A 47,119-nucleotide genomic window follows, 5' to 3' on the forward strand; every position below is an offset into this window, starting at 1 on the left:
CAAGGTGTCGAGTAGAGCGCTGACGGCTCGGTCGACCTGTGCCCGGTCGATCTCGTCGAACCGCCCGAGCTCACCGGCGAACAGCTCCGTCCCGGCCTGGCCCGTCGCCATCGCGATCGCCGCCGATCGGAACACCGCCACCACATGCTCATCCGGCCACTGGTTCATCGCCACCACCCCATCCTTCCGCACCGATCCGCGAGCCCCCGATGACCCGCGCTGCAGAGAATGTGCCGCGAAGAACCGCCGACCGCGAAACGACTTTCAGCCCTGTGGACAACGCCGGAACTCATGACGGCGCCATCGCGACCGTGACAACGAGCGGGCCGCCCGGGCTGGGTAGCGTGAGCGTTCGCCAGACGCCGTCGAACAACGCCGGTACGTCGAGACCGTGTTCGGGCCACCAGGCCAGCATCGGCACATCCGCGAGCTTGCAGAGGCACTCCGCCCGGGTCCACCGAGGCCAGAAATCCGCCTCGCCGAACCGGCGGGCCAGTGGGGCCGGCACCAGCTGGCCGGCGTACTCCGCGTCGATGACGACGGTCCAGCCCGCGGGCGGCTCGCCGTACCAGCCGACGCAGCGGAAATCGGGCAGATGCGATCGGGTGATCGCATCTGCCATCTCCGCGACGGAGCCCACGCTCAGGTGGGATTCCGCCTGGGTGAGCAGCTCAGATGGAAGCGGCACCGTCGATGACCAGGACCTGGCCATTGATGTTGGTGTTGTCCAGCAGCAGCATGCGCACGACCGGCACGACCTCTTCCGGCTCGGTCAGGTGGCCCGTCGGCGTGCGGCGAACGATCTGGTCGAGCTGGGTCTGGCCGAGCACCGCGGACATCTCCGAGGCGAAGAAGCCGGGCGCGACCGAGTTGGCCAGCACGCGGCCGCCGAGCTCACGGGCCAGCGATCGGGTCGCGGAGTCCATGCCGCCCTTGGTCGCGGAGTACGCGACGAGGCCGGGATACCCACGCTGGGCGCAGATCGAGGTGACGTTCACGATCCGGCCCTTGAGGCCCTTGGCCATCATCCGGCGCAGCACGAATCGGGTGAGCACCAGCGGCGACGTCAGGTTCGTCTGGATGATGCCGGCGATCTGCTCGGCCGAGGTGTGCACGTGCAGCGAGTCCTGGCCGACGGCGGCGTTGTTCACGATGCCGTCGATCGGGCCGAGCTTGGTCTCGACCTCCTTGACGAAGGCCTGCCCCGCCTTGGCGTCGTTGATGTCGACCGAGCCGACGTGCACCTGCTCGGGGAACTTCTCCGCCAGGGCGGTCAGTTCCGGCGTCACCGTCCGGGCGAACGCGGCGACCTTCACCCCGGCCTCGATCAGGTCGGTGACGATGGCCAGGCCGAGGCCGCGGGAGCCACCGGAGACCAGCACCACGGACGACGGCGGCACCTGGGTCGGTACGGCTACGGAATCAGACATCGCTTTTCAACGTCTCCTTCGAAGGAATCTCGTCCAGGAAGCGGATCCGGCGCGGTACGCCGTAGTCCGGCAGCCTGGTCGTGCACCACTGCACCAGGTCGGCATCGGTGATCGGGCCCATACCGGGATCGAGCACCACCTCGGCGGCGACCATCCGGCCGACGATCGGGGCCTTGCGCGCGAACACCCGGGCCCAGGCCACGGACGGATGCGCCATCAGCACGTTGCGGACCAGTCCGGCCGACACCTTGGACCCACCGACGTTGATCTCGTCGGTGTCCAGGCGGCCCGTGATCAGTACGCGGTCATCGACGAACTCGACCCGGTCACCGGTCCGGTGCGCGCCTTCGAGGCCCGCGCCGTGGTGCGGTGAGCTGATCACCAGTTCGTCGCCGTCGACCGAGATCCGGGGCCGCTCGACGCCCGGCTCGGGCTCGCGGTCCAGCCAGGCCTTCGGGAAGCCGGCCAGGCCGTCGTGCACCACGATCGACGCGCCGACCTCGGACGAGGCGTAGATCCAGGAGATCCGCGCCGCGGGGAAGATCTCGCGCAGGCGGTCCAGAATGGCCTGGTCGACCGGCTCACCGCCGAGCGTGATCTGCTCCAGCGGTACGGCGGCCAGCGCCTCGGTGTCGCGGTAGATCGTCTGGCGCCAGAAGGTCGGCGTACCGGAGGCGGCGGTGACACCGTGCTCGGCGGCGATCTTCGGCCAGGACTCCAGTTCGGACGGCTCGATCACGACCAGGGCCTGATCGGCCTGGGTCAGCGAGAGCGTCACGACCTGCCACCAGGCGTAGGTGCCGGGCGAGTAGGGGCAGAGCCAGGTTCGCGGCTGCTGCTGGCCGCGGACCGTGGTCAGCGACTCGAGGGTGTGACCGATGCGCTTCGGACGGCCGGTCGAACCGGAGGTCAGCAGCCAGACCCGGCCGGACTCCTCGACCCGCTTCAGCTTGGCCGGGGTGACCGAGTGCTCGTCACCGTTCGCGATCACGACGGCGAAACCGGACTCGCCCAGCTCCTCGCGCATGGCCAGGTCGACCCGCGACGAGGTGGCGACCAACAGCTCGGTGCCGTGCACGGCGTGATGCCGCACGGCCGCGAGCGCGTCGGCACCGTTGTCCACCAGCACGGCGGCCGGCGACGGCAACTGGGGCAGCTTGTGCAGCGTGCGCCAGGTCAGCGTCTCGCCACCGACGACGACGCGGTTGTCGTCGCCGATCAGCGCGGTCGATCGACGGGCGGTCACGCCGACTGCAGCTGCTCGATGAAGTCGAGGACGTCACCGACCTTGGCGATCTGCCGGAGTCCCGGGGCGTCGAAGTTCAGCTCGTCACCGATCTCGTCCTCGACTCGCAGCGCGAGCTCGGAGAAGTCAAGGGAACGGAACCCGATCTCCCGCAGGTCGGCAGCGTCGTCGGCCGGCAGGGTCTTGCCCTGGGCCTTCATCACCTCGCCCATCAGGTCGCGGATCTGGGCGCGCGTCAACTCACTCATGGGGCCAGAGCCTATCGCTAGCAGGGCGCCGCACCGGAATCGTGTAACTCCGATCCGCCGGTCGGCCGTGCCGGAGGTGATCTTCGGCACAAGTCCTGCTCGCTGCAGGTTCCTGCAGCCGGGCAACCAAGTGCCCTCGTCCAGCCGTCCTTTCGACGTGATCCGGCGCCCGGCGCCGGACGGCGACACGGTCTGGGGATGCCATGTGCAACAAAACGGCTGAGGATCACGTCTAGTGAGCGTGGAGGGGGAAATCGTGGTGCACGCGGCCTACGTGGTCATCGTGCTGGGCCTGCCCGGCACGATGTTCTGGCGACGGCTGACAGGCGGCAGCGGCTGGCTGACCGTCGACATCTTCCTTGGCGCCTGCTGCGGCGTCGCCCTGGAGTGCCTGCTGTACCCCCTCGGCCGCTGGCTCGGCATGCCGCTACTGCCCTTGGTGATGCCGCTGGTAGCCGTGATCCTCACCGCGATTCCAGGCCATCGCCCGCCGCGCGGCCGACTCCTGCCCTGGTGGTCGATCGCCGGCGTCGCCGCCGCCGTCGGCGTGGTGGTGCTCTGGTTCGTCCGGGCCGGGTCGCAATTCATCACCCTGGAGGGTCCGGCCGCGAACCGGCCGAACTCTGACACGCCGTACCAGCTGGCGCTCGCCGCCGAGCTGACGCACCACTTCCCGCCTCAGGTACCGTACGTCGCCGGTGAGTCCTTGTCGTACCACTGGATGGTCTACAACCACATCGCCTCGGCGCACTGGATCACCCGCGCCGAGCTCGACGTACTGGTCTCCCGCACCGTGCCGCTCGAACTGACCATCCTGGCTGTACTCGGCATCGCGGCCACCGCCGTCGTCTTGTCCGGCAAGGTCGTCGCCGCACCGCTGGCGGCCCTGCTGAGTGTGCTGGCTGCGGACTTCTCGCCATGGTCGTGGTCGGCCAACGACGGCCAGTTCACCGATGGCCCGCTCGCGTTCACCCAGATGATCAGCACAACCCAGGCGCTCGCGGCGGCACTGGTGCTGCCGTTGATCGCGCTGACGGCGCTGATGTTCCGGCGTAGGCCCACGGCAGGCGACTGGGTGGTGGCGCTCGTTCTCATCAGCGTGCTGTCGGTCAGCAAGGCATCGATGTTGCCGCTGTACGGCGCCGGGCTAGCCGTCGCTTTCCTCTATCTGTTGCTCCGGCACCGCCGGCTCAGCCTGCCCACCCTGGGCCTCGCCGTGCTGGTCGCGGCCTGCTACGGCGCGAACTACGTGCTCGTACTCGGGAGCCAGTCTCACGGCGTCATCTGGGCGCCCGCTGAGACCTTCCGCTCGATGCTCAAGCGGCTGTTGCCGACGACGTTCGAAAGCGGTTCGCTAGCGTTGCTGGTGCTCTTCAGCGCCTGGCTGGTGGCCGCCTGGCTGCTGCCGTCACTCGGCTCGCTGCTGATCTCCCGCGAGCGACCGGACGACCCGATGCCGGCGCTGCTCGGCGGCGCCGTGCTCAGCGGTGTCGCCGTGACGTCGTTGGTCTGGCAGTACAGCATGTCGCAGCTGTTCTTCATTCGCGGCACGTTCGGCTTCGGGGTGTTGCTGGCTGCCTGGGGGCTGGCCAGTCTCCGGGCGCAGCACCTGGCGATGGCGGTGCCGGCCGCCACGGTCGGAGTCGGCGCGGTATTGCTGGGCCGGTCCGTCGTCGAAGGTGAGCCCTGGCGTTGTGCCGACAACAGTTGCGTCGAGACCGCGTTCGCCGCGCCGCCGCTGGTCATCACGGCGGCCATCGCGGCCGGTGTATTGATACTCGGCCTGATCTTGTTGATGGTGCTGCGCAAACTGCCCGCACGGGCTTGGGCCGCGCTGATGGTGGCCTCTGCCCTGGGTGCGACTTTCTCCACGGCTCCAGCGGCCATCGCGGCCGGTGGACGGCCAGTCGTCGGCAAGTACGAGTCGATCGCGCCCGGCGGGATCGAGGCCGCCCGCTACATCCGCGCCAACGGCGGCAGCCAGGACGTGATCGCGACCAACGTGCACTGCCAGCGGCCGGTCAAACCACCCTGCGTCTCGATGTCGTTCTGGGTCGCGGGCTACTCCGAGCGCCGGGTTCTGGTCGAGGGCTGGGCTTACACCGCCCGTTCCAGCGGCCGTACCGACCGCCAAGAGGCCCTCGCCGGCGAGTTCTGGGACCCGGAACTCCTGCGGGCCAACGACGTCGTCTTCACCGGCCCGAGCATCGCCAACCTGGAATACCTCCGCAAGCGGTACGGCGTGCGCTGGCTGCTGCTCGACGAGCGGGTCAACCCCGCCCCGGGCGCCCTCGACGAACTGGCCGACCTCCGCTTCCGCGCCGGCACCGTCCGCGTCTACGAACTCCGCATCGCACCCACCCCCAACACCAACCCAGACCTCCCCAACTGACGGCAAGTTCCGGCTCCTACTAGGCCGTCAGCAGGGCCGGAACTATGCCATTAGCAGGCTCTGGACTATGCCGTTAACGGGCGGTGGCGGGATGCTCCTATGGAGGCCGACCGGCGATCGGGTGGTCTCGAGGTCGACTGCCGAGTTTTGGTGCGGCTACCTGGCTGCAACCGGGTAGCCGCACACGAACTCGGTAGTGGGCGCACCAGAACCCGGTAGGCGCACCGCAACCCGGTACCCGGCCCGGGCTCACGCCGTGCCAGCGACCTATGGCGGACAGACCAGGCAAAAGACGGGGCAGCCGACGGGATCGGGCAGCAAGTATGGAGGTCCTCGCTGACCTCAGCTCATCACTGTCTAGTGGGAGTAGGTGGGGATGGGGTGGCTTTCGTTGGCGGTGCGGTCTAAGGCGGTGACGAAGTAGAGGTAGTGGGCGCCGGGGGTGGCGGTGGTGTCGGTGAAGGTGGTGCCGCGCAGGGTGGTGAGCAGGTTGCGGGCGTCGTTGTCGGGGCAGTGGTCGTTGCCCGGGATGGCCCGGCGGTAGACGGCGTACGACGTGGTGTCGGTCGAGCCGGGCTTCCACGACAGGTGTACGCCGTCCGCCTGGCGGGTGGCTCGTAGCGTCTGTACCGGCCGGGGCGATTTGGCGTCGAGATGGGGCATGGCCGGGACCAGGGCCGGTCGGGAGTACCAGGTGCGGTTCAGCAGGCTGGTCGCGCCTAGACGGTCCGCGCGCACGTCCTTCGCGGAGAAGTAGATGTCGCCCTTCACCTCGGGAATACCCGTGTTGAAGGCCAGGTGGTCGCTCAGCTCGTTCGGGTCGGCCCAGTCCGGGGACTGCGTCGACGTACCGACCTTGTAGGTGGCTTGACCGATGTAGAGATGTACGTCGGTCCCACGCACCTGCTCAGCCCACCACGGGACCAACTTGTTGTAGTCGGCCGGAGCGAATCCCTGCGCCCAGTAGACCTGCGGAACGATGTAGTCGATCCAGCCTTCGCGAACCCATTTCCGGGTGTCCGCGAACAGGTCGTCGTACGTCTGAACGCCGGCGGTGGTGGCCGATCCCTGCGGGTCCGTACCGGCATTGCGCCAGACGGCGAAGGGAGATACCCCGAACTTCACCCAGGGTTTGTGCATCTTAATGAGGTGTTGGAGCTCGGAGATGAGGAGATCGATGTTATTCCGGCGCCAGTCGGCGATGTTCGGGAAGCCCGCGCCGTACTCGGCGTACGTCGCGGCGTCGGCGAAGGTCTGACCCGCCACCGGGTACGGGTAGAAGTAGTCGTCGAAGTGCACGCCATCGAGGTCGTAGCGCGTCACCGCGTCCATGATCGCGGCCTCGACCAGTTTCCGCGCCGCGGGAATGCCGGGGTTGTAGTAGAGCTTGCCGCCGTAGCTGACCACCCAGTCCGGGTGCTGCCGCGCCGGGTGGGTCGGGACCAGCTCGTTCAGGTTGGTGCCCATCGAGAGCCGATAGGGGTTGAACCAGGCATGCAGCTCGAGATTGCGCTTGTGCGCCTCGGCGACCGCGTAGGCCAGCGGGTCGTAGCCGGGATCACCGCCCTGGACGCCGGTGAGGTACCGCGACCACGGCTCGACCTTGGACGGCCAGAAGGCGTCGGCGGTCGGACGGACCTGCAGTACGACGGCGTTGTGGTTCTGCCGGACGGCGTCGTCGAGCCAGCGGGTCAGTTCGGCCTGCTGCTGAGCGGCCGGCAGGCCCGGGCGGGACGGCCAGTCGATATTGACCACCGAGGCGATCCAGCTGGCCCGGAACTGCCGCTTCGGCGTGGCGGGATCAGCCACACACGATCCGGCCGAGCTCTCAAAACCGGCCGAGCCGCCAGAGCCGGCCGAGGTCACGATGCTGGTGGAGCCGTCCGATCGGGCCTGAGCGGGTACCGGCAGCGAGGCCAGCAACAGGGCCGGCAGGACAAGGCCGAGGATGCGTCGCATGTCACTCTCCAACGAACTCCGTGGGCTGTTCGAAAGATAGTCACACAGCTTCCGCTCCGGGTGAAGAGCCACGAGTGGCAGCGAGTACAGCACCGTTCCACCGAGCCGGTAGCGTGGGGGCCGATCATCGAGTCTCGAAAGGGTGGGCGGACAGTGCTGCGCAGGGCCACGGACGGCGACGTCGATACGATGCGAACCCTGCGCAACCAGCAGGCCAACCTCGACGTCAGCATCAATTCGCACCGGATCACCGCCGAAGAGCACGCCGCCTGGTGGGCGAAGGCCTCGGTCGACGAGACCCGGCGCATCCTGGCGTACGAGCGCGACGGGGTCGTCGCGGGCTTCGTGACGTTCTTCGACCTGGAGCTGGACGCGACCCCCCGCACCGGCGCCTGGGGTTTCTACCTGGACAACGAGGGCCTGGCCGAGCGCGGCGAAACACTGCCGGCCTGGATCGGGGTCATGAAAGAGGCGACCGGCTACGCGTTCGACGAGCTGGGCCTGGACGAGCTGCACGGTGAGGTGCTCGAGCACAACACCGTCGTACGACAGATGAACCGGCGGTTCCGGTTCGTCGAGGGTGAGCCGCAGACCCGGCTCGCCGACGGCCGGGAGATCACGGTTCTCCCGATCAGCCTGCACAAGGACAACCGGCGTAAGCCGAAGGGAAACTGAGAACGTGAGTGCAACCCAGACGATCAACTTCGGCCACGTGCCGGTTGGTCCGGACCACCAGCCGCTGATCATCGCGGAGATGTCCGGTAACCACAACGGGGACCTGGAGCGCGCGCTCGACATCGTTCGCGCGATGGGCGAGACCGGCGTGCAGGCGCTGAAACTGCAGACCTACACGGCCGACACCATCACCCTCGACGTCGACCTGCCGGCCTTCCGGCTGCCGGCCGAGCACAAGCTGTGGCCGGACGCCCGGCTGTACGACCTCTACCAGGAGGCGCACACGCCGTGGGAGTGGCACGAGCCGATCTTCGCGCTCGCCCAGGAGCTCGGCATGCTCGCGTTCTCATCGCCGTTCGACCCGACCGCGATCGACTTCCTGGAGAAGCTGAACGTGCCGGCCTACAAGGTCGCCTCGAACGAGATCGGCGACCTGCCGCTGGTCCGGGGCATGGCCGAGACCGGTAAGCCGATCATCATCTCCACCGGTTCCGCGACGCTGATCGACATCGACGCCGCGGTGCGCGCCGCCCGGGAGACCGGTAACGAGCAGATCATCGTGCTGTCCTGCACCGCCAGCTACCCGGCGCCGCCGGAGCAGTCCAACCTGCGCTCGATCCCGGTGCTGCGCGACGCGCTCGGCCTGCAGATCGGCCTGTCCGACCACACGATGGGCATCGGCGCCTCGATCGCCGCGGTGGCGCTCGGCGCGACCGTGATCGAGAAGCACGTCACGCTGTCGCGGGCGGACGGTGGCGTCGACTCGGCGTTCTCGCTGGAGCCGGACGAGGTCAAGGCGCTGGTCGAGGGCACCAAGATCGCGCAGCTCGCGCTGGGTGAGCCGAAGGTCGGGCCGAAGCAGGCCGAGCAGAACGTACTGCGCTTCCGGCGTTCGCTCTACGTCAGCCGCGACGTCAAGGCCGGCGAGAAGGTTGCCGCCGACAACGTCCGGTCCGTGCGTCCGGCCGGCGGCCTGGCACCCGACGCCTTCGGTTCGGTCGAAGGCCGCGAGTTCCGTGTCGACGCGGTGAAGGGGACCCCTCTCACCTGGGACATCCTCTGAACCTCGTCGCCTTGGCGGGCCGCCTCCTCCAGGGCCTGCTCCGGTGGCTGGCACCGCTCACCGCGCTCGCGTTCACGTGGGTCGCGCTGCACCACTACGAGGTCTCGTACGCCGACTCCGCCAAGCTGACCGCCTATCTGGTCTTCGGAGTCACCCTGCCGGGCATGCTGGTCTGGCGGCGGCTGCGGCGGCGTACGGACGTGTTCTATCTGGACGCGGCAGCGGGCTTCGCGGTGGGCTGCGCGCTCCAGCTCGCGGTGTACCTGCCCGGCCGCTGGATCGGCGTACCCGAGATCGTGGTGGTCGCGCCGATCATCATCGTGGTGGCGTTCCTCACCGACGGCCGGTTGCGCCGCTGGTGGCGAGGCTCACCCGAGGGCAGCGTGTGGGGCGCGTGGATCATCGCGATGGTGGTGATCTTCGGCGTCGCCATGCTGTCGATCGACGCGTTCCGGTCCGAGCCGCTCGAGGGCTACGGCGCCGGCTACGTGTACGTCGACATCCCGTTCCACCTGGCACTCGCGGCCGAGCTGAAGCACCACGTGCCGTTCCAGACGCCGTACGTGTGGGACCTCCCCCTGCAGTACCACTGGTACGCCCACGCCCATGTGGCGGCGACGAGCTGGGCCACCGATGTGGAGATCGAGACGCTGATCCGCCGGGTAGTGCCCGTCACGATGCTGCTGGCCGTCACTGTCGGTACGGCTGGTCTCGCCCAGGGCTGGGCCCGTCGTCGTTGGACCGGGCCCGTCGCCGCCGCCGTACTCATCGGCGTCTCGTCTGTCACCTTGTACGGGTGGAACCGCCACACCTCCGGCACGGTCCTCGACACGCCCTGGTGGGCAAGCCCCTCGCAGTCGTTCGGCCAGGTCATGGTGATCCCCGCGATCGCCTTGCTGGTGGGGATTCTGCGCGGCCGCAAGATGCCCAAGCTCGGCGTGTGGGCGTTGTTCACGTTGTCCGTGGCCGGGGTGATGGCCGCGAAGGCCACGATGGTTCCGCTTTTGCTGGCGGCGGTCGTCGCGGGTTTCGCGTCCTGGCTGGTCTTCCGGGGCCGGTTCCACCTGCCGAGCCTGGTGGCACTCGTCATCGTGATCGGCAGCCTGGCCTTCGCGCAGTTCGTCATCTTCGGCGGCGCCTCGCAGGGTACGACGATCCGCCCGTTCGACTCGATCCACCGGTTGCTGCCGTTCTGGGGCTTCCGAACCGGCCCGGGTGACAGCTGGTACGCCGGAGCCACCGCGGCCGGAGCCGTCATCGACGTGTACGGCTATCTCCTGCTCGCCGCCGGGCTGTTCGCCTTCGGCCGCAGGCTGCTGGTCAACCCGGCGATCGCCTCGTTGTTCGCGGTCACCGTGGCGGGCCTGGGCGCGGCCATGGTCTTCGTGCAGCACGGCAACTCCGAGCGCTACTTCACCCGGTCCGCCGCGGCCTTGATGATCCCGCTGGCGGTTTGGGGCGTGGCCTGGCTGATCCGGCGCTCGAAACCCCTGCGGGTCAAGGCGGTGATGGCAGCCGCCTTCGTGATCGGACCGGTCCTGGCGCTGCTGATCGGCTGGCAGACCTTTCCCAAGCCGGTGGCCAGTGGCCCGGATCAGAACTGGCAGGCGCTCGGCTACATGCTCGGCCCGATCTCCGCGGCCATCGGTATCGCCTTGCTGGTCGGGGCTCTGCTGTCGCTGCTGACCAAGCGGATGGGCGCCCGCGCGTCCGCGGCCGGACTCGCCTGCATCGTGCTGATGGGCATGGGCGCGCTGCCGACGTACCGGGTGGTCGCCCGGAACGTGCAGGCCGTCGAGGCGAACGGCCTCGACCACGTCATCACCCGGATCGGGCCGACCGATATTCCCTGGCGGGGTGAGGAAGCGGCCCGGTTCCTGCGGGCCAACTCGTCCCCCGACGACCTGGTCGCCACCAACGCGCACTGCCGCATTCCCGAGCGCACCCGTTGTGACGCGCGGGCCTTCTGGCTGGCGGGTTACACCGAGCGGCGCATCCTGCTGGAGGGCTGGGCCTATACCGTGCAGGCGAACCTGGCCGAGGAACGCGACGGCGCCCTGTACGGCCCGTTCTGGGATCCCGAGCTCGAGGCCCGCAACGACGGCGTCTTCCTCGACCCGAACCCGAACACCGCCGCCATCCTGAAGGGCCGCTACAGCGTCGACTTCCTCTTCGTGGACAAGCGCTTCGGCGAAGTCGACGAGAACAAGATGGCCGTTATCGCCACCAAGACCTACGACCTGGGCGAAGCCCAGATCTGGCGCCTGCGCTGACCAACGGTTGCCATCCGGTCACAATCGGGGCGATTTTCCCGGCTGTGGCAACTCCCGGTGCGCGCAGTGCATCACCATGGTGTGTCCGCATTCCACAAGCTGTCAGGCGAAGGTCCAGAACCGGTGCAAGAGGTAGGACACCACAGGCTGGATCGCCAGCATGATGACGGTCGCGAGCAGCACCGGTGCGCCGACCACCTCGACCAGGAACGGCATGCCCAGCAGCGAGGTCACCAGACCGACCAGGTACACCGTGTAGAACTTCCAGAAGCCCCGCAGCCAGGTCTGATCCGATCGGCCGAACACGAAGGTCCGGTAGAACGGGTAGACGATCAGCGCCGTCGACAGGTTGGTGGCCGCCGTCAGCACCAGGTAGGACACCGTGCCCTCGAGCAGGTGCCAGCCCAGCCAGAACAGGCAGAAGTACAAGACGTTCGTCCCTGCCCCGACGATCAGATAACGGACGCGGTGATCACCGATGACCTTGGCGCCCAGCTCGCTCACTGAAATGACTAATCCCCTCGGGTCCTCGACGGAACTGGATCGTGTCGGTGGGATACTCGGCACGTCCCCGTCTTCCCAGGCTTACGCCACCCCGGAAGGGTCAGCAGTGCTTGTCTCCGTCGTTGTGCCATGCTACCGCTCGGCAGCCACCTTGCCGCGCCTTGTCGAAGGTCTGGAGAACGTCCTGCCGGACTGCACCAGCGGTTTCGAGATCGTGCTGGTGGTCGACGGCAGCCCGGACAACACCTGGCAGGTGGCCAGCGAACTCGCGGAGAAGTATCCCGAGGTCCGCGCGCTGCGGCTGGCCCGGAATTACGGGCAGCACAACGCCCTGATCGCCGGTGTGCGCTCCGCGCGGTACGAGGTGGTCGTCACGATGGACGACGACCTGCAGCACCCGCCGGACCAGGTCCCGGTGCTGCTGAAGGCCCTTACCGACGACGTCGACCTGGTGTACGGCGTACCGGTCGAGGAGGAGCACGGGTTCCTGCGCAGCCTGCTCTCGCGCACGGTCAAGGCCGGGATGGCGACCGCGCTGGAGATCCCGAGCGCGAAGTCGATCGGCGCCTTCCGGGTGTTCCGGACCTTCCTGCGGGACGGGTTCGACGGCCTGGACGGGCCGCACGCCTCGGTCGACGTGGCGCTGTCGTGGTCGACCACCAAGATCAGCGAGACCAAGGTCCGGCTCGAGGACCGCACCGAGGGCAAGTCGAACTACAACTTCGCGATGCTGATGAAGCACGCGATCAACATGCTGACCGGCTACTCCACCAAGCCGCTGCGGCTGGTCGGTTACCTCGGCTTCCTCTGCGCCCTGCTCGGCGTGGTGCTGTTCGGCGTGATCATCTACAAGTTCGCCTCCGGCCAGACGACGGTGGCCGGGTTCACCACGATCGCCTCGATGGTGGCGCTGTTCTCCGGCGCGCAGATGCTGGCCATCGGCGTACTCGGGGAGTACGTCGGCCGCCTGCACTCGGACTCGATGGGCCGCCCGACGTACGTGATTCGTGAGCGGACCGACGTGGACGCCCACCCGGACATCACCCAGGACGAGCCGCCGCGGGTCCCGCCGGCGTGAGCGACTACCGCTACCTGTTGTTCCCGGGCCGGCACCACGTGCTGACCCAGTTCCAGGCGTCGTACCTGCGCGAGCAGCTGGCCACCCGGCTGACCCCGGACGCGATCGTCATCTGGGCCGTCACCTCGGCGAACCACCACACCACCAAGCGCAATCCGGTGCCCTTCCACCGGCGTGAGGCCGCGATCGAGCGGTTCAGCGTGCTGGCGGAGGTGCCGTCGCTGGTGATCGGGGTGGTGGACACGCCGCCGACCGAGGACTTCGCCGAGGTCACGGTCAAGGCCGTTGCCGCCAGCACCGATGAGCGGGTGACCCCGTCCCCGGCGGACACCCTGGTGGCCTGTTCGACTCCCGAGGTGGCCGAGTTGTACCAGCGGCTCGGCTACGAGGTGGCCGGTGTCGAACTCGAGTCGGCCGAGAAGCCCTTGCGGCCTTGGGACGTCCTGCTGATGATTGCTGCCGGCAACGACGAGTGGCGTGAGGCAGCACACCCGGCCACGGTGGACGTTTTCGACCGGTATCGCCTTGATCTGCAGGTGGTTGCCTGTGTCAATGACCCGGTGGTCGGCGACGACGGCGGGCTGACCACGACCCGGGACTACAAGACGTACGCCGAAGCCTTCGAGACCGCCGCCGACCGGAAATGGCTGCAGATCAAGGACTTCGTCCGGCCCGGGCGGATCCTCGACATCGGTTGCGCGACCGGTGCCACGCTGGAACTGGTCGACGCCGATCCGCGGTTCCACGAGTCGGACCTGATCGGCGTCGAGGTGGCCCGGCATCTGTTCGCCGAGTGCGAGCACAAGAAGGCGCAGGGCGTTTTCAGCAATCCGAACGTGTACTTCTACCAGCGCAACATGCTCGGCTCGACGGTGTTCAGCCCGCGCTCGATCGACACCACCCTCACCCTCGCGCTCACCCACGAGATCTGGTCGTACGCCGATGGGGATCGCCCGGCGACAGTGGCCCGGTTCGCCGAAGGCCTGTTCGCGCATACCGCGCCGAACGGCGTGTGGATCAACTCGGATGTCTGCGGGCCGTCCGAACCCGATCGCAAGGTGGCGTTGAGCCTCGACGACAGCGACGGCGCCAACCCGGCTGATCCGGCGGACCTGACGGGAATGACCGGGCCGGCCGTGGCGGAGGTGGTGGGCGGGCTTTCCACCCGCGCGCGGTTCGTCCAGTTCGCCCAGGACTTCCGCCGCAACGCGAACGTGGCTTTCGAGTACTCCGAACGGCCTGACGGGTCGTTCGTGCTGCGGCTGGCCGACGCGATGGACTTCCTCACCCGGAAGGACTACGTGGACAACTGGCTGTCCGAGACGCACGAGCAGTTCTGCGGACTGACCTTCGCGCAGTGGTGCGACGTGGCCCGCGCGGCCGGATTCGAGATCGACCCGGCGTCGAAGGCGTGGCGCAACGACTGGATCATCGACAACCGGATCGCCCCGGTCGCCGCGATCACCAACCCACTGAACGCCTCACCGCTGCCGTGGCCGACGACCCACCAACTCCTGGTCGCCCGCCGCCCAACGGCCTGAGCCCTCGTCGTTCAGCGGGTGCGTTTGCGGACGCGGGAGGCGAGCTTGCCCGGGCGGGCGAGCAGGGTGGCGCGGCGGAGCTGGTTGGCCAGTTGGTAGGTGCGGGACGTGTGCAGGCGGGCCTTTTCCGCGCTGATCTTGTCGCGCTCCACGACAGCCTCCTGCAACTCGGCGCGGAGCCTGCGGATCCGGGTCTCGCGCACGAGCAGCTGGCGGTCACGGTAGGCCAGGGCCTGTTCGAGACCACCGATGTGCGCGGCCAGTTCACTGGCCTCCTGACGGGCCTCGTCGGCCTCCAGCAGAGCCGTACGCAGGTCCGGGTCGGTGCTGGGCAGGCCGTCGATCGCGTCGGCCAGCTCCCGGCCCCGGGCCAGCAGCTCCGGGCTCGCCTCGACACCGGACATGTCCAGCCAGGTCGAGACCAGGTCGTCGCCGACGGTCCAGGCCGGCCACGGGTGGTGCCGGTGGCCGCCGAGGAGCCGGTCGTGGAAGCGCAGCCAAGCCGCGGCCAGCAGGCTCTCCATCGAGTCCGACTTGGCCGTTCGCCAGGGTGCGACGCCAAGCGCGAATCCGTCCGCGTCGGCGATCAGCTCGTCCCACGTCCACACCGGCACGCATTCGGGCACCGGCTTGGTGGCGGCGAACTGGGCGCGGGCCCAATCCCCCAGCGCCGCGGCCAGCGCCCGGAACGACGGCACGTCCTCCGCGGCGGCGAAGCGGATCAGCGTGTGCTCAACCGAGGCAGCGTCGGGAATGACCGCCGGAATGGCGGCGGGTGAGAACTTCACCGGCACCGACGGGTCGTGCTCGGCGTTGCCGGGGGTGACGCGGATATCCCAGGCGTCGTCGGCGGTCCGGGAACGGTCTGCGGCCAGCACGGTGTCGTGGCCGGGGATACGCGCGTACAGCGAGCGCCCACCGGTCGGCCCGGAGACCGCCAGCCATCCGGACAAGGTCGAGCTGAGCAGCCCGGCCTGGGCAGCGGCGTCGGCGGCGTCGGCCAACGGCGCGAGCAGTTCGGTATCAGCCGAGGCGGCTTCAAGAGCCTGTACGGCGACCCGCGCCGCGAACCGGCCCGGACGGGTCGAACTCGCGACAGCGCTGTCGATCAACGCCCGCGGTTCAGAGCCCGAGGAGGCGACGGCGAACACGCGGGAAGCAGGCAGGCCGACACGATCCAGCTCGGCGGCCAAGTCAGCGGCAGAGGCCGGACGGCTCTCGTCCTCCACCAGGGCCGCCGCACCAGCGTTCGGCCAGGCCGAGCCGCGGCTGTCGAGTAGCCCGCTCAGCACAAACTCGTTCGGCAAGCTCAGAATCACCACCGCGCCCGGCGCAGCCAGATGCGCGAGCCTCTCGAGCCGCTCCGCCCAACCGGAACCACCCTGCCCAGCAGCGCCCGGAACCACCTCGGACGTCGGAAGGTCCAGACCGCCCGCCGCCAGCAGGAGGTCGTACCGCAGGTCGTCGGTACCGGCGGGGTCGGGCAGCGACGCGACCGTGGTGACCGAGGCGGCTCGAGCGGAGACCAGGTCGAGCACGTCGGAACCGTGCGGGCCGAGAACCAGTACGCGGGAACCGGACGGCAGTACGTCGTCCAGTAGTGCCCGCAGGACCGGTCCCTCGACGGCCACGCCGTCGGCGGGGGCCGGGTTCAGCTCAGACACGCTCTCTCCAATCGAACAACCTGCGCAGCTCACCGGGTGGCACCATCCAGGCACGGCCCAGTTCGTGGTCGGCGATCTCCCGGGCGGAGGTGAGATCGATCTTCGGCCCGGCCAGTACACCGGTGGCCGGGGTCGTGCCGCCGTACACCGCGGGTTCACAGCCGGCGGCGATGCCGTACAGCACCGGGGTGGAGGCCACGTCCGAGGCGACCCGCTCGTGCTTGCGGAACGCCGCCAGCAAGGTGGTCATCGGACCGCCGCCCGGCCGGTCGTAGTCCACCGGTTCGGTAGCGGCGTACTCCAGCAGGGAAAACCCGGCCCGCTCGTACGCCGCGCGGGTGGCGGCCGGTGCCGACGGGTCGAGGCAAACCGTCACCGGGCCGGTCTCGGTCGCCTTGATCTCGCGGATCAGCCGCTCCGGGTCGCCGGTCGGGAACCAGAGCGTGCCGGATCGCGGAGTCGATCCGGTCGCGGGCGCGAGTTCGAGCAGGTACAGCCAGGCGGCGCCGATGGTGAACTGGTGCCGCCGGCCGAGCGCCTTGCCTCTTCGGCGGGCCGAGTCGCTCCAGCCGAAGTGCCATTCCAGCGGCGCGGCCGGACCGAGGTCGGCGTAGTCGAACTGCAGCCGGCCACGGATACGCGGCGGGTGGATCTGGTTCAGCCCGGCGTAGCGGGCGAACACCTGGGCCTGTCCGGCGAAGTGGTTCTGCGCGTGCACCTAGCGCACCTCCAGATGCAGGGTGCCGGCCCGCGGCGTGAGAACCAGGTCGTGCCGGGAGTGCCGCAGTTCCAGTGGCAACCGGCTGGTCAGGAACGCCTCGCTCTGTACGGCGTACGCGCTGCCGTCTTCGTTGATCGCGAAGAGGATCCACTCGGCCAGGTTCGCCAGCGGATCGAGCGACGACTGCACGGTGTCGTCCGGCATCAAGTCGCTGAGGTCCACCGATGCGGTCCAGCGCCCAGACTCGGGCACCACCAACCGGCACGGTACGTCGACGTGGTCGTCCGAATCCTCCAGGAACCGCCGCCAGGTGAACGCGGCAGGCGCGGCCAGCGGGCCTTCGAGCACCAGCTCGTCGGGAGCCGGCCGGGAGAAACCGTCCGCCACCACCCGGACCGGGGACTCGTGCAGGTTGATGAAGTTGCCCGGGGACCGCGTCAGGATCAGCAGCCGATCCCGGTAGACGGTGGTGAGAGCCTTCTCCGGTCCCGTCCACAGCAGCAGCGCGGGCGCGGCGGCCGAGTGGATCCGGACACCGCGCGAGGTGCGCTGGGTGAACGGGTCGTCCGGATTGGCGCTGTCGACGATCGGCGCCATCGGGATCCGGGTACGGAAGGTCGAACCGGTCTCGTCCGACGACAAGATGTCGAGCTCGAACTCGGCGTCCGCACCCGACAACGTGCGGGTCAGGCTGAGCCTGGGCTCCTTCACGCCGGGCGGCAGGGAACCGGTGATGACCAGGTCGTCGCCGTCGACCTCGGCGGAGGTCAGGCAGTGTGGCCGCGGCACTCGCTTGATGGTGAAGTTGCCCAGCGCGTTCGGCGCGGGCTGGATCCAGCCGCCGTGCACCCAGCGGCCTGGCGACCAGCTCGCGCTACCGGCCTTCTGGCCGCGCAGCTCATCACCGCGGGTCAGCCGGCCCGACCGCAGCTCGACGTCGAAGATGACCGGCGTGCCCGCTATGGGCAGCTTGGCCAGCAGGTCCGGACCGACGCGGAACTCGTAGCCGACCAGGCACTTGTCGCCGTTGGAGTCGAGGGTGTCGAACCGCTCGAGCGGCAGCTCCAGCCGGTCGTCGCCGATCACCATGTCGATCCGCAACTTCGACGACGGGCTGGTGCGCAGGTGCCGGATCTGGGCCGTACCGCGAACCACCAGGGTCTCGTCGTGCCAGCGGACGTGGGTCACCGTGGTGGCGAGATTGATCTCGTCGGCCGGCACCCGGTAGAGCTCGCGCGGCATCGAGCGGCGGGTTCGGCCCGGATACTGGAACTCGTACTGCCAGGGGCGTCCCGGGCGCTGGGCCGCGCGGCCGCCGTCACGGGTGCCGCCATCGGCGCGGAACTGCGCCAGCGTGCGCAGCATGGCGGCATCGCCGTCACGCAGGGCCTGAATCTGCAACTGGTCGAACCGCGGCGCGGTCGCCAGGCTCTCGTCGTCAAGGGTCTTCAGCAACCGCTGTCCGAGCTCCACCAAGGTGGTCATGCTCTCCGGCGGGACCGTCGCGAAGGCCTGCGACAGGGCGGCCAGGTCCACCTGCACCAGGTGGTTGTGCAGCTGCGGCCGTAGCTGTGGCGCCCGCTCGTCGATCATGCCGACCACCATCTCGGCGGAGATGACCCGGTCGACCAGGTTGGAGTACTTGAACTTCTGCTGGGTGATCGACTCGCCCGACTCGCGCTCGCGCCAGTAGTAGACCGGCACCGACACACAGTCCACGCTGACGGCGTCCAGATGGGCCTGCAGCATGACCGGATAGTCCTCGTACTGGATCGGCGGGAAGGCGAGGCCGAACTCGCGCCAGAACGACAGCCGGTAGACCTTGTTCCAGATCATCCGGTCCACGATCAGCTCGGGGGTTTCGAGCAGATGGGTCGCGGTCAGGTTCTTCGCGAACGGCGCCCGGTGCACCCAGGACTGCCGGACACCGGAGCTGTTGTTGAACCGGCGCGCGTTACCGGCCACAAACGACGAACCGGATTCGTCCAGCGTGCGGATCATCATCTCGTAGGCGTGCCGGGTGATCAGGTCGTCGCTGTCGACGAAGGCCAGGAACTCACCGCGGGCATGGCCGACACCGTCGTTGCGGGCCGGGCCCGGGCCTTGGTTCTGCTGGCTGATCAGCCGGAACCGGGAGTCCTTCTCGCAGAACTCCTTGGCGATCAGGGCGCTGCCGTCCTGTGAGCCGTCGTCGACCAGAATGGCCTCGAAATCGGCATACGTCTGCCGGGCGATGGAGTCCAGGCAGTCACGGAAATAATCCCTGACGTTGAAGAACGGAACCACAACGCTCAACCGCGGCGTCGTCACTGCGTTCTCCTAGTACGTGCTCGCCAAATAGGGCGCACGGTGGGCATGCGGATTCCCCCGAGTGCTGGTAATGAGCAAGCAGGCTAACACGCCTAGACGGTCACCAAGTGCACTGTCAAGAGGCTGTGCACGGGCTCGAAACCATACCGTGCCCAAGCTCGTTGTACTCCTGTGTTGTGGCCTTGAGTGGAGATCACCAGCCGGGTCGAACCAGCGGCCGCGGCAGCGTCCTCGACGGCCGCGAGCAGGTGTCCGTAACGCCCTCGCCCTTGCTCGGCAGGAACCACTCCGGCGAGTTCGATCTCGGTGACCGGCTTCTGATGATCAACGGTGGCCAGGCCTAGTACGCGGTGGTCCGGACCGCGCAACGTGACGGCGCCGGCCGTGGCGATACTGCGCCGGGCCCACTCCTGGTAGCCCGCCAGGGCCGCTGCCCGGTCGAACAACGGATTCGCGCAGTAGTGATTGCCGTAGTCGCCGAAGATGTCCCCGACCAGGTCATCCACCAACACATCGTCGATTTCGTGTTCGACGCCTGTTCTGAACCCGGACAACGGCTCGGGCCTGCTACCGGTACCGACGGCCAGTCGCCAGTACACCAAGCTGTCGGCCAAGATGGCCCGTCGCTCCGGCATGGCGGCCAGTTCCGCGAACCACTCGACCTCCCGGGCCGGGTAGCGCAGTACGACCACATCGGCCTGGGACGCCTTGACCGCCCCGAGGACCTCCGGCAGCGCCGTACCGGCTGCGGCGGACACGGTGACCCGGTCGACGGATACGCCGAACCGGCCGGACTCGTACGGCGAGGCGGCGGTGAGCATCTCGCCGGCCTCGACCGCTTCGAACCATCCCATCAGCTCAGGTCCATCAGAGCGGGTACGAGAGCACGCCGTCGATGACCCGGGCCTGCTCCTCGGCCGTCAGCTGGGTGAACAACGGCAGCCGGACGAGCGACTCGCTGACCCGGTTCGTGACCGCGCACCCTTGCGGGCCGACCCGGCCGAACCGCTCACCGGCGGGCGACGAGTGCAGCGGCACGTAGTGGAACGGCGCGGTGATGTTCCGGCCCTTCAGGTGGCTGATCAGGCCGAGCTGCTGCTCATGCGACGGCATCACCAGGTAGTAGACGTGGGCCGGATGCACGCAACCGGCCGGCACGCCCGGGGTGGCTACGCCGTTCGCCGCGGCCCAGTCGCGCAGGGCCTCGTCGTAGCGGTCCCAGGCGGCGAGACGCGGCGCCTGGATCTCGTCGAACCGCTCCAGCTGGGCGGTCAGGAACGCCGCCAGCGGGTCGGCCGGCAGATAGCTCGAACCGATGTCGACCCAGCGGTACTTGTCCACCTGACCGCGGAAGAACTGGCTGCGGTTGGTGCCCTTCTCGCGGATCACCTCGGCGCGGGCGAGCAGGTCGGCGTCGTTCACGACCAGCGAGCCGCCCTCGCCGCAGTAGATGTTCTTGGTGCCGTGCCAGGACTGGGTGGCCATCAGGCCGAGCGAACCGAGCGGGCGGCCGTCGTACGAACCGCCGAACCCGTGGGCGTTGTCCTCGATCACGGCGATGCCGTGCTTGCGGGCGATCGCGCTGATCTCGTCCATCGCGCAGGCCACGCCGCCGTAGTGCACCACCACCACCGCCTTGGTCCGGTCGGTGATGGCCGCCTCGAGCTGGGCCTCGTCGAGGTTCAGCGTGTCGGGCCGGATGTCCACGAAAACCGGGATCGCGCCGCGCAGCGCGTAGGCGTTCGCGGTCGAGACGAAGGTGAACGACGGCATGATCACCTCGTCACCCGGTTCGAGATCCAGTAGCAGCGCGGTCATCTCCAGCGCGTGCGTGCACGAGGTGGTCAGCAACGAGCCGAGCCCACCGGTGATCTTGGTGATGAGTTCGTTCGCGCGGGCCGTGTAGGGCCCGTCACCGACGACGGCCGGGCCGGAGAAGGCCTCGGTCAGATAGGACAGCTCGTCACCGGCCAGGTAGGGCTTGGTGAACGGGATGGGTGGTAGCGCGACGCTCATGGCGCCGAGCCTAGTACGGGGTGCGGCCGGCGTCGGAACCGATAGCCTGAGCCGCATGCATGCACGGGGCAGGCACGCCGCTGGCGCTTCCGCCAATCTCGCGGCCGCCCTTCCGCTCGCGGGCCTGGTTATCGCTCTGCTGCTGGCTCACGCACCTCCAGGCGTGGTGGCGCGCTACTTGATCTTCCTGATTTTCGGCGTGACTCTGCCGGGTTTGGTGATCTGGCGCGGTATCGGCCGCTACCGCCGCAACCTGATCGAGGACCTCGGTGCCGCCTTCGCCGTCGGTACGGCGGCCCAGCTGATCGTGTACCTCGCCAGCGCCTCGGTAGGCCTCCAGAAGTGGTCCTGGGTCTGGGCCATCCCCGTCCTGCTCGTAGGCGTCCTGGACCGTGACATGCGGTATGCCTGCTGGGCCCGAGTCCACGAGCCGGTACGACCTGTCACGGCCTGGCTCTTCAGTGCGGCGACTGCCCTGGTCTTGCTGGCGGTGTTCCAGCACGGTCCCGCGGCTTTCGCCCCGCCGTACACCGACCCGAACACGTTCTACCCGGATATGCCGTTCCACCAGGCTCTCGGCATCAGCGCGATGTACGACGTACCGCTGACATCTCTGTGGGTTTCGGGCGAGCCGATGAAGTACCACAGCTTCTTCCACCAGATCGCAGCCGCGACCTCTTGGGCGACCGGGATCGACATGAGCCACCTGATCTACACGATCGGCTGGCTACCGCTGATGCTGGCCGGTTGCGCCCTTACCTTTGGGTTGGCCGACAGATTCGTCCGGCGTTCCGGCTGGGTCGCCCCGCTGGCGGTACTTGCCGCGGGCATCGGCGGCACGATCCAGCCGCTGTCGGAGATCGCCCTGGCCAGTCTCAGTACGGCGACCGGGGCGTACCTCAGTCCGTCGCAGAACCTCGGCGGCATGTACGCCGTACTGCTGGCCATCCTTGCGGTGGACCTGCTGCGGCGCGAGCGGAACGCCGGTAGGTGGGTGTTGCTACTCGGTGTGGCCCTGGCCGCTTCGGGCGCCAAGGCGACGGTCTTACCGCTGATCATCTGCGGCTTCGGCCTGGCCTGGCTTGCCGGGCTCGCGGTTCGCCGCCGGGATCGAACCGCCTTGATCGGTGGCGTGGTGCTCGGCCTGCTCTTCCTCGGTTCGGTGGTCGCGATCTTCGGGGGCCAGTCGTCGGGTCTGGAGTTCAAGCTGGGCGAGGCCTTCGCGCGGATGCCGCCGTACCCGTCTCTGCGGCAGACCAGCGGGCCGGACGTGGACGGGCACGCACAACTCGTCACCGCGGTGGTGACGCTGCTCGGCTGGGCCGTGGCCGGGTTCGGCTTGCTGTTCGTGCGCAGGCTCTGGAAAGACCCCGGAATCCCCTTCCTGGTTGGGGTTTCCGTCGGCGGTCTGATGGCGATGCTGCTCACGGCACAACCTGGAATCAGCCAGATGTACTTCCTCCGCACGGCATTCCCCGCGATCGCCGTACTGACTTGTGTCGGGCTTGCCCAGCTGGTGCAGCGCATCGGGGATCGACGGGCCGTAGTCGTCGTAGGGGCCGGTGCGGGCCTTGGCACCTTGGCGTGCGTGATCGCCTTGATAGCGACTTCCTCGATGTCCCGGACCAACGTGACCACGCCCTGGCTGTACGCCGGACTAGCGCTGGTGTTGAGCGCCGTAGTAGTCACCGTGGTCTGGAAGTCGATCCAGCGTCCGGGCCGGGTCACAACCGTCTTCGCGACGGCCCTGGCGGCAGCGGCCGTGGTGGCCGCGTGCATCGTGCCGGTCCAGTCGATCGTCAGTGACGAAGGTGTTGCCGGGGAACTGTTCGGCAAGCCCGGCAAGGGCGGACCGACCATCGAGCAGGCCGACGCGGCCCGGTGGATCCGCGATCACAGCAACATCGACGACCTGGTGGCGACGAACGCGCACTGCCTGGTCAAAACCACCACGGACTGCGACACCCGGCATTTCTGGATCGCGGCGCTGTCCGAACGCCAGGTGCTGATCGAAGGCTGGGCCTATACCAACCGGATCAACGCCGAGGCCTCCCGGCTGCACAGCAATCCGAACCTGCTGCCGTTCTGGGACCAGACGCTGATCGACGTGAACGACCAGGTCTTCGCCCAGCCCAACGAGACAGTGGTCGGCAAGCTGCGCGACGAGCTCAAGGTCCGCTGGCTCTACGCCGACAACGCCTCCGGCGGCGTCTCCGCGGAGCTGGAGAACTTCGCCGTGCTGCGCTACCGCAACAAGGGCGCCAGCATCTACGAACTGACCTCTTAAGGCGCCGACGCGGTGAGAGCACATCGCCCGTCGCGGACGTACGCCGTCACAACTGACGAGACGTGAGGCGGAGGTAGTAGCCGTCGGGATCGTGCAGACGAAAGCCCCGTAGACCCCACGCTCGATCCAGGCCGTTGTGGGCCGACTTCCTAGGGCGCTGGCACCTCATAGACCGTGACCGGGCCGGCGACCAGGCGAGGCCGGGCGAGCTTGGCCAGGTCCTCAGACACCTTGCCTGCAAGGGAATCCGCGTAGATCCAGCGAACGCCGTACTCGGTGTAGAGCCTGTTGAGCAGCTCGCGTGTTGGCGCCGCGTAAACCTGTTGGGTCAGCTCCAGGCGATCCAGCCACGGCGACGGCTGCAGGTTGTAGCGCTTGCCGTCAGCGCCGTGGTGCTGCAGCGCCTGCTCGGTGTAGGCCCAGCCTTCGAGTAACGTACGACGACCACCGAGGCCGCTGACGAGATAGCCGCGGGCGTCGCAGTCGGGCGGTTGGCGCCGGGCCGGACGGCAGGCGGTGTTGGTGACCACAACATCATCCGGCCCGGTGTTGTGCTGCAGCCAGAGCAGGCTTTCCTGTTCGCCCGGATCGAGACGTTCAAGATCGCTGACCGGGGCAGACGGCAACGGATAGCTGCCGGCCTTGATCACGTAGTGCCCGTAGCTCACCGCGCCCTGCCAGGAACCGGCCAGCAGGGTCAGAACCACCAGGGCCGGGCCGAGACCGCGCAGCCCGCGGACGCGCGCGCCGAGAATCAGCCAGGCCGAGATCACCAGCAGCACCAGGGCGATGAACGCGAGTTCGGGCAAGGCCACGGCCGCGATCTGCTTGTCCCGATCGGCCGACGGATCCGGCGCGGCTAGTCGCGGCACCAAGGTCAGCGTCAGTCCGAGCACGACGGCGACCCCGGCAAGTCCGCCGATCTCCCGCCGGGTCCGCCCTTGCAGGGCCTCGGTCATCAGCAGGCCGGCGCCCGCGGCGGCGAACGGCACAAGGCTGCGCAGGAAGTACCCCTGGCTGGCCGCGGGATGATCCAGCAGCAGCATGCCGAGCCAGCCGGCGATCATCGAACCGGCCAGCCACCAGGCGACGGGATCCTGCCGGGTCCGCCGGGTCGCGAGCACGCCGAGTCCGGCCAGCAGGGCCAACTGGGAGATCAGCAGCGCAACCACCAGCACCCAGCCGGCCAGGACCGTCGAGGCATCGCCCGAGGACAACGCGTCCAGGATCCAGCCACCGGTCGCCGCCATCGTTTCGTCACCGGTCAGGCCGACGTACCCGGCCGTCGCCCGGACGATCCCGAACAGCTGCAGCTTGGAACCGCCGGTACTGCCCGCCACGGTCAGCATGGTGAAGACCGCCGCGAAGACGATCACGCCCGAGGCGAGCAAGGCCCGGGCCGGCAACCGGCGCAGCTTGATCAGTACGAACAGACCGAGCAGCCCGGTGCCACCGATCAGGATCGGCAGCGTCGTCGGCTTCGAACCACCGCCGAGAATCGCCACCGCGGTGAGCAGGATCCACGTGCGCTTCGGTACGCCCGGCTCGAACAGAACCACCAGGAACAGCACCGCGGCCGCCGTACCGACCACAACGCCGAAGGTCTGCGACGGGCTGAGGAATTCGAAGGCCGAGGTGGATACGCCGGTCCGGCCGTTCCAGATGCTGAAGTTCGCCGCCACCGCGGTCATCAGCGCCGCCAGCAGGCCGGTCCACCACACGCGGCTCACCAGCCGGGCCAGCGCGGCGAACGTGATGATGCCGACCGTCACCATCGGCAACATCCACAACCGGAACAGCACGAGTTCGGGCGGCAGCTGGGTGATATCGACGGCGGCCGCCAGATGCGCGTTCGGCAGCCAGTGGTAGTTCAGCGGAACGCCCGCCACCTGTGGGGTCTCGGGCGGCACGTGCCGAATCAGCTCGTGCACCATCGACAGGTGGTAGAGCAGGTCCTGGTAGTACGACTCACCAGCGGGCGGTACGGCGTTCGGGCCCATCGTGGCGGCGGCGATCAACGCGCAGGTCAGGGCGCAGCTGAAACCGACCACCCAGTGCCAGGCGGCCGGCAACGGATCGGGCTCGGCGATTCGCCAGTACTGCCGCAACGACGGAATCGCGGCGAAACAGGCCAGCAGCAACAAGGGCCACAGGATCAACATGCTCTGCAGACCGAGCGCGGTGAACAAGGCCCAACCGGCTAGTTCGTAGGCCAGTCCGACCGCCGCGCCGAGGGCCAGATCCTCCGTCCAGTTGCCGGTACTGCGCCACAAAGCGCGCAGCAGCAACAGCCCGGGCAGGGCCACGGCACACCCGAAGTAGAGCGAGTACTTGGCGATGGCGAGGGCCGGTACGTCGATGCCCGCGAGCAGCAACCACAACAGCAGCCCGAACAGCACCCACGGAACAAAGCGCCGCCGAGCCATCAGGACCACCGGTGACGATCGCACACCATCAAGAGGACCTGACTGGCGTCCTACCCCCATCGTGCCTCAGACTCGTCCCCCATGGAGGGGACTGAGATTCGCAAGCTGGCCGCGCTCGAGGACAAGCACTGGTGGTACCGGGAGCGCCGTGCCCTTCTCGCCCGCGAGCTGGAATTGCTGTCCCGGCAGGGAATCCGGCCCGGTAAGGCCCTCGACATCGGCGCGGCCGGCGGTGGCAACACCCGGGTGCTGCGCGGCCGGGGCTGGTCGGCGACCGCCCTGGAGTACGGCGCGGAGGGTGCGGAGGTCGCGCACGAGCGCGGCATTCCGGTGGTCCGGGCCGACGCCGTCACGCTGCCGTTCGCCGACGGCTCGCTCGACCTGGTGACCGCGTTCGACGTGCTGGAGCACATCGTCGACGACAAGTCCGCGGCGAACGAGATCGTCCGGGTGCTCAAGCCCGGCGGCCACGCGCTGATCGCGGTGCCCTGTGACATGGACCTGTGGAGCGAGCACGATGTCGCCGTCGACCACGTCCGGCGGTACGAGCGCGACGAGCTGATCGATCTGCTCACCTCGGCCGGGCTGGTGCTGGACGACGTGCGCTCCTGGAACGTGCTGCTCCGCCCGGTCGCGGCCTGGCGGCGGCGCCGCAGCACGGGCAGCGATCTGACCGATCTGTCCCCGGTGGTGAACCTGGGCCTGAGCGTGATCATCGCCGCCGAGCGGTACCTGCCGGTCGGCAGGATGCCCGGCATCTCGATCATGGTGCGTGCTCGGCGTCCGTGATCTCGACGCGCTCCGGAGCCACCGTCCTGGCGATCTCCGGATACGCGGTGTGCCCGTGGTCCTCGAGGCTGTCGTAGCCGACCAGGAACGACGGCCGGCCCTGGCTGGCCTGGAACATCCGGGCGACGTACTCCCCCAGCAGGCCGAGGCAGAGCAGCTGCACGGCACCGATCACGCCGACCACCAGCACCGTCGAGGTCCAGCCGGGAACGGTGTGTCCGGCCGCCTTCATGCCGAGCGCCACGATCACGATGGCCAGTGACATCAGTCCACCGAGCGCGCCGAGCCAGGTGGCGAGGCGCAGTGGCGCGGCGGAGAAGGCCGTCACGCTGTCGAAGGCCAGCCGCAGCATCTTGCCGATCGAGTACTTGGTCTCACCGGCGGCCCGCTCGGCTCGCACGTAGGTCACGTCAGCGCTCGGGAATCCCAGCCACGGAATGACCAGGCGGAACACCCGGCCGCCCTCGGGCAGCGCGTTCACCGCGTCGACCACCCGGCGCGATACCAGCCGGAAGTCGCCCGCGTCGTGGGGGATCTCCCGGCCGACCAGGCGCCGCATCAGCCGGTAGTACATCCGGGCGGTGACCCGCTTGCCGACCGTGTCGCTGCTGCGGTCCGAGCGCACGCCGTACACCACATCGACATCGGCGCTGCGGGCCTTCGCCAGCATCTGCGGAATGACCTCGGGCGGATCCTGCAGATCCGCGTCGATGCTGATCAGGTAATCGCCGCGAGCGCGCTGGAAACCCGCCGACAACGCCGCCTGGTGACCGCTGTTGCGCAGCAGCCGGATCAGCCGGAGCTGGGGCCAGTCCGCCGCCGCGACGCTGAGCATCTCGGCGGTGCGGTCCCGGCTGCCGTCGTCGACCACCAGCAGCTCATAGGGCACGTCAAGCCGGTCGAGGACTGGGCGAAGTCGCTCGACAAAGATCGGAAGCACTGCCTCTTCGTCGTACATCGGCACGACGACGGACAGCACAGGGTTCGGCTGGTGCCCCACGACGGTGAAGATTACTGCAGCCTCCGGTGTATTGAGAGTGGTTCAGGAAGAAAGTTGCCGCAGCAGGACATCCACGACCCGGCGCCGCCCGAGCCCGTCCACCAGCTGCCAGCCCGCCTTCGCGAGCCGCACCCGCTCGGCGGAATCCGTCAGCAGATCACGCAGTACGCCGGCCGCGACCTCGGGGTCCGCCTGGATCTCGGAGAGTACGCCGACCCCGGCGGCGGCCTTCGTCGCGACCGCCCCTTCGTATGCGAGGACCTGGTTGTCGACCACGCAGACCAGCCCAGCGGTACCGCCCAGGCAGAGCAACTCCCAGGTCGACGTACCGGAGGCGCCGATGACCAGATCCGATTCGACCACGGCCTTCGCCAGCTCCGACGTCGGGCCGATCGTGGTCACCGTCTGCCGCTCGCCGAGCGCGATCGTGGCGATCTCCTCGACCAGTTCCGCCCGGGGCGCGACCACGGTGGCGTCGAACGGCACGCCCGTCGCGGCCAGCGCGCGCACGATCGGTGGGCCGGCGCTGTAGGCGTCCGTGCCACCGAAGAAGGCGAAGACCTTAGGGATCTCGCGGTTGGGCCGCTGCCCTGGTTCGGCGGGACGCAGCCGGAGCACCTCGTCGCGCAGCATCACGTAGTCCAGGCCGGCCAGCCGGACCGCGCCCGCGGGCAGGTCGAACCCGTCCACCTCGGCGCCGAGGTTCTGGTCGACGTAGATATCGGCCTCGGCGGCGCCGTACGTGCCGTCGGTGATCGCCAGCGTGGGCCAGCCGGCCCGGTGGACCGCCGTCGAGGGCTCCGGGCCCAGGTCGTAGGAGTCGAACACCACCGCGTCGACCGCCAGCCGGCGGAACAACTCGACATGCTCGGCAGGCGTGAAAACGGCCGGTTCGACCTGGAAACCACGGGAGCGCAGCTGTTCGTCGGCCCACGGCACGGTGTGGCTGTCGCAGACGAAAACCACCTCGGCGCCACGGGCGGCCAGCTCCTCGGCCAGGGCCAGGCAACGCATCACATGCCCGACCCCGCGCTGCGGCCCGACATCACACCGAACTCCGACCTTGACCCGATTCACAGGCGAAACCGTAGCGCCCTCTTGCGATGCCCCGACCTACCCCTTCCAATGCCCCGAGCTGCCCCGGTATTTTACTCGGTATTACGTATTACAACTGCCACGTAGGAGGTAGCGTGAAACTCAACAGCAAAGGGCAAGTCACCATCCCTGCCGAGCTGCGACGGAAACACCATTTGCACGAGGGAGACGAGGTAGAGGTCGTGGAAGACGGGAACGCACTGAAGATCGTGCGAGTGCCGGACAGCGAGACCCGGGGGCAGCGACTCGTGCGTGAAATGACCGGTCGGGCGACGACGGGAAAGACCACCGAAGAACTCCTGGAGCTCATGCGTGGCGAATAATCCGTCACTGCAAGTCATCGAATCTACCGCCACCGTGGTAGATACCTGCGTCATTCTCGACATCCTGACCAGGAGTGCCGTCTGGTACGACTGGTCGGCGTCAGCCCTCGCCAAGGCTTGGGATGCCGGCCGACTGGTGATCAACCCGCTGATCTACGCCGAGGCATCCGCCGGGTTCAACCGAATCGAGCATGTTGACGCTGCGTTACCACCTGACGTCTTCACTCGCGAGCCACTGCCCTACCACGCGGGCTTTCTCGCCGCGCGAGCATTCGCAGAGTACAAGCGTCGCGGTGGCACGAAACGCTCGCCGATGCCGGATTTCTACATCGGAGCCCATGCCGCAGTGAACCGGTATCAGCTGCTCACCCGGGACCAAGGACGGTTCGAGACGTACTTCCCCGGTGTGCGGCTGGTCACGCCGGAGAATGGTTGATTCTCAGCCTGGAGGGTCGGCCCGCTATCGTACGGACGAGCCCTGCCACGCGACGTGTGGTGCGGCCGTCCGGCAACTGTCCTGAAGAAGGGTCCTATTCGACGTGTCCATCCTCACCGGCTCCGACATCCTGGTCACCGGCGGTACCGGGTCCTTTGGCAAGGCGTTCATCCGCCACGCCCTGGACAATCTGGACCCGAACCGGATCATCATCTTCAGCCGCGACGAGCTGAAGCAGTGGGAGGTCCGCCAGCTGTTCGGCGACGACCCGCGCCTGCGTTTCTTCCTCGGTGACATTCGCGACAAGGACCGGCTGGACCGGGCCATGCACAAGGTCGACTACGTCGTGCACGCGGCCGCCCTGAAGCAGGTCGACACCGCGGAGTACAACCCGTGGGAGTTCGTCAAGACCAACGTGATCGGCTCGCAGAACGTGATCGAGTCGAGCATCGACTCGGGCGTGAAGAAGGTCGTCGCGCTGTCCACGGACAAGGCATCCAGCCCGATCAACCTGTACGGCGCGACCAAGCTGACCGCCGACAAGCTGTTCATCACCGGTAACCACTACGCCGCCGCCTACGAGACCCGCTTCTGCGTGGTCCGCTACGGCAACGTGATGGGCAGCCGCGGTTCGATCATTCCGAAGTTCCGCTCGCTGCACGAGGCCGGCCAGTCGCTGCCGATCACGGACCTGCGCTGCACCCGGTTCCTGATCACGCTGCCCGAGGCCGTGAAGTTCGTGGTCGACTCGTTCGAGCAGATGCAGGGCGGCGAGCTGTACGTGCCGCGCATCCCGTCGATGAAGATCACCGACCTGGCCCAGGCGATCGCGCCGGGCGCCAAGATGCACGACATGGGCCTGCGCCCGGGCGAGAAGCTGCACGAGGAGATGATCAGCCCGGAGGAAGGCCGCCGCGCGCTGGCCATCGGTGATCGCTACGTGCTGCAGCCCGACCTCGCCACCTGGGGCTACAAGGCGCCCTCGGGCGGTGTCCCGGTCGCCGACGGCTTCCACTACACGTCGGACAACAACGACCAGTGGTACTCGATCGAGGAGATCACCAAGATCCTCGAAAGCGACGTCTGAGCACCACCCACAACCCCATAACCCCTGGAGCCGGACCAGTGCTGCCCTACGGACGTCAGTCGATCTCCGAAGAAGACATCGAGGCCGTCACCGCGATCCTGCGCGGTGACTGGCTCACCACCGGTCCGGCCGTGACCGCGTTCGAGCAGGCCATCGGCGAGATCGCCGGTGGCCACCGCGCGGTCAGCTGCACCTCGGGTACGGCGGCGCTGGACATCGCGTACTCGGCCCTGGGCGTCGGCCCGGGTGACGAGGTGGTGACCACGCCGATGACCTTTGTCGCGACCGCCTCGTGCGCCGCGATCAAGGGCGCCAAGATCGTTTTCGCGGATGTCGAGGAGGACACCGCGCTGCTCGATCCGGCCGCGGTACAGGCCGTCGTGACCGACCGGACCAAGGTCATCGCGGCGGTCGACTACGCCGGTCACGCGGCGGACTACGACGCCTTGCAGCCGATCGCCGACTCGGTCGGAGCGAAGACCCTGGCCGACGCGGCGCACTCGGTCGGCGGTACCTACAAGGGCCGTCCGGTCGGCGACCTGGCCGATGTCACCACCATGTCGTTCTTCCCGACCAAGAACCTCACCACCGGTGAAGGTGGCGCGGTCGTGGCGAAGGACCCGGCAGTGGCCCAGAAGGCGCACGAGTTCCACTTCATCGGCGTGGTTCGGGACCCCGAGCGGTTCCGGGTCACCGACGAGGGCCCGTGGTACTACGAGGTGCACGAGTTCGGCCAGAACTACCGGCTGACCGATGTCGCCTGCGCGCTCGGACTGTCCCAGCTCAAGCGGCTGGACGAATTCAAGAAGCGCCGGACCGAGATCACCGCGCGCTACAACGAGGCGTTCGCCGGTGTCGATGGTCTTCGTACGCCGGCTCAGCGCGAGTACGTGGATCCCGCCTGGCACCTGTACCCGGTGCGGATCCTCGGCGGTCGCCGCAAGGAGGTCTTCGGCAAGCTCCGCGAGGCCGGTATCGGCGTCCAGGTGAACTACATCCCGGTCTACTGGCACCCGGTGTTCACCGACCTGGGATACCAACGCGGCATGTGCCCGAACGCGGAGCAGTTCTACGCCGAGGAGATCTCCCTGCCGATGTTCCCCGACCTGACCGACGGCGACGTCGACCGGGTCATCGAGACCCTGATCGGGCTCGTCGGCTGAGTCGCCGATCAGCCGGTTCCCGGCTGGCAGGACGCTCGCGGTGAGCCCGGGCGGGTGCATACTTCGCAGCTCCGTGATGAAGAGAGTGAGTAGCCTTCAAACATGCACCATGCGAACCACTTCTACGGCCATGCGCACATCATGGCCAAGTACGCCGGACTAGAGCATCCGACGCGTATCTGGGGATATCTCCAGCATGGCTGGAACATCCTCGACGGTTTCGCCGTCGGCACCCCGTTCGTCGACGGCATGCCCAAGTTCGTGTGGTCCGACGGCGTCCGCCGCCGTGGCTGGTCGATGGACCGCCGCAACTACTACATCGTCGGCGCGCCCTGGATCTACCTGCTGGAGAACGAGCCCGAGCTCGCCAAGCAGGCCCCGGACGCCGAGGGCACGATCTTCTACCCGTTCCACGGGTGGGAGGGCCAGCACGTGCTGGGTGACCACGGCCGGATCGTGGCCGACATCAACAAGTACGAAGAGGGCCCGATCACGGTCTGCCTGTACTGGAACGAGTACCGCGTGCCGGAGATCCGCCGGGTCTACGAGGAAGCCGGTTTCCGCGTCATCACGCACGGATACCGCGGGCTGTACTGGAAGAAGACCGACGAGGAATTCCTCTACAACCAGCTCAGCGAACTGCGCAAGCACAAGCGGGTGGCCTCGAACCGCCTCGGCTCGGCCATCTTCTACGGCATCTCCGTCGGCCTGCAGCCCGGCGTGTACGGCGATCCGATGGTCCTGCAGAACGAGCATCCCTCCTTCGGCGGGGTGGCCCGGCAGAAACGAATGTGGCCCGAGATGCATCAGCCGTACGTCCCGATGGAAATCGCCGAGAAGATCGCTCACACCGAACTCGGCACCGACTACCTAGCCAGCCCGGAGGAGATCCGCGAGCTCTTCCGTTGGGAGATCTGAACCGATGACGTCCGACGCCAACCTGTCCTCCCGCATCACCCTGCTGGGCGGCGAGATGCTCACCTGGTCCGACCTGGACCGGACCAAGGGCACCGGCCCGTTCGCCAGCCCGCTGGTGGTCCCGGTGCTGACGCAGCTGATGAACCACTCCACCAAGGCGCTGATCGCCGGGCCGCACGCGCCCTGGCTGCTCGAGCGCTTCGCCGAGAACGTCGGCTCGCTGGACGTCGTGGTCCGCTCCTGGCCGGACGCGCACGCGCTGAACCTGCGCCTGAACGGCAAGCCGGTCCGGATCTACTGCGGCGCCTTCGAGAAGCTCGCGGTCGAGGAGAACCAGTACGACGTCGTGATGGCGCTCGACGGTATTCCGCGGCTGTTCGCGGCCGACAGCGTCGACCTGCCGTGGCACGAGACCGTCGCGATGCTGCGCCGCCTGGTCAAGCCCGGTGGCCACCTCGTGCTCGGGGTCGGTAACGCGATGGGCCTGGACCAGCTGCTTGACGCGGACGCCTCGGTCAAGCCGCCGGCCGACGACCAGTGGCCGACCAGCACCGACGCCGACGTCAAGCCGCCGCCCGGCCTGAACGCGGTCAAGGCCGTGCTGGCCGCCAACGAGCTGATCGTGCGCGAGCACTACGCCGTCTTCCCGCGCGCGTCGAAGACTTCGCTGATGGTGCACGAGCACACGCTGGCCGGTAGCGAGGGCGACGAGGTGCTGTCGATCCTGGCATCGTCCGCGTTCGCCAACGGCATGGGCGACAAGCCGGTGCTGACCGACCCGCGCCGGTTGGCCCGTGAGATGGTCCGGCACGGTATGGGCATGCAGCTGGCCCCGGGCTGGCTGTTCGTCACCCAGGTCGCCGATCCCGCCGCCGACACGGCGACCGCCGTACCCGAGCAGACCGGGTTGGAGGCCGAGAACGAGGCCATCCAGTCGGCCGCCCGCCAGGCCGCGGAGGCCCGGGGTTCGGTCGGTTTCCCCGACGCGCTGATCACGGACAACCTCGAGCACCCGTACTGGGCCGTCGTACTGGAACTCGGCCGCGACGCCGAGGGCCGCTGGCACCGCGACCTGATCGACGTGGGCCGTTCGACGCACGTCCGCGCCGCGGGTCACCTGCAGCGGGAGCCGGCCAAGCTGATCGGCCGCGTTCCCGGTGGCACGTTGCTGGAGGAGCGGTTCCTGACCGCCTGCCGGCACGACGACCTGAACGCGCTGCGCAAGCTCGTCCGCGGTTATGCCGAGTGGCTGCACGACCAAGCCGAATTCGCCGCCTGGAAGGACCCGTGGTCGTCCGACGCCGCGGGTAGCGCCGAGCGTCTCGTCGTACCGGGCTCCGCGGTGTTCGCCACCTTCGAGAACGTCATGCTCGACGGCGACAAGTACGAGCTGCTCGACGCGAGCTGGAGCACCACGCTCAAGATTCCGTACGAGATCGCGCTGACCCGTGCGCTGCGCCGGTTCGGTTACCGGGTGCTCGCGGGCGGCCTGCGCCACCCCTGGCCGAACGGCATGTCCCCGAACCGGTTGACCGTGACGCTCGCGTCGATGGTCGGCGTGACGGTGACGCCGCACCTGCTGGAGCGGTCGGCCCGGCTCGAGGTCGAGCTCGAAGGACAACAACGCAACAACACCGAAGTTGGCGACCAGCAGCTGTACTTCGAGCTGCAGACCATGGGCGAGCAGCCGATGGGTACCGAGCCGGGTCAGCCGCGGGGTTACCGCGAGGCGCTGGCCACGGTCGGCCAGCTGTCCACCGAGCTGTCCGAGGCGCAGAACCAGATCGAGTGGCTGGACGCGACCGTACAGCTGCGCGAGAACCAGCTGCGTCGCGAGCGCAAGATCTCCTCGGACATCAAGAGCTCGATGTCGTTCGCCATCGGTAACGGGCTGACCACGCCGTTCCGGGCCATCTTCCGGATGTTCCGGCCGGTCTTCCGGGCGATGAACCCGAGCAACGCGGAACGGGACAAGAAGCGGTGAGCATTCGCGTCGTCATCCAGTCCCGGCTGTCGTCTTCACGGCTGCCGGGCAAGGCCCTGCTGACCATCGCCGGCCAGCCGATGGTGGTGCTGGCCGCCCGCCGGGTGGCCCGCAGCGGCATTCCGGTCGTGGTCGCGACCAGCTCGGAACCGGAGGACGACGCGATCGCCCAGGTCGCCGCCGACTACGGCGTGACCGCGGTCCGCGGGTCGCTCGAAGACCCACTGGCCCGGTTCATGGTGGCCACCGAAGGCATGGCGGACGACGACATCGTGGTCCGCCTCACCGCCGACAACGTGGTGCCGGACGCCGACCTGGTGACCGAACTGGTCGAGCTGATGCAGGCCGCCGGCGCGGGCTACGTGCGCGTGGGTGGTCCCGGTGCCGCCGTGCCGTACGGCGTGGCCGCCGAGGCCTTCCCGGCCAGGCTGCTGCGCGAGGCCGACCGCGAGGCCGTGGACCGGGCCGACCGCGAGCACGTCACGCCGTACATCCGCCGCGTCGCGGGCGACAAGCTGATCAACCCGGCGGACCTGCCCGAGAACTGGGGCTCGCTGCGCTGCACGGTCGACGCGCTGGACGACTACGACCGGGTCTGGCGCCTGTTCGAGGCTGATCCGGACCCGGTGGGCGTGAGCTGGCGCGAGCTGTGCAGCCGCCTCGACACCACCGGCCTGGGCCGGCTCCGGGTCCGCCGCAAGAACGTCATCGAGCAGGGCCCGTACCTGCTCGGCACGGTCCAGCTCGGCCTGGAGTACGGCGCCGCCAACACCAAGGGCCTGCCGTCGGACACCGAGGCCTACCAGATCCTCAACACCGCCGCCGACGTCGGCGTCACCCACCTCGACACCGCCCGGGCCTACGGCGACAGCGAAAAGCGCATCGGTACGTCGCTGGCCCGTGGCCTCGGCGAGCGCCTGGGCGTCGTGACGAAGCTGCGCCCGCTGGACGACGTACCGGCCGATGCCCCGGCCGGGTGGGCCCGCGCCGCGCTCGACGCCTCGGTGGCCGAGTCGCTGCGCAACCTGCGCGCCGGCAAGATCGACGCGCTGCTGCTGCACCGCACCCGCGACCTCTACAAGGGCGGTACGGCGATTCGCGACGGCCTGCGCGAACTGCGCGAGAACGGCATCGTCACGCTGACCGGTGTCTCGGTCATGACGCCGGTCGAGCTGATCAAGGTGCTGTCCGATCCCGAGGTCGGTTACGTCCAGCTGCCGTTCAACCTGGTCGACACCCGCTGGGTGACGCCTGAGGTGACCGCGGCGCTGGTGGCTCGCCCGGATGTGGTCATCACCGTGCGCAGCGTCTTCCTGCAGGGCCTGCTGGTCGGTGGCGACAGCGCCCGCTGGCCGGTGATCGAAGGCGTGGACGCGGACTACTCGGTCCAGATCCGCAAAACCGTCGACGACCTGGTCGCCGACTTCGGCCGGGCGAACGCGGCGGATCTGTGCCTGGCGTACGTGCTCGGCCACGAGTGGGTCACCTCGGTCGTGCTCGGCGCGGACACGCCCGAGCAGGTCCGCGAACAGGCCGAGCTGATCCGGCACAAGCCCGTCACCCGTGAGCAGATGCGGGAGGTCCGGGCCCGGCTCGGCCACCTGCCGGAGGCACTGGTGGACCCGGCTCAGTGGAAGCAGTCATGACCGTTCCGGCCGGGGCCGACATCTTCCGGCTGGACGGCACCGTCGCGATCGTGACCGGTGCCTCCGGCTGGCTCGGTACGGCGATGACGGCCGTGCTGGCCGAAGCCGGCGCGCACGTGGTCGCCATCGCCCGGGACAAGGCCCGTCTGGATGCCGTCGTGGAGCCGCTGCGCACGGCAGGGCACTCGGTCGAGGCCCTGCCGTGCGATATCAGTACGCCGGACTGGCCGGCCGCGGTGCGCCGGATCGCCGCCGAGCGCGGCCGGCTCGACGTACTCGTGAACAACGCGCATGTCGGTCGCGGCGGGTCCTTGCGGCTCGCCTCCGCCGAGTACTACCGCGAGGCACTGGAGCTCGGCATCATCGCCGCCTCCGAAGGCATCAACGCCGCCCGCGACGGCTTTACCGCCAGCCTCGCGGCCGGTGGCAAGCCGTCGGTGGTCAACGTCTCCTCGATGTACGGCCTGGTCTCCCCCGACCCCGGCCTGTACGACAGCGAGGAAGGCCGCAATCCCCCGTTCTACGGCGTGATCAAGGCCGGCCTGCTCCAGCTCACCCGGTACGCCGCCGCCGAGCTCGGGCCGCAGGGTATCCGGGTCAACGCGCTGACCCCTGGGCCGTTCCCGCAGCACCCGGAGAAGATGGACCCGGCGTTTGTCGACCGCCTCGCGTCGCGGACCGTGCTGAAGCGCTTCGGCACGCCCGACGACATCCGCGCCCCCTTGCTGTTCCTCGCCAGTCCTTGGTCGGGCTTTGTCACCGGCGCCAATCTCGTCGTCGATGGCGGCTGGACCATCACCTGACGTTTCAGAGGGTGAGGGTGACGGTGCTGCTGGTGCCGTCGCGATAGGTCACCTGCAGCGGAACGCCTTGTTTGCTTGCGTTTTCGAGCTCGTTGCCCGGTAGCCAGAGGGCGAACTGACCGCCGGAGACCGTGGCCAGCACCCTGCCCTGGCGTGCGCTGTTGTAGCTGACGGCAACAACCTCCGATCCGGCCGGACCGGCCACGATCGACAGTTCGCCACCACCGGTGGAGCCAGTGCCAAGAACGGTTGCCGCAAGCCCCTTTTTGGCCGGCTGGTCGGCCTGCGGGGTTTTTCCGATCGAGCCGATGAAGTCACGGAACAGCCGGGTCGAGTCGTCGGTGATGCACAGCGCCGAGAAGCCGTCCTGGCCCGCGAGAATCACCAGGGTCCAAGCGCCACGTCGCTCCGAGATCGCCGTACTCGCCGTGGACAGGTCGGCGCGATAGTCCGGGCTGCCCGACTTCTGCTCGTCGCGGCAGGACGCCGAGGCGCTGGCCCGGTCCTTTGCCGACATGCCCGCGGGCGACGCGGTCCAAGTGGCGAAGGCCTCGTCTCCGCCGAGGGCCGAAGGCAGCACCACCGCCGCGGCGGAGGCGGTGGCGACCAGAGCGCCGAGGCCGATCGCCCGCTTGGCTCGGGTGCTCTTCCTGGTGCTGGCCGGTCGTGGCTGGAGGCCGGGTCCCGCTGGGTCCGTGGCGAGGATGCGCTGCAGGTCGGCCCGGGCCCGCGGACCGTGCGGGTCGATGCCGCCGTCGGCGTTGGCGGCATCGAGCGTCTTCAGAAGCTGGAATTCGTCGGTGCGAGTCATGCGGAAGGCCTTTCGAACGTACCCGCGTGGGCGGGCGCGGAAGAGGGAAGGTGACCGAGGTGCGCGCGCAGGGCACGCCGAGCGCGACTGAAGCGCAGCCGGAACGCCACGGGCGAGATGCCAAGCACCACCGCGGCCTGCGGCGCCGCTAGGTCCTCGAACACCGCAAGCGCGAGTGCCTCCTGGTGTACGGCCGAGAGCCGGTCCCAGGCGGCCGCGAGATCCACTTGGCGTGCGACCAGCTCGGCGTCGCCGTACGACGCCTCCTGCACGGTCTCCGCCAGTCGTACGGCGAGTGCCTGCTGGCGTTCCGCACCACGGCGGGCGTTCAGCATGGTGTGCCGGGCGATACCGAACAGCCACGCGCGGGCGTCCACCAACTGCTTGGGTGCGTCGTCGAGCCGGCGCCAGGCGACCAGGAAGGCCTCCGCGACGATGTCCTCGGCGTGACTGGGATGCGCCCGGCGCCGCGCGAAACGGATCAGATCGGCGTAGGCGGCCTGATAAAGCGCGCTGAACCGGGCCTCGCGGTCGGGAGCGCGGGAAGGGTTGCTCATGCCCGGTACCTGTCCAGCACGAGGCCCAGTGTGTCGCCGAAACGGGCCGGAACCAGGCGCGGCGCGGCCGGTTTGGTCACCATGACCGGGGAAGTGGCCGGGTTACGGCATGATTTGACGTGATGACCACCGACGACAGGGACCGCGCGCAGTCTTCCGGCGCCGTCGCACAGGCTTACGACGCGGGACGGCCGACGTTCCCGGCCGAGGCCCTGCGCTGGATCACGGGTCCCGGACGCCTGCAGGTGCTGGATCTTGCCGCCGGCACGGGCAAGCTCAGCCAGGTCGCCCTGGACCAGGGCCACGCCGTGCTGGCGATGGACCCGTGCGAGGAGATGCTGGCCATCTGCGGCAAGCGCCGCGGTATCGAGACCATGGTGGGTACGGCGGAGTCCATTCCGCTCGCGCACGCCTCGGTCGACGTGGTGCTGGCCGGACAGTCCTTCCACACCTTCGAACACACCCGGGCGCTACCCGAGATCGCCCGGGTGCTGCGCCCGAACGGCGTCATCGGTCTGCTCTGGAACAACTACGACGTGGTGGTGCCCTGGGTTCGGCGGCTGGCCGGCACCCTGCTGGGCGAGGAGTTCGGCTCGGACGGCAGCCACAACTACGATCCGACCCCGGCGCTGGCCGACTCGAACCTGTTCTCGTTCATCGAACAGACCTCGATCCGGCACTGGCAGAGCATGGACAAGTTCGCCCTGCGCCAGCTCGCCTTGTCGATCCCCCGGGTGGCGGCGCTGTCCGAGGGCAAGCGGGCCGGCGTACTCGAGCAGGTCGACGCCATCTACGCGGGCACGGCCCGGCCGCCCGAGCCATTGCGCATGCCGTACATGACCTCGGCCTTCCGCGCCCGCCCCAGCGACCTGGCCAACTACCAGCGCCAGCGCGACGCCCCCATCGCCCCACCGCTCTGACCCCACGCCGCTCCACCCCTCCGCTTCGACGGATGCCTTTCCGTCGTACCGGCGGCTGCTTCGGTACGGCGAAACGCGGGGCAATCGACGCTGCCAGGGTGGGGATTTCCCGCTAACGTGTGCCACTGATCACACTCGCGAGCAGGGAGGGATGCCCCAGTGGAAGAGGAGTCGGTCGCCGACCGGGAGGCCCGGGCCTACCAGTCGGTGAGTGAGGCGGAGGACTTCGCCCAGCTGAAACACCGGTTCAAGGCGTTCGTACTGCCCTGGACCATCGCGTTCATGGCCTGGTACCTGCTGTACGTCGCCTGCAACAACTGGGCCCGCGACTTCATGAAGACCGAGGTGATCGGCAACGTCAACGTCGCGCTGGTCTTCGGCCTGCTGCAGTTCGTCTCCACCTTCGTCATCGCCGCGCTGTACGGCCGGTACGCCAATCGCAAGCTCGACCCGCTCGCGGCCGGGCTCAACGCCAAGTTCAAGAGGGAGCGCCGCCGGTGACCGCGCTGCTACTGCCCCTGGCCGACGCCGAGCCGGGCAACCAGGCCCTGACGATCTCGCTGTTCACCGCGGTTGTCGCCGTCACCTTGTACATCACCTGGTGGGCCTCCCGGCAGAACAAGACCGCGGCCGACTACTACGCCGGTGGCCGCAACTTCAGCGGCGCGCAGAACGGTCTGGCGGTCGCGGGTGACTACATGTCCGCCGCGTCCTTCCTGGGTATCTCCGGGCAGATCGCGCTGTACGGCTACGACGGTTTCCTGTACTCGATCGGCTTCCTCGTCGCCTGGCTGGTGGCGTTGCTGCTGGTCGCGGAGCTGCTGCGCAACTCGGGCCGCTTCACGATGGCGGACCAGCTCGCCTACCGGATGCGGCAGAAGCCGATCCGGACGGCTGCGGCCAGTTCGACCATCGTGGTGTCGATCTTCTACCTGCTGGCCCAGATGGTCGGCGCGGGTTCGCTGGTCGGCCTGCTGCTCGGGGTCACCGACGAGGCGCTCAAGGCCGGGGTGATCGTGCTGGTCGGCGCGCTGATGATCATCTACGTGACGATCGGCGGCATGAAGGGCACCACCTGGGTGCAGATCGTGAAGGCCGTGCTGCTGATGACCGGCACCGTGCTGATCACCTTCCTGGTGCTGCTGAAGTTCGACTTCAATCTCTCCAAGCTGCTCGGCGCGGCCGCGGACAACTCCGGCAAGGGCGCGGACTTCCTCGGCCCGGGTCTGCTCTACGGCAAGGACCTGGTCGGCCAGATCGACTTCCTGTCGCTCGGACTGGCTCTCGTGCTCGGTACGGCGGGTCTGCCGCACATCCTGATCCGCTTCTACACCGTGCCGGACTCGAAGTCGGCGCGGCGTTCGGTGCAGTGGGCGATCGGCCTGATCGGCGCCTTCTACCTGATGACGCTGGCCCTCGGCTTCGGCGCGGCCGCCCTGCTGGACACCGGCAAGGACAGCGCGGTCGCCACCTCCAAGGGCAACACGGCCTCGCCGTTGCTGGCCGAGGTGGTCGGTGGTGGCGCCGGTTCGACCGGTGGTGCCATCCTGCTGGCCCTGATCGCGGCCGTCGCGTTCGCCACCATCCTGGCCGTGGTCGCCGGATTGACGCTCACCTCGGCCTCGTCGTTCGCGCATGATCTCTACGCGAACGTTTTCGCCAAGGGCAAGGTGACGGAGAGGGACGAGATCCGGGTGGCCCGCTTCGCCGCGATCGGCATCGGCGCGGTCGCGATCGCGTTGGCCATTCCGGCGCAGAAGCTGAACATCGCCTTCCTGGTCGCGCTGGCCTTCGCGGTCGCGGCCTCGGCGAACCTGCCGGCGCTGCTGTACAACCTGTTCTGGAAGCGGTTCAACACCTCCGGCGCGACCTGGAGCATCTACGGCGGCCTGGTCTCGGCCGTACTGCTTGTGCTCTTCTCACCGGTGGTCTCCGGTAAGCCCACGTCGATGTTCCCCGGTGTGGACTTCGCCTGGTTCCCGTTGTCGAACCCGGGCATCGTCTCGATCCCGCTCGGCTTCCTCTTCGGGATCATCGGCACTTATCTCGGCAAGGACCGCACCAGCGAGCAGCGCTACACCGAGCTGCAGGTCCGGGCCCTTACCGGCGCAGGCGCGGAAGCCGCCGCCAAGCACTGAAGGCCCAAGAAACAAAGGGACCGCGAGCCGCATCGGCTCGCGGTCCCTTTGCCGTTATCAGGCGAACGGGCAGGTGGAGCGATACTCCTCCACCGTGGTGCTCGGAGTCGGGCCCGGGCAGACGAACTGGGTGTAGCGGGTGTCGTTGTCGACGAAGCGCTTGAGCCACGAGATGCTGTACTTCGCGACGGTGACGTTCGACGACGTCGGTGCCGAATGGCCGGCGTTGTTCAGTTCCAGGTAGGCCTTACCGGGCGCGGCCGGAAGGCTTGTGTAGAACGGCTCCGAGTGGTCCCGAACCGACGCGGTGGTGTCGTTCTCGGCACCGACGATCAGCGCCGGCACGGTCACACCGGACCAGCTCTTGGTGGTGTTCCAGGCCGTCAACGGCACGATCGCCTGCAGCGACGGGCGGTCCTTCGCCGCTTCGAGCGAACCACCGCCGCCCATCGAGTGGCCCATCACGCCCAGCCGGGTGGCGTCGATCCGGGTCCGTACGGCGCTCGACGTGGTCAGGTAGTCCAGAGCCGCGAGCAGCTGGTCGCCGCGACTGGCCGGGAAGTCGTACGGCGACAGGGTGTCGATGGTGATGATCACGAAGCCCTGCGAGGCAAGGCGTGGACCGAGCCAGGCGACGCTGGACTGCGTGCCGGTGAAACCGGGCGAGATCGCGACCGCGCCGAACGTGCCCTCGGCCGTGCTGGTCGGGTAGTAGATCGTGCCGCCGCGGAAACCCCGCACGCTGGAAGCCGGTACGGAGATCTGCGCTGTCGCGAACGGGCCACGAACCGCCTCGATACTGGCGTTCGTCGGGTCCGGCCCGCGCTCGTACGGGTTTTCGGCGGCCTGCGCGGCCGGCGGGGTGAGCACGGCGGCGGTCAACAGGGCGGACAGGAACGCTGCCTGCAAACGGGGACGGAATCTCATCGGTGCTCCTCACAACAAGCCGGGCGAACCGCTGAACGGCTTGGGGGCGTTCCGTCAGCGGTCCCTGAGATGACCGCGCCAACGTAAGCGAGTGACTACATACAGTGTCAATACCCGGCGGTAGCATTCCATCCACATCGCCCCGGGTTTTCCGTTATCGGTCACCTGGCGGTCGCTTTTGTCCTCTTGTCTCGCTCAGAGCGGGCGGGATGGGGAAGAGCTTGGCGAAGGTGGCCAGTTGCGAGGTCTTGCCGACCACCACGACACCACCTTGAGCAATCGACTCCCGACCGTCCCGATCGCTCAGCCGGGCCCGGATGGGCGGGTTCCGGCTGCGAACCGTTGACGTTCGCGGAGTGCTGTCGTAACAATTGGCCACCACTTACGCAAATTCTAGACAAAGTGGCAGTAATTTTTGGCTAGTCGTCGAAATTTGATGGCAGTCAGACACCTGCGCCTTCACCACCGCCCATCAGGAGAGGCCTGGATGCCATGAGAACGACGTACGCACGCTGGCGGTTAGTCGCCGCCACTCTCGCCACCAGTTTGTTGTTCGCGGCAGGGCCTGCCTTGCACGCCCCCGGTCAGCAGGACGCAGGCAGTACGGCGGTCGCCGCCACGCTGGCCGGGCCGAACCTGGCCGCGGGCAAATCCACCAGCGCCAGCAGCACCAACCAGGGCTACGTGGCGGGCAACGTCACCGACGGCAACCAGGCCTCGTACTGGGAGAGCAACAACAACGCGTTCCCGCAGTGGGTCCAGGTCGATCTCGGGTCCTCGGTCACCACGAACCAGGTCGTACTCAAACTGCCGACCGCCGGCTGGGGTGCTCGAAACCAGACCCTGACCGTTCAGGGCAGCACCGACGGCACCAACTTCAACGATCTCTCCGCCTCCCAGGGCCGCTCGTTCGACCCCGCGAGCAACGCCACCGTGACGATCGACTACGGCAACAGCACCGTGCGATACGTCCGGATCCAGATCACCGCGAACACCGGCTGGCCCGCGGGCCAACTGTCCGAACTCGAGGTCTACGGCCCGGCGGCCGGTGACACCCAGGCGCCGAGCGCACCGGGCGGCCTGGCCTACACCGAACCCGGCGCCGGGCAGATCCGGCTGACCTGGAACGCCTCGACCGACAACGTCGGCGTCACCGGGTACGACGTCTACGCGAACGGCGCGTTGCGGACCAGCGTCGCGGGTTCCGTACTGACCTACACCGACACCCAGCCGGCCAGCGCGACCGTGAGTTACTTCGTTCGCGCGAAAGATGCCGCGGGCAATCAATCCGCCAACAGCAACACCGTCACCCGCGGGGGCAGCAACGGCGCGGGCACCAACCTTGCCCTGGGCAAGCCCATCACGGCCTCCGGCCACGTACACACCTTCGTCGCGACGAACGCCAACGACGACAACGTGAACACCTACTGGGAGGGCAACGGCAACCCCGCCACGCTCACCACCGAGCTGGGCGCCAACGCCGACATCTCCTCGATCGTCATCCGGCTCGACCCGGACCAGGCCTGGGGCAACCGCACCCAGACTCTGCAGGTCCTCGGCCGCGAGCAGAGCGCCTCGGGCTTCACCTCGATCGTGGCGTCGGCGTCGTACAACTTCAGTCCGTCGAGCGGCAACACCGTCACCATTCCGGTCAGCGCGCGGGTGGCCGACGTACGGCTGAACTTCACCGGCAACACCGGCGCTCCCGCGGGCCAGGTCGCCGAACTCCAGGTGATGGGCGCTCCCGCGCCGAACCCCGATCTCACCGTCGCGGGTGTCTCCTGGACCCCGACGTCCCCGGTGGAGACCGACACGGTCACGCTACGAGCCACGGTCAACAACACCGGCACCGCGGCCTCCCCCGCGACCAACGTCAACTTCTACCTCGGCGCCACCAAGGTCGGTACGGCGAACGTGGCCGGTCTGGCCGCCGGCGCCTCGGCCACGGTGACGGCGGCCATCGGACCACGCGACGCGGGCAGCTACCCGCTCAGCGCGAAGGTCGACGAGGCCAACACGGTTGTCGAGCAGAACGACGCGAACAACAGCGCGAACAGCGCCGGCCCGTTGGTGGTCACGCCCGTGGCCAGCTCGGACCTGATCGCCTCGGCGGTCGCCTGGACGCCGGGTAATCCCTCGGCCGGTGCGGCCGTCGCGTTCTCGGTGACGATCCGGAACCAGGGCAGCATCGCCTCCGCGTCGGGTGCGCACGGCATCACCTTGCAGGTGCTCAACGCCACCACCGGTGCGGTCGTACAGACCTTGACGGGCAACTACAACGGCACGCTCGCCGCCGGCGCCAGCAGCCCAGCCGTTGCCCTGGGCAACTGGACGGCGGCCAACGGCCGGTACACGGTGAAGGTAGTGCTGGCCGACGACGCGAACGAACTGCCGGTCAAGCGCACCAACAACACCAGCGAACGCCCGCTGTTCGTCGGCCGTGGCGCCAACATGCCGTACGACCAGCTGGAGGCCGAGGACGCGACGGTTGGTGGCGGCGCGCAGATCGTCGGACCGAACCGCACCATCGGCGATCTCGCCGGTGAGGCCTCGGGCCGCCGGGCGGTCACGCTGAACTCGAACGGCAGCTACGTCGAGTTCACCACCAAGGCCAGTACGAACACCCTGGTCACTCGCTTCTCGATCCCGGATGCCCCGGGCGGCGGCGGGATCAACTCGACCATCAACGTGTACGTCAACGGCACCTTCCACAAGGCCCTGCCGCTGACCTCGAAGTACGCCTGGCTGTACGGCGCCGAGTCCGGCCCGGGTAACTCGCCGGGACAAGGTCCGGCCCGGCACATCTACGACGAGGCCAGCATCCTGCTCGACGGGTCCTACCCGGCGGGTACGCGGATCAAGCTGCAGAAGGATCCAGCCAACGAGACGAACTACGCGATCGACTTCATCAACACCGAACAGGTCGCGCCGATCGCCAACCCGAACCCCGCGACGTACGCCGTACCGAACGGGTTCACCCACCAGGCCGTACAGGACGCCATCCAGCGCGCGATCCAGGAGACCAACCTGGTCGGCGTCTACCTGCCGCCGGGCGACTACCAGACGTCCAGCAAGTTCCAGGTGAACAGCAAGGCCATCAAGATCCAGGGCGCGGGCCCTTGGTACACCCGCTTCCGCGCACCGGCCACGCAGGCCAACACCGACGTGGGTATCGACGCCTCACCGACGGCGAACGGCTCCACCTTCAGCGGGTTCGCCTATTTCGGTAACTACGACAGCCGCAACGACGGTCCCGGCAAGGTGTTCAACTTCGCCAACACCTCGAACATGACGATCGACAACGTCTGGGCCGAGCACATGATGTGCCTGTACTGGGGCGCGAACACCGACAACTCGATCATTCGCAACAGCCGGATTCGCAACCTGTTCGCCGACGGCATCAACATGACCAACGGCTCCGCGGGCAACCTGGTCACCAACAACGACGCCCGCGCCACGGGTGACGACTCGTTCGCCTTGTTCAACGCGGTGGACAACGGTGGTGGCGAGGTCCGGGACAACGTCTTCGAGAACCTCTCGGCGACACTGACCTGGCGGGCCGCCGGATTCGCCGTGTACGGCGGGACCAACAACGTATTCCGCAACCTGTACGTCGCGGACATCCTGGTCTACTCCGGCATCACGATCAGCTCGCTCGACTTCAACATCCCGATGAACGGCTTCGGCGCCACCCCGCCGACGCGGTTCGAGAACATCTCCGTGGTCCGGGCCGGCGGGCACTTCTGGGGTAACCAGACGTTCCCGGGTATCTGGATCTACTCGGCCACGAAGATCTTCCAGGGCATTCGTATCAACGACGTGGACATCGTCGATCCCACCTACAGCGGGATCATGTTCCAGACCGACTACGTCGGCGGCCAGCGGTTGTTCCCGGTGACCGACACGATCCTCACGAACGTGTCGATCTCGGGCGCGCAAAAGAGCGGGGACGCCTTCGACGCCAAGTCCGGCTTCGCCATCTGGGCCAACGAAATGCCCGAACCCGGCGAAGGCCCAGCCGCCGGCACCGCCGTCTTCAACAACCTCCGCCTGTCCAACAACGCCATCAACATCCGCAACACCACCACAACCTTCACCATCACCCAAAACCCCTAACCCCTCTCCGGGCGCAACCCCTAGCGCTCTCACCCGCACCCCGTAGCCCTCCTCGCCCCCAGCACGAGCCGCCGGAAGCCGCCCGCTCCGGCGGCCCGTGCACGCCCACCCCCACGGCCACCGATGGTCGGAGGGGTCCAACGCTTCTTTAGGAGTCTGCTGGACATTTCCCGGCTCCCCTTGCAGCGCGCTATCAGAGGGGCCGGCTGACGTGCGCCCGTTCCACTCCGGTGGCCCGCGGAGGCCCAGCTGAACCCGCACTCGAACGAGGCCTCCACCGCCTCGCCCCTCGTGGTCCCGTACACCGATCACCAGTGGTCCCGCACTCGCGGGCGAGCGGGCACTGCCGTACAACGCGGCCGACGGGCTCTGCCTCGGCTATTCGCCCGGTCGACCTTTGAAGTCGGGGGTCGACGTGCCAAATCTGACGGGTCTACCCCCGATTCCGACGGTCGACCCTCGGAACACGAGCCCTCGCACGCCGAGTGCCGAGTTTGTGCGCGGCTACCTGGTTGCAGAGCCTGTTGAGGAATGGGTTCGGGTGGTGGTGGGGTAGGGCCCGGGGTTGCGGGT

The 47,119-nt window shown here is 68.3% G+C and carries 38 protein-coding genes (1 of these 38 only partly in view); 20 read left to right on the forward strand and 18 right to left on the reverse strand.

Annotation, left to right across the window (positions count from 1 at the left end; genetic code table 11):
- The 5 genes from ACFFGN_RS26575 to ACFFGN_RS26595 form a co-directional block, all read right to left on the reverse strand.
- On the reverse strand, positions 1–168 hold the 5' end (the start) of the coding sequence (locus ACFFGN_RS26575; protein WP_380052772.1) for a DUF2786 domain-containing protein. 1,146 nt of this gene lie to the left of the window's left edge; 168 of the gene's 1,314 nt are visible here — the first part of the coding sequence; the start codon lies at positions 166–168; its stop codon lies beyond the left edge, outside the window.
- Positions 169–289: 121 nt separating this feature from the next.
- Positions 290–688 (reverse strand): hypothetical protein, encoded by a 399-nt coding sequence (locus ACFFGN_RS26580; protein ID WP_380052682.1) that lies wholly within the window; start codon positions 686–688, stop codon positions 290–292.
- Positions 672–1,430: an SDR family NAD(P)-dependent oxidoreductase gene (locus ACFFGN_RS26585; RefSeq protein ID WP_380052684.1), complete on the reverse strand. Its 759-nt coding sequence runs from the start codon at positions 1,428–1,430 to the stop codon at positions 672–674. Before ACFFGN_RS26585 ends, ACFFGN_RS26580 begins: the two co-directional genes overlap by 17 nt.
- A complete protein-coding gene (locus ACFFGN_RS26590; RefSeq protein ID WP_380052686.1) occupies positions 1,423–2,676 on the reverse strand; it encodes an AMP-binding protein in 1,254 nt (417 codons plus the stop codon). The genes ACFFGN_RS26585 and ACFFGN_RS26590 overlap by 8 nt, the downstream gene beginning before the upstream one ends.
- Positions 2,673–2,924, reverse strand: coding sequence for an acyl carrier protein (locus ACFFGN_RS26595; protein ID WP_380052688.1), 252 nt, complete (start codon positions 2,922–2,924; stop codon positions 2,673–2,675). The genes ACFFGN_RS26590 and ACFFGN_RS26595 overlap by 4 nt, the downstream gene beginning before the upstream one ends.
- A 235-nt stretch (positions 2,925–3,159) precedes the next feature.
- On the opposite strand from ACFFGN_RS26595, the gene ACFFGN_RS26600 reads away from it, so the two are divergent.
- A complete protein-coding gene (locus ACFFGN_RS26600) occupies positions 3,160–5,316 on the forward strand; it encodes a hypothetical protein (RefSeq protein WP_380052690.1) in 2,157 nt (718 codons plus the stop codon).
- 357 nt (positions 5,317–5,673) lie between these two features.
- Here ACFFGN_RS26600 and ACFFGN_RS26605 read toward each other — a convergent pair whose 3' ends face one another.
- Entirely contained in the window at positions 5,674–7,275 is a 1,602-nt protein-coding gene (locus ACFFGN_RS26605; RefSeq protein ID WP_380052692.1) for a glycoside hydrolase family 10-like protein, read from the reverse strand.
- A gap of 153 nt (positions 7,276–7,428) precedes the next feature.
- On the opposite strand from ACFFGN_RS26605, the gene ACFFGN_RS26610 reads away from it, so the two are divergent.
- From ACFFGN_RS26610 to ACFFGN_RS26620, 3 genes are read left to right on the forward strand one after another with little or no spacing between them, the layout of a single operon-like run.
- A complete protein-coding gene (locus tag ACFFGN_RS26610) occupies positions 7,429–7,950 on the forward strand; it encodes a GNAT family N-acetyltransferase (RefSeq protein ID WP_380052694.1) in 522 nt (173 codons plus the stop codon).
- 4 nt (positions 7,951–7,954) lie between these two features.
- Positions 7,955–9,013, forward strand: a complete 1,059-nt coding sequence (pseI, locus tag ACFFGN_RS26615; protein WP_380052696.1) for a pseudaminic acid synthase — start codon at positions 7,955–7,957, stop codon at positions 9,011–9,013.
- An 11-nt stretch (positions 9,014–9,024) separates the two neighbouring features.
- The gene (locus tag ACFFGN_RS26620; RefSeq protein ID WP_380052698.1) at positions 9,025–11,286 is read left to right on the forward strand and encodes a hypothetical protein; all 2,262 of its coding nucleotides are present in this window, start codon (positions 9,025–9,027) and stop codon (positions 11,284–11,286) included.
- Between the two features lie 102 nt (positions 11,287–11,388).
- Here the strand turns inward: ACFFGN_RS26620 and ACFFGN_RS26625 are convergent, their stop codons facing one another.
- The gene (locus tag ACFFGN_RS26625; protein ID WP_380052700.1) at positions 11,389–11,790 is read right to left on the reverse strand and encodes a GtrA family protein; all 402 of its coding nucleotides are present in this window, start codon (positions 11,788–11,790) and stop codon (positions 11,389–11,391) included.
- Positions 11,791–11,914: 124 nt separating this feature from the next.
- On the opposite strand from ACFFGN_RS26625, the gene ACFFGN_RS26630 reads away from it, so the two are divergent.
- Entirely contained in the window at positions 11,915–12,868 is a 954-nt protein-coding gene (locus ACFFGN_RS26630) for a glycosyltransferase family 2 protein (RefSeq protein ID WP_380052702.1), read from the forward strand.
- A complete protein-coding gene (locus tag ACFFGN_RS26635) occupies positions 12,865–14,409 on the forward strand; it encodes a class I SAM-dependent methyltransferase (protein WP_380052704.1) in 1,545 nt (514 codons plus the stop codon). Before ACFFGN_RS26630 ends, ACFFGN_RS26635 begins: the two co-directional genes overlap by 4 nt.
- A gap of 11 nt (positions 14,410–14,420) precedes the next feature.
- Here the strand turns inward: ACFFGN_RS26635 and ACFFGN_RS26640 are convergent, their stop codons facing one another.
- The 5 genes from ACFFGN_RS26640 to rffA all read right to left on the reverse strand — a co-directional run bounded on the left by ACFFGN_RS26640 (position 14,421) and on the right by rffA (position 21,120).
- Positions 14,421–16,073 carry a serine/threonine-protein kinase gene (locus ACFFGN_RS26640; protein ID WP_380052706.1) on the reverse strand — a complete coding sequence of 551 codons (1,653 nt, stop codon included), beginning with the start codon at positions 16,071–16,073 and terminating at the stop codon, positions 14,421–14,423.
- Complete coding sequence (locus ACFFGN_RS26645; RefSeq protein WP_380052708.1) at positions 16,066–16,791, reverse strand: hypothetical protein; 726 nt, start codon at positions 16,789–16,791, stop codon at positions 16,066–16,068. The genes ACFFGN_RS26640 and ACFFGN_RS26645 overlap by 8 nt, the downstream gene beginning before the upstream one ends.
- Complete coding sequence (locus ACFFGN_RS26650; protein ID WP_380052710.1) at positions 16,792–19,104, reverse strand: glycosyltransferase; 2,313 nt, start codon at positions 19,102–19,104, stop codon at positions 16,792–16,794.
- Positions 19,105–19,196: 92 nt separating this feature from the next.
- Positions 19,197–19,958, reverse strand: a complete 762-nt coding sequence (locus ACFFGN_RS26655; RefSeq protein WP_380052712.1) for a GNAT family N-acetyltransferase — start codon at positions 19,956–19,958, stop codon at positions 19,197–19,199.
- Between the two features lie 13 nt (positions 19,959–19,971).
- The gene (gene rffA, locus ACFFGN_RS26660; RefSeq protein WP_380052714.1) at positions 19,972–21,120 is read right to left on the reverse strand and encodes a dTDP-4-amino-4,6-dideoxygalactose transaminase; all 1,149 of its coding nucleotides are present in this window, start codon (positions 21,118–21,120) and stop codon (positions 19,972–19,974) included.
- Positions 21,121–21,175: 55 nt separating this feature from the next.
- On the opposite strand from rffA, the gene ACFFGN_RS26665 reads away from it, so the two are divergent.
- Complete coding sequence (locus ACFFGN_RS26665) at positions 21,176–23,407, forward strand: hypothetical protein (protein ID WP_380052716.1); 2,232 nt, start codon at positions 21,176–21,178, stop codon at positions 23,405–23,407.
- A gap of 149 nt (positions 23,408–23,556) precedes the next feature.
- Here ACFFGN_RS26665 and ACFFGN_RS26670 read toward each other — a convergent pair whose 3' ends face one another.
- Positions 23,557–25,857, reverse strand: a complete 2,301-nt coding sequence (locus ACFFGN_RS26670) for a hypothetical protein (protein ID WP_380052718.1) — start codon at positions 25,855–25,857, stop codon at positions 23,557–23,559.
- 57 nt (positions 25,858–25,914) lie between these two features.
- Here ACFFGN_RS26670 and ACFFGN_RS26675 point away from each other — a divergent pair, with 57 nt between their 5' ends.
- Positions 25,915–26,622 carry a class I SAM-dependent methyltransferase gene (locus ACFFGN_RS26675; RefSeq protein WP_380052720.1) on the forward strand — a complete coding sequence of 236 codons (708 nt, stop codon included), beginning with the start codon at positions 25,915–25,917 and terminating at the stop codon, positions 26,620–26,622.
- On the opposite strand, the gene ACFFGN_RS26680 is transcribed toward ACFFGN_RS26675, so the two are convergent.
- Complete coding sequence (locus ACFFGN_RS26680; RefSeq protein ID WP_380052722.1) at positions 26,597–27,622, reverse strand: glycosyltransferase family 2 protein; 1,026 nt, start codon at positions 27,620–27,622, stop codon at positions 26,597–26,599. The genes ACFFGN_RS26675 and ACFFGN_RS26680 overlap by 26 nt on opposite strands.
- A gap of 42 nt (positions 27,623–27,664) precedes the next feature.
- The gene (locus ACFFGN_RS26685) at positions 27,665–28,699 is read right to left on the reverse strand and encodes a PseG/SpsG family protein (protein WP_380052724.1); all 1,035 of its coding nucleotides are present in this window, start codon (positions 28,697–28,699) and stop codon (positions 27,665–27,667) included.
- Between the two features lie 113 nt (positions 28,700–28,812).
- On the opposite strand from ACFFGN_RS26685, the gene ACFFGN_RS26690 reads away from it, so the two are divergent.
- From ACFFGN_RS26690 to ACFFGN_RS26725, 8 genes are all read left to right on the forward strand, one after another.
- Positions 28,813–29,040, forward strand: coding sequence for an AbrB/MazE/SpoVT family DNA-binding domain-containing protein (locus ACFFGN_RS26690; RefSeq protein WP_380052726.1), 228 nt, complete (start codon positions 28,813–28,815; stop codon positions 29,038–29,040).
- Positions 29,030–29,476 carry a type II toxin-antitoxin system VapC family toxin gene (locus tag ACFFGN_RS26695; protein WP_380052728.1) on the forward strand — a complete coding sequence of 149 codons (447 nt, stop codon included), beginning with the start codon at positions 29,030–29,032 and terminating at the stop codon, positions 29,474–29,476. The genes ACFFGN_RS26690 and ACFFGN_RS26695 overlap by 11 nt, the downstream gene beginning before the upstream one ends.
- Positions 29,477–29,579: 103 nt before the next feature.
- Positions 29,580–30,563, forward strand: a complete 984-nt coding sequence (gene pseB, locus ACFFGN_RS26700) for a UDP-N-acetylglucosamine 4,6-dehydratase (inverting) (RefSeq protein WP_380052730.1) — start codon at positions 29,580–29,582, stop codon at positions 30,561–30,563.
- A 38-nt stretch (positions 30,564–30,601) separates the two neighbouring features.
- The gene (gene pseC, locus ACFFGN_RS26705; RefSeq protein WP_380052732.1) at positions 30,602–31,726 is read left to right on the forward strand and encodes a UDP-4-amino-4,6-dideoxy-N-acetyl-beta-L-altrosamine transaminase; all 1,125 of its coding nucleotides are present in this window, start codon (positions 30,602–30,604) and stop codon (positions 31,724–31,726) included.
- Between the two features lie 102 nt (positions 31,727–31,828).
- Positions 31,829–32,644: a hypothetical protein gene (locus ACFFGN_RS26710; RefSeq protein ID WP_380052734.1), complete on the forward strand. Its 816-nt coding sequence runs from the start codon at positions 31,829–31,831 to the stop codon at positions 32,642–32,644.
- A gap of 4 nt (positions 32,645–32,648) precedes the next feature.
- On the forward strand, positions 32,649–34,628 hold the full coding sequence (locus ACFFGN_RS26715) for a class I SAM-dependent methyltransferase (RefSeq protein WP_380052736.1): 1,980 nt from the start codon (positions 32,649–32,651) through the stop codon (positions 34,626–34,628).
- Positions 34,625–36,274, forward strand: coding sequence for an aldo/keto reductase (locus tag ACFFGN_RS26720; RefSeq protein WP_380052738.1), 1,650 nt, complete (start codon positions 34,625–34,627; stop codon positions 36,272–36,274). The genes ACFFGN_RS26715 and ACFFGN_RS26720 overlap by 4 nt, the downstream gene beginning before the upstream one ends.
- Positions 36,271–37,077, forward strand: a complete 807-nt coding sequence (locus tag ACFFGN_RS26725; protein ID WP_380052740.1) for an SDR family NAD(P)-dependent oxidoreductase — start codon at positions 36,271–36,273, stop codon at positions 37,075–37,077. The genes ACFFGN_RS26720 and ACFFGN_RS26725 overlap by 4 nt, the downstream gene beginning before the upstream one ends.
- A 4-nt stretch (positions 37,078–37,081) precedes the next feature.
- On the opposite strand, the gene ACFFGN_RS26730 is transcribed toward ACFFGN_RS26725, so the two are convergent.
- Positions 37,082–37,888 (reverse strand): hypothetical protein, encoded by an 807-nt coding sequence (locus tag ACFFGN_RS26730; protein WP_380052742.1) that lies wholly within the window; start codon positions 37,886–37,888, stop codon positions 37,082–37,084.
- Positions 37,885–38,445, reverse strand: a complete 561-nt coding sequence (locus ACFFGN_RS26735) for an RNA polymerase sigma factor (RefSeq protein WP_380052744.1) — start codon at positions 38,443–38,445, stop codon at positions 37,885–37,887. Before ACFFGN_RS26735 ends, ACFFGN_RS26730 begins: the two co-directional genes overlap by 4 nt.
- Before the next feature lie 122 nt (positions 38,446–38,567).
- Here ACFFGN_RS26735 and ACFFGN_RS26740 point away from each other — a divergent pair, with 122 nt between their 5' ends.
- The 3 genes from ACFFGN_RS26740 (at position 38,568) to ACFFGN_RS26750 (ending at position 41,503) form a co-directional block, all read left to right on the forward strand.
- Positions 38,568–39,365, forward strand: a complete 798-nt coding sequence (locus ACFFGN_RS26740; RefSeq protein WP_380052746.1) for a class I SAM-dependent methyltransferase — start codon at positions 38,568–38,570, stop codon at positions 39,363–39,365.
- Positions 39,366–39,524: 159 nt separating this feature from the next.
- Complete coding sequence (locus ACFFGN_RS26745) at positions 39,525–39,866, forward strand: DUF485 domain-containing protein (RefSeq protein ID WP_380052748.1); 342 nt, start codon at positions 39,525–39,527, stop codon at positions 39,864–39,866.
- The gene (locus ACFFGN_RS26750) at positions 39,863–41,503 is read left to right on the forward strand and encodes a monocarboxylic acid transporter (RefSeq protein WP_380052750.1); all 1,641 of its coding nucleotides are present in this window, start codon (positions 39,863–39,865) and stop codon (positions 41,501–41,503) included. Before ACFFGN_RS26745 ends, ACFFGN_RS26750 begins: the two co-directional genes overlap by 4 nt.
- A gap of 57 nt (positions 41,504–41,560) precedes the next feature.
- On the opposite strand, the gene ACFFGN_RS26755 is transcribed toward ACFFGN_RS26750, so the two are convergent.
- Complete coding sequence (locus ACFFGN_RS26755; protein WP_380052752.1) at positions 41,561–42,430, reverse strand: poly(ethylene terephthalate) hydrolase family protein; 870 nt, start codon at positions 42,428–42,430, stop codon at positions 41,561–41,563.
- A gap of 492 nt (positions 42,431–42,922) precedes the next feature.
- Between ACFFGN_RS26755 and ACFFGN_RS26760 the strand changes: the two genes are divergently transcribed.
- Positions 42,923–46,546, forward strand: coding sequence for a discoidin domain-containing protein (locus ACFFGN_RS26760; protein WP_380052754.1), 3,624 nt, complete (start codon positions 42,923–42,925; stop codon positions 46,544–46,546).
- The last annotated feature ends 573 nt before the right edge of the window (positions 46,547–47,119 follow it).

The sequence above is a fragment of the Kribbella deserti genome (assembly GCF_042434725.1).
Classification (GTDB): Bacteria; Actinomycetota; Actinomycetes; order Propionibacteriales; family Kribbellaceae; genus Kribbella; species Kribbella deserti.

What these genes read in the sequence shown, in the direction of transcription:
- ACFFGN_RS26585 (WP_380052684.1), bottom strand. Translation starts at nt 1,430, where the DNA reads ATGTCTGATTCCGTAGCCGTACCGACCCAGGTGCCGCCGTCGTCCGTG.
- ACFFGN_RS26595 (WP_380052688.1), bottom strand. Translation starts at nt 2,924, where the DNA reads ATGAGTGAGTTGACGCGCGCCCAGATCCGCGACCTGATGGGCGAGGTG.
- ACFFGN_RS26605 (WP_380052692.1), bottom strand. Translation starts at nt 7,275, where the DNA reads ATGCGACGCATCCTCGGCCTTGTCCTGCCGGCCCTGTTGCTGGCCTCG.
- ACFFGN_RS26655 (WP_380052712.1), bottom strand. Translation starts at nt 19,958, where the DNA reads ATGGGATGGTTCGAAGCGGTCGAGGCCGGCGAGATGCTCACCGCCGCC.
- rffA (WP_380052714.1), bottom strand. Translation starts at nt 21,120, where the DNA reads ATGAGCGTCGCGCTACCACCCATCCCGTTCACCAAGCCCTACCTGGCC.
- ACFFGN_RS26665 (WP_380052716.1), top strand. Translation starts at nt 21,176, where the DNA reads ATGCATGCACGGGGCAGGCACGCCGCTGGCGCTTCCGCCAATCTCGCG.
- ACFFGN_RS26675 (WP_380052720.1), top strand. Translation starts at nt 25,915, where the DNA reads ATGGAGGGGACTGAGATTCGCAAGCTGGCCGCGCTCGAGGACAAGCAC.
- ACFFGN_RS26710 (WP_380052734.1), top strand. Translation starts at nt 31,829, where the DNA reads ATGCACCATGCGAACCACTTCTACGGCCATGCGCACATCATGGCCAAG.
- ACFFGN_RS26715 (WP_380052736.1), top strand. Translation starts at nt 32,649, where the DNA reads ATGACGTCCGACGCCAACCTGTCCTCCCGCATCACCCTGCTGGGCGGC.
- ACFFGN_RS26725 (WP_380052740.1), top strand. Translation starts at nt 36,271, where the DNA reads ATGACCGTTCCGGCCGGGGCCGACATCTTCCGGCTGGACGGCACCGTC.
- ACFFGN_RS26730 (WP_380052742.1), bottom strand. Translation starts at nt 37,888, where the DNA reads ATGACTCGCACCGACGAATTCCAGCTTCTGAAGACGCTCGATGCCGCC.
- ACFFGN_RS26735 (WP_380052744.1), bottom strand. Translation starts at nt 38,445, where the DNA reads ATGAGCAACCCTTCCCGCGCTCCCGACCGCGAGGCCCGGTTCAGCGCG.
- ACFFGN_RS26740 (WP_380052746.1), top strand. Translation starts at nt 38,568, where the DNA reads ATGACCACCGACGACAGGGACCGCGCGCAGTCTTCCGGCGCCGTCGCA.
- ACFFGN_RS26755 (WP_380052752.1), bottom strand. Translation starts at nt 42,430, where the DNA reads ATGAGATTCCGTCCCCGTTTGCAGGCAGCGTTCCTGTCCGCCCTGTTG.
- ACFFGN_RS26760 (WP_380052754.1), top strand. Translation starts at nt 42,923, where the DNA reads ATGAGAACGACGTACGCACGCTGGCGGTTAGTCGCCGCCACTCTCGCC.